Consider the following 57,671-nt stretch of genomic DNA (forward strand, 5'->3'; position numbering starts at 1 on the left):
TTCAGCAGTTTCAGCAGTTTCAGCAGTTTCAGCAGTTTCAGCAGTTTCAGCAGTTTCAGCAGTTTCAGCAGTTTCAGCAGTTTCAGCAGTTTCAGCAGTTTCAGCAGTTTCAGCAGTTTCAGCAGTTTCAGCAGTTTGTTTATTTGATTTCAAAAACTTCTGCAAACTTGGATCTTGATAAAATATTTTACTATTATCCAAGCGGATAATTTTGTGTTTTTTTAATAACTCAACTAAAACCTTGGCAACATCATCACTCACTTTAAGTATAGCTTTAAGTGAGTTTAATAAACTTTCTAACTTTGCAGGTCTAGCTGCATTTTTTGTTAAATATTCACAATATTGAAAAATTAGCTCACCCACATTTTGCTCAGCTTTCACTTCGTTAATTACATGAACAGAAACTAGCGGCTTTTCATGAATAATTTTAGCTTCAAATTTAGCTATTTTTAATAAATCAACAACATACCCCATGGAATGATCATTAGACATAACATCAAAACTAAATTCCTTAGCCGAAACTTGTGTAGAAAGTTGGCCTGCAATAAATGTTAGTCCAAAATCAGCTGCATCCTTCCCAATCTTTGGCATTTTTAATACTTTTAGTTTGCCATTCATAATAAATGGAGAGAGCTTAACCAAACCATCCAAGCTAAAACTTATTGGAGACTTGGCGTAAACTAAATAAATAGATGAGTATTGCTTTAAATAAGTTAGCAACTCATTTTCAGTTTTATGCAAATTTTCAATATCAAGTAATAATATTTTTTTCATAGCTCACCCATTTAATTATTTTATATTAATTCAGGAACATCTCGTGGCTATACAGCACTTCGTGACCATTCCAATAGATATATCCTTTTTCGATCAACTCTTTAAGTAATAGTCGAACATCAGATTGTGGGAACATTTGCTCCAATAAATCACGTAAGGCGTAGATATCTTTTGGTTTATCTGACTTTAATTCATGCAATTTTCGGATCACTTCCATTTGCACAGGATCAATCTTATTGAAATTTTTAAATAAGCTTTGCTGTGCAGCCTGAATCATCGATGCCGTATCATCAGTATTTGAGGTTTGTTCTTCGAGTGAAGCAGTAAATGCATTCAGGTCTGTTTTTATCGGCAATGCTGTTTCAGCAGTCGTATTTAAATCTAGCTGCACCCATTGTTTGAGTACTTTTTTTCGAATCGAAATCTGCTCATCAAAGCGTTTGACGATTTTTAGATTGATCAACATACCGACCAAATGCTGAGCTTTTTCGCTAGAGACTTGCAAAATATTCATCAATGAGTTTTTCAGTTTATCCAAACTGTTGGGTTTGCCACTGAGTTTTTCCAGACCATCACAATAGTGTTTAATCAGTAATAAATCAGGTTTATTCCGAATGGTTTCTAGGTCAGGAATTTTATACTTCACTTTATGTGAAACTTCTTGTTCTGACTGAATTTGAATAAGATGTGCGCTGAGTCCAGTGCCGTTCAATTGTTCCATCAGTAATTCAATATCAGGCATTGCTGAAATCACTTCAATATGCGCATCTGGATCCATCAAGGCCATCAGTTGCCCCACAATCACCGCATATTCAAATTCTTTTTGCGGCGTTTCTGGAATATCCAAAACCACCAATTGACCACTCGCGATCCACCCTGCAATTTCAGTCAAATCTTCAAGTGCATATTCAAATTTTCCGCTGCAGCTAAACACATACAAAGTACTGTAATGTTCAATGATATTGCGCAATAGATTTGCTGTGGGCGGGTTATTTTCCAAATCTAGCAGGACAACTTTTTGACTCATGAGATGAAATAATGGGTTTCGATCAGCAGATGCGGTGCATTAGACCTGTCACGCTGCAAAAGGTCAAATAAATTTACACCAATCCACAGCTTTGGCGCTGATTCGTCATCTGCTTGTCATTCATAATCAACATTAATAATGCGGTGGGCGGTTGGTCATCGGGTCAAATGCCGCAATACCTTCAGATAAATCTGCCGATTCAATACGACGATACAACATCTGCATTTGTTTCTTTAAATCAGCGATTTCGGCGTTTTGACGCGCAACTTGATCATTCAGTTGGTCAACTAAATCATCTAAAAATGCAATTCGGACTTGCAAATCTTCAATGGGTGCGGAAAATGACGCCTGTTCATCAAGATTTTGTTGTGTAGTCAATTTACACTCCTCATATAAGATTTCAGGAAACATTATGGCCTATATTACTTTAAGGGACGTCCAGCTTGCATTTGGCGGACCTTCCCTACTCGACGGCGCGAACTTCAGTTTAGAACGTGGCGAGCGAGTATGTCTAATCGGTCGTAATGGTGAAGGTAAGTCTACTTTACTTAAACTGATTGAGGGAACTTTATTGCCAGATGGCGGTGAAGTTTCATTGCAAAATGGCATTACGATTTCAATGCTTGCGCAAGATGTACCCATGGATTCGGGCAAAGTCGCTGATATTGTAGCCGATGGTGCTGGTGAAGCTGCAACTGTTCTACGTGCTTATCATGAAGCCAGCGAAGCCTGCGTACTCGGCGATATGGATGCCTGTGAGCGCATGGGTAACTTACAACATCAGATGGATCAAATGGATGGCTGGTCACTTGAAACCAAAGTGAATGCTATCCTCAGTAAAATGGGCCTAGACCCAGAAGCTGACCTTGCAGATTTGTCTGGTGGTCGTAAGCGTCGTGTTTTATTGGCACGTGCTCTCTTGACGCAGCCCGATGTCTTACTACTCGACGAACCAACCAACCATTTGGACGTTGAAAGTATTGAATGGCTCGAAAAATTCCTGCTTGATCAAAACAACTTAACCCTGCTGTTTATTTCACATGACCGTTCATTTGTCGACAGCATCGCAACCCGTATTGTAGAACTTGACCGCGGCATTTTGCGTAGCTATGAAGGTAACTATTCACGTTACCTCGAACTCAAAGCTCAGCAAATGGAAGCGGAAGAAAAGCAAAATGCGCTATTCGATAAAAAACTCGCTGAAGAAGAAGTTTGGATTCGTCAGGGCATTAAAGCGCGTCGTACCCGTAACGAAGGTCGTGTTCGTGCCTTAAAAGCATTGCGTGAAGAGTCTAAAGCGCGCCGTTCACAACAAGGTAAAGTGAGCATGGCAACGCAAGATGCGCAGCGCTCAGGTAAAGTGGTCTTTGAAATTGAAAACTTAGCTGTGCAATTTGGCAACAGCGCGCCAATCATCAAAGATTTCTCGGCACTGGTATTACGTGGTGACCGTATCGGCTTAGTCGGTGACAACGGTGTGGGTAAAACCACCCTTATCAAAGCTATTTTGGGTGAGCAAGAACATACTGGTACAGTGAAAACAGGTACACAGCTTGAAGTTGCTTACTTTGATCAGCTTCGAAATGCACTTGATCTTGAAAAATCAGTGAAAGATAACGTTTCTGAAGGCTCAGACCATGTCGATGTCAATGGTAGCCGTCGTCACATCTACAGTTATTTACAAGACTTTTTATTCTCTCCAGAACGCGCACGTACACCGGTTAAAGCACTGTCTGGGGGTGAGCGTAACCGTATTCTGTTGGCGAAACTGCTACTGAAACCATCGAACCTTATCGTGATGGACGAACCGACCAACGACTTGGATATGGTAACGCTTGAACTGTTGGAAGAAATGCTCAGCGCTTACAAAGGCACACTGTTACTGATTTCGCATGACCGTGCCTTTATGGACAACGTGGTGACATCAACTTGGGTCTTTGATGGTAAAGGTCAAATCGATGAATACATCGGCGGTTACCAAGACTATTTGGAACAGCGTCCTGACCAAACTGTCGTGGATCAAAAAAGCGATGTGAAAAAAGCCATGGCTAAAGCCGAAGCAGCGGCTGCCGCTGCGGTGCCTAAAAAAGTCAAGCTCAGCTATAAAGACCAACGTGCCCTAGAACAACTGCCGACTGAAATTGAAGAATTGGAACAAGAGCAAGCTGAATTGTCTGAAAAATTAGCTGACGGTTCTTGGTTCATGACTGATGCTGATGCTGCGACCAAAGCATCACAGCGTCTTGCTGAAATTGATGACGAAATGCTAGAAAAAATGGAACGTTTAGATGAGCTAGAAACGCTCGCAAAAGGCTAAGCCTACAAATATTCCGCAAAGAAAAAGCCGTATTTCGATACGGCTTTTTTTATGTCATATGACTCGACTGGATGGCTAACCTAAATGACGCTGTTTCAAATTGGAGCATACAGCGTCTGTAAAGACGATTCCGCAAATGTGAAAAGCTTGCTATGGTGACGTTCAATATAAGATTGAGTCACGAGTATGCAAATTTCAGATCAAATTGTCTTGGTTACAGGAGGCGCACGTGGCCTCGGTTTGGCAATTAGCCAAACTTTAATAGCTGAAGGCGCACGCGTGGTCGTGAACTATCTATCCAGTCAAACTGCGGCAGAACAGTTGGCGACCGCATTTCCTCAGCAAGTGTTTACCTATCAAGCTGATGTCACAGATAAAGCTCAAGTAGAACAGCTTTTTGCCGCAGCAGAAGCACATTTTGGTACCGCGATCACCTCTGTCGTAAATAATGCCCTCATCCATTTTCAATTTAATGGCGATGCCCGTCCTAAAATGGAAGAACTGACTGCACAGCACTTACAGCAACAGTTTGATGGCGCAGTCGTCGCTGCACTCAACACCACGCAAGCGGCGCTTCCCAAGATGAAAGCACAGGGTTTTGGTCGCATTGTCAATATTGGCACCAACCTAGTACAAAACCCTGTCGTGCCTTACCACGACTACACTGCAGCAAAGGCAGCTTTGTTGGCCTTCACCCGCACAGCGGCACATGAGCTGGGTGAGTTTGGGATTAATGTGAATATGCTTTCAGGTGGCTTATTACAAAGCACCGATGCCAGTAAAGCGACGCCCGATGCCGTGTTTGATTTAATCGCAGCATCGACACCTTTACGCACAGTGACCACACCTGAAGAATTTGCGGCGGCCATCATGATGTTCTTGTCCCCTTACTCACGTGCAGTCACCGGGCAGAATTTGATTGTCGATGGCGGTTTAGTCAAAGGTTAAGTCTGATGCAGCATGAGGTTGAACTTTCTCTTTCAATTCAGCTTCATGCTAAACTGAACCCTATTTTTTAATCTTTGATTTAGCCCTATGAGTCAAAAGCCAACATATCAACCCGGAAAATTCCAATGGTCTTTCTTACTTCCTCAGTATTGGGGAATATGGATAGGGATTGTATTTCTTATGATTTTGGCGATTCTTCCATGGGCAGTTCAGTATCGACTTGGGCAATTCCTCGGTTCTGTTGCATTTAACAATCTCAAATCACGTCGTAAAACCACGATTCGCAACTTGGAAGTTTGCTTTCCTGAATGGACGGCAGAACAGGTTGAAGCTAATGCAAGACAGGTTTTTATCGACCAAATGATTGGTATTTTTGAAACCTTAAATGCATGGTACAGCCCGCAATGGTTCAAAAATCGGGTGCAAATCGAAGGCTTAGAACATATTCAAAATGCACAAACTGAAGGCAAAGGTATATTGCTCCTCGGCACACATTCTACCCTGCTCGATGCTGGTGGCTATTTATGCGCACAGTTCTTTGAGCCGAATGTGGTTTATCGTCCGCAAAATAATCCGCTGTTGGATATGTTGATTGTGCGTTGCCGTGCCACCATCTATGCCAACCAAATCGACCATGATGATATGCGTGGCTTAATTCGTAATCTGAAAAATGGCCATGCCATTTGGTACAGTCCTGATCAGGATTTTGGTTTAAAACAAGGGGTCATGGCACCGTTTTTTGGTACTCCCGCAGCCACTGTTACTGCGCATCGTCGCTTATTAAAAATTGCTAAAGCCGTGGCGATCCCATTGTATTTTTATCGAGACGGCGACATCAGCAACCCTCAATATCATGTATTGATTGAACCTGCTTTGGACAATTTTCCGAGTGACGATGAAGTTTCGGATGCTGTTCGAACCAATAAAATTATTGAAAATCAGCTACGAATCGCACCGACACAATACATGTGGTTCCATCGCCGCTTTAAAACCCGCCCACAAGGCTATGACAAAATCTATTGAGTTCAACTCAGCACATAAAAAAGAGAAATGCTATGAAAGTAATGCAGCTTTTACCTGAATTGAACAGTGGTGGTGTCGAGCGAGGAACCTTAGAAATAGCTCGTGCTTTAGTGACCGCCGGTCATGAGTCCTTAGTGGTTTCAAATGGCGGCCGCATGGTGACTCAATTGGAAGCTGAAGGCTCAACACACCTCACGCTCGCAATCCATAAAAAAGCCTTATCAAGCTTATGGCAAATTCGTCCTCTACGTAAACTGATTGAGCAGCATCAACCAGATATCGTGCATGTGCGCTCACGTGTCCCCGCGTGGCTCACGCATTTTGCCCTCAAAGGGATTCCTGCCAACAAACGCCCTCACCTGATTTCAACTGTACATGGCTTTTATTCGATAAATCGCTACAGTCAAATCATGACACAGGCTGAAAAAGTCATTGCGGTCTCGGATAGTGTTGTCAAATACATCACGGACAACTACAAAAACTGTCCTACCGAGAACATTGTGCGTATTTATCGTGGCATTGACCCTGCTGCTTTTCCACATGACTATCAACCCTCAGCACAGTGGCTCAATCAAACCCTAAAAGACTTCCCTGAACTGGAAAATAAACGTCTGATTTGCTTACCAGGCCGTATCACCCGTTTGAAAGGTCATGAAACCCTGATCCATTTAATGGAACAGCTACAAGCACAGTATCCCGACGTACATGCGGTGGTAGTCGGGGGTGCTGATCCGAAAAAAGCAGCTTATTTACAAGAAATGCAAGACAGCATTGTGGCGAAAGGACTGAGTGATCGGATTAGTTTTGTCGGTCACCGTTCAGATATCCGTGAATGGTTAGCTTTTAGCGATTTGGTTTTATCTTTGTCGAGCCAAGCAGAAACATTTGGACGGACTGTACTCGAAGCACTGTCTGTAGGTACACCTGTAATCGGTTGGAATCGTGGTGGTGTGGCTGAAATTTTGTCGAATGTCTATCCGCAGGGTTTAGTCACTGTCGATAATGAAACACAATTACTCGACACCTTAAAGTTGCATTTAGACCAACCACAACACGTGCAGCCTATCAGCATGTTTAGTTTAAAAGAGATGTGTGATCAGACTTTGGAGTTGTATACGCAAGTAGCCTCTCAGCATTCAGCTTAATTGACTACACACCATAGATATTTGCTGTGCAGGATAGCGCTCGGAAAATTTTTTTAATTAAGCACCTAGATCAGCATCTAGAAAGGATATTGTGAATTTCACAATATCTTTTTTTCTATTAGGATTTTTTAACTGGCGATTTAATCCTTCCATTTAGCCCTTCAATTTCGGGCTTCCACTTAGCCCTTCCATACACGGTATCGGCACATCAACCAAAGAATTAGCGGCAACAACATGACATTTAGAATATGTTTCAAACTTTGCCCTATACGCCAAAAGCCTCTATCTAAAATATCATGGCGTGCATTAAACAATTCCAATCCCACTGCGACGACCACAACAGTCCAAATCGCATAAGGTGATTTCAATTGGCGGTGATGGCAAAAGGCCACAAAAAAGAACAGTATTAAGCCAAGGTAAATGGAAAGTGCATCGGTGGATAAGTGTGTAATCTGCAATATTTTTTGGTGCCATTCGTACAGCATAGAACGTCTCATACCTATATTTTTATTGGAAATTCATCGTTTTTTTCTTGGCACACTGTATAAAGAAATTGATCAAAAGAAAAGCAAAAAATTCTATATCACAAAAGCAAAACCCGAGTTCTGCATCCTGCAAAACTCGGGTCTATGAGGTTGTGCTTTCACAAGTATTCTTTTTATTTTTTATTGGCTTTCCTTTCCTGCATCCGTTCCGTGATGCTTCCATCGGCTTCGTCTTCCTTAGTGGGATGTTCCGTTCCCAGTTCCATGTGCCGATGAACAAAGAATAAGTCAATACACTTGACCTGACCATTCGTCAGAAGCCGAAAGCTGTGTAAGCTATTTCTTACACTTTTCTCTTAAATCAAACAAAATCAAGGTGCCTTCGTACCATCCTTATAATCACGGGCGATTTCATCAGTCACAATCTTCTCCTCTTCCTCAGCTTTTTCTATACCCTCCTGAATTGCCTCTTGCGCTTCTTGTTCATCTTCATCTGTTTGCTCTAATTCTTCTTGGATTTGCTCAAATACCCTGCATGTTTGCAGCACCACATAGACTGGAAAATGGTCTGAACCGATATTGGGCAAGCGTTCCATATGTACCAATGCAAAATCTGTACTATGAAAAATATGGTCGAGCGACCAACGCAGCAGTGGATAATTGGCATGAAAGGTATTCACGAAATGCCGCCCAACTCGTGGGTCTAAAAGCCCACTGATCCGTTGAAAGAGTCGTGTGGTCCGTGACCATGCCACATCATTCAGGTCCCCCATAACAATGCAACTTTCATCTAAATCTTTGATCTGATCGCCGACAATCAGCAATTCTGCATCGCGTAAAGTTGAATCTTTAGCTTCCGTTGGACTTGGCGGTTTGGGATGTAAACAATACAGTTGTACCTGATTTCCTGATGCTAAGGTGACTTGGGTATGAATCGAAGGAATTTCATCACTGAGAATAAATTTAACTTCAGTTTCAGTGAGTTCTAACTTGCTATACAAATGCATGCCATACAAATTATCCAAAGGCACTGGAACGCGGTAAGGATAATCGGCCTCAATCACTGCCAATTCATTTTGCCAAGTTTGATCGGTTTCTAGCGTGAGAACTAAGTCCGGTTGATGCTTCTGTATTTGTGCCAATAACAAGTGATATTGGGTATTGGGCGTGAGTACATTGGAGACAATGATTGAAATCTGTTTTTGTGTATCTAACTGGTCTGATTGAACTTGTTTGACTTGTTTTTTCCACAGAAAGGTATAAGGCAAGAGCATTTTCAATTGATAAGCTAAGGCGGCAATCAAACCAATTAAAATGATTTCACGCGCCAAGTCCCATTCCGCATTCCATAAAATTAGGCCCATGAAGGCGAATATGCCCAAAGCTAAAATTTGCAGGCGCGGAAAATCTGCACCACGAAACCACCATTCATCTCGTGGGATCAGTGACCAAAATGTCAACCAAATGACGAAGCCCGCCAGTATTTCAAACCAAATCATCACGCCTCCCTTATATTCTTTATTTTTTATTGATTCATAAATTTATATCAGTTTTGCATGTAACATAAACAAGATATATTGCACAATATTATTGGTGTTTTCATTATGTAGCGCTTGCAGTTATGCGCCCTTTTGGTACACTCGAACCCCCTTTTATTTTTTAACGCACCGAGGCAAAGTGACATGAAAGTAGGTCTGGTCGGTTGGCGCGGGATGGTTGGTTCCGTCCTTATGCAACGTATGGTTGAAGAAAACGATTTCGCTCATTTCGAACCGTTTTATTTCTCTACCAGTAATGCAGGTGGTGAAGCCCCTGCTTTTGGTGGTAAGACTGCCCCAGCACTTATGGATGCAACGGACATTGATAGTCTGAAGCAAATGGATGTCATTATCACCTGCCAAGGTGGCGATTATACAACTGAAGTTTTCCCTAAGCTGAAAGCTGAAAACTGGAATGGTTACTGGATCGATGCTGCATCGACTTTACGTATGGATGATGAAGCGATCATCGTACTTGACCCAGTAAACATGAACGTAATCAAAGACGGCTTAGTGAAAGGCACAAAAACATTCGTGGGCGGTAACTGTACCGTTTCACTTATGCTGATGGGTTTAGGCGGTCTATTCCAAAATAATTTAGTGGAATGGGCAACCTCAATGACTTATCAAGCAGCTTCTGGTGCAGGCGCGCAAAACATGCGTGAACTGATTTCAGGTATGGGCTACTTGTACAACAATACCAAAGATTTACTAGATGACCCACGTTCACCAATTTTAGATATCGATTCTAAAATTGCACAATTACAACGTGGCGAAGGTTTCCCATCTGCAAACTTCGGTGTGCCTTTAGCGGGTTCTCTCATTCCTTATATCGACAAACAGCTTGAAAGCGGTCAGTCGAAAGAAGAATGGAAAGGTCAAGTTGAAACCAACAAGATCTTAGGCAACCAGCAAATCGTTCCAATCGATGGCCACTGTGTCCGTATTGGTGCAATGCGTTGTCACTCACAAGCATTGACTTTAAAACTTCGTAAAGATGTTCCACTGGATGAAATCGAAGATATCATCGCAAGTGCCAACGATTGGTCTAAAGTGGTTCCGAATACGCGTGAAGCTTCAATGACTGATCTGACTCCTGTTGCTGTAACTGGCACCTTGTCTGTTCCAGTTGGTCGTCTACGTAAGCTCAACATGGGTAAAGAATACCTAGGTGCATTCACTGTGGGTGACCAATTGCTTTGGGGTGCTGCTGAACCTTTACGTCGTATGCTAAGAATTCTCATTGATTATAAAACTGCTTAAGCATTTTTAAGTCTCTGAACAAGAAGCCGATCACAATTGATCGGCTTTTTTATGTAACTGTCGTGTAAATATTTTACAATTCTTCGACAACTCGCTAATCTATAATTTTCGCCATGCGACATATATTCGAGCTAAAGATTAAGATGACCGTATATAACAAATTAAAGATCGCCATTTTAGCCGTTATTGCATCTCAAAACATTCAAGCGATCAGCATTGATCCTGTACAAGTCCAGTCAGCACCCGGGGAATTGCTGTACGCTGAGATTCATTTTCGCCACTCAAACACATCTGTGCCGCTCAATGCAAGTTTGGCCACGGCAGAGGATTTATTGAGTATGGGTACAGGGCATCAACCGCCGGGACATTTAAACTTCTTTACGCGTCGTGATGGTGCAGGCAACGGGGTGATTACCATTACCTCTTCGCGTCCAGTAACCGATGCAGAACTTAATTTTATTGTTAATATTAAAGAAGGTAATGCTTCACGTCTGCAACAAATTCGTACCCCATTAAAACGCAATCCAGCGCCGTCAAATGCGACTCAAACCCGTGCCAATGAGCGTGCTTTAACACCTGTCGTGATTGTAAATGAAAAAGAAATTGCCTTAAATTTACCTGTCAGCACCCTCTACACCGCAAAAGCACCCGTAGCTGTAGAACAACCCTTACTACTCAGCACCAAAACACCGCCGAAGTTAGCACAATTAGCAACGTCAACGCCTGTTGCGATTGAACCTGTCACGCATGTGCAAAATTATAGCGTTGCACCTGCGGAGCAAAATAGCGCAAGTACTTCATCAGGTTCTGAAACATCAATTTCGCAAGTTACAAAAACCAATTCGACCGGCTCTGTCAGTTCAGAAATGCAAGCCACACAAACTGCAACAGCATCAACTGCAAGATCTCAAGACCCATTGGCACAAAAATTTGCTGCGGAGCAGGCAGCACAAAAACGTGAAAATCCAACAACGACAACTCAAACAGCATCTACACCAAAACCAACAAGTACTGCAGCTGCATCGACAGCAACACCAGTGGCAAAATATGTGGTTCGCTCGAATGAAAGCCTTTGGGGAATTGCCTCACGTATTGCGACAGAACAAAACCGCCCTGTTTCTGAAGTCATGCAACAAATTAAAAACAGCAACGAACATGCATTCATTCAAGGCGATGTAAACCGTCTGCGCCGTGGTGCTGCCTTAAATCTGCATGGTATGCAGCAAGCAAAACAGCCTGTCAAAGTCTCTGCTGCAGAACTTGCCAAAGTACCTTCGAAGCAGTCAGGTAAAACCAAATACCGCTTGAATCAAGCTGAAATGAGTCTGGTTGCAGAGAAAGCGCAAGATTCGGCACAATCTTCTGCCAACAGTGCGGCAGAAAAGAATAAAACTTCGAAAGAGTTGTCATTAAAAGTTATGACATCTCGTGAAAAAACCGTTAAATTACAGAGAAACGTAACTCAATTAGAATTGGCGCTAAATCAAAAGGATCACAGAATTCAATTATTAAATGCTCGTCTTGCTCAACTGCAACAACAGTTGAAAGCTCAACAAGCAGATAAAAGAAGCCAATAAACTAAAACGTTACCAATCAAGATTTTATAGGGATGAGTGCAACTGTATATCGCTCTATCTCCAAGGGGTTAAAACATGCTGATTTATGTGATTCCATTAGTGATCTTAGTGATCGTATTGGTTTTTTTAAACAAACGCCAAAAAGGTCAAGAATCAGATAAAGCCAAACCAACATCCACTAAAACCAAGAAATCGGGTGTTTCAGCCAAAGCGACTCCGAAGAAAACTCAAGTGGTTGAAAGCAGTGTCATTGAAAAAAAATCAATGACGCCGTTAACGACCGATGCTCGTGGTAAAATTGAAAAATTAATTGCGGAACGTAATTTCTTTTCTGCTGAAGCGCAAATTAATCAATCATTAAAACGTGACAACTCACAACATGAGTTGTATCTATATCTATTAGATATTCACATTTTACAAAAAGACGAATTTGCCATCAGCCAATTGCTGAGCCATATTCGTTCACTTGAACTTGATGAAATTTTAGAACAAGCTGAAGCAAAAAAAGTAGAGTTTGAAAATTCTCAAAATGTGAAAGATGATGCCATTAACTTTGTATCACCGATCACTGAAGAGGCTCCCTCAAAAGCCCAAAATACCTCTGATTTTGATGCTCTAATGCAAAGTTCAACTGCTGCACCTGTTGAGCCCAAAGCAGCCGAAATTAAACCACTAGATTTTAATTTCACCACTGAAACGCCTGCAAAAGCAGACCTTTCTACCCCAGTTGAAAGTGCGCCTGCTGAAAAAATACAGCCGCTTGAATTTGACACGCTTTCAATTTCACCAGAACCTGCACTTGAAGCAACACTGAAAACCGAAGAGATTGCTCAGCCATCTCCTGCCGTTGAAGAAATCAAACCAATTGATTTTGCAATGGACTTTGCCCCAAGCACTGAAGCTGCGGCTGAAACTAAAACAGAAACTGTAGAAGAAAAAATCGAGCCTTTAGATTTTTCATTTACAACAGAAACACCAGTTGTAGAAGAAAACAAAGTTGAAGCTCCAACCTTAAACTTTGACTTAGGTGCTTTTGAAACAGCAAAAACAGAAGAAGCCGTTGTCGCTCCTGCAACAGAGTTTAACCTAGAGTCTACGCCTGAAGATAAACCTGCCGCACCTGCATCAAGTGGTGTGAGTTTTGACATTAGCGGTTTAGGCACACCGTCAACCCCATCTGCTACAGACCAAAACGATCCATTGGTTCAATCTTTCCCTGAACTGGTTGAAGTCAATGAAATTGAATTGAATCTTGAATTGGCAGCGCAATACATCAAACTAGGTGCTTATGACGCTGCACGTGAAATTTTGACTGAAAAAGAAGCTGAGTTTTCTTCAGCTCAACGTCAACAAGCAGATCAGTTACTGAATCAAATCGCATCTTAAGCAAAAGCAATTTAAACTAAAGCAGTCTTTCAAGGCTGCTTTTTTTATGATGAAAAAAATTGCTCTTATTTATATGGGTGGTACCTTCGGTTGTATCGGTGAACCGTTAAGCCCCATGCCAGCGAATGCGTTTTTACCTAAATTACAGCATGTGCTGCCACTACACCTAAACATTGAATGTTTTGTTGCACCTGTCATTCGTGACAGTAGTGCTTGTACTGCGCCCGACTGGCTGGCGCTGATTCAACAAATTCAAAGCTTACAATTACAACAATTTCAGCATTTCGTAATTATTCATGGTACAGACACGCTTAGCTATGCCAGTGCAGTGCTTGCACACTTTATAGGACAGTCTGCTCATATCGTGCTTACAGGCAGCCAATATCCGCTGTTTAATGTGGCTGGTGACAATACCCGTGAATTTACTGATGCCATCGACAATTTAAATTTTGCATTGGAATCGGTACATCAATTGAGTGTTGGGGTTTATTTGGCCTTTCACCATCAATTGATGCATGCTCAATCCGCACTGAAAGTGCATACAACCGATCTAAAAGCCTTTGATGGGCTGCCAGCCACACAGCCACTTTCAATGCTGACATCGCCTTATATTGTTCAGGCCAATGATTTAGACAAAGCGGCTCATTTCAATTGCCTGAATTGGATGTGGCAACCGATTGCAACCAAGCTACACAGTCAAAATTTAACGACTCTGCTTACACACACGCCAGACGTTTTGATTCTGCAAGGTTTTGGCACAGGCAATATTGCCGTTGATGCTGAGTTACTCAATGTATTAAAGGCTATACAACAAAAAAATTGCAAAATTATTTTAAGTACACAGGTTGTTCATGGCGGTATAGATCAACGCTATGCTGTGAATGACTGGGTCAAAGACAGTGGAATATTACTAAGCAATTGTTTGGGTCATGCAGATCTTTATGCCAAATGTTTGAAAATGTATTTACAATACGGCAGTGCCGCAGACTGGACTGCGCATTGGAACGATTAAGTCATTTGAGGTAACTATGCAACGTTTTGCGATTGGGATTGAGTTTTGTGGCATGCAATACAAGGGCTGGCAAACTCAGCAACCGGGCGTACCAAGCGTGCAAGAAACCATTGAAACCGTCCTCAGTAAAGTAGCCAATGAGCCGATCATGTTGCATGGCGCTGGCCGAACAGATGCCGGCGTCCATGCAACCAATATGGTGGCACATTTCGATACTCAGGCGATTCGCCCCATTCGCGGATGGTTAATGGGCAGCAATAGCCAATTACCCCGTGATATCTCCATCCAATGGATTAAGGAAATGGATCAGGACTTCCATGCCCGCTTTAAAGCGCAAGCACGTCGTTATCGCTATGTGGTCTATAACAATCCACAACGTCCAGCTTTACTGCACAAGCAAGTGACTCATGTTTATGCCAAGCTAGATGTGCTAAAAATGCAACGTGCCGCGGCCAAATTTGAAGGCACTCATAATTTCGAAAGCTTCCGTGCCGCAGCGTGTCAGTCCAATCAGCCCGTTCGTCATGTCAGCCATTGTCGCTTGATCCAACACGGATGTTACTTAGTCCTAGATATTCAGGCCGATGGTTTTTTACATCACATGGTGCGTAACATCATGGGCTGTTTGTTGGAAATTGGGCAAGGTATGTATGACGTTGACCATATTGACGACATTTTTGCGGCTGAAGATCGTAAAGCAGCAGGTGTCACCGCACCACCCGATGGACTATATTTTATCCATGCAGACTATCCAGCTCAGTTTGAACTTCCTCAAGTTCCGTTAGGACCACATTGGCTAAATATGCCTGAATAAACAATCCCTCCCAACCTCACTTTCACAGTGGGAGGAGTGTCATTTTCTCCATTATTGCTAAGCTTTAAAATGAAAGTCCCCCTTTGAAAAAGGGGGGATTCTGTTTAGGGAATACTTTTAAATGTTCAACGTTAACGCTGCTTTCGTTTACGATATTCCACAGGCGTTTCATTGGTCCAGCGTTTAAATGCACGATAGAACGTACTTGGTTCAGAAAAACCCGTTAAGTACACAATGCGCTCCACACTTTCATTGGTATTGGCCAATAATTTTTTAGCCAAACGACAGCGATAGTCTGACAAAATTTGCTGAAAACTGGTATTGGCTTCTGACAACTGAGTCCGTAAACGACGCGGGGTAATGTTGAGCTGCGCAGCGACCGTTTCAAGCGTGGTTTCACCACTTTCTAGCGTTGAACCAATAGCACGGCGAACTTCACCGACCAAATCATAACGCGCCAACTCCTGAAGTTTTTCAATCGCCAACTGCTCATGCAATTGTAATAACTCAGGTTCTGCCTGCCACAATTGATACTCTAAAATAGCCGGATCAAAATACAATCGGGTTTCTTTCTGCCCTAAGCTCACAGGGCATTCATAAACACGGAAATACTCATCATCTGGCGCGCCCTGACTAAAGTTAAAGTCGATATAAATCGGCTGAAAACGCCCTTCAGTAATAAACTTAAAGAAACGCAAAACACCGGACATCGCGCATTCAGAAAAATGACGATTCACGATATTTTCTGCCCAAGGCTGATGACCATTGGTCAAATAGCAGCGGTCATCTTCAATCACCAATTGCGCATGAAAGGCATCGCTAATTAGGCGTTGATAGGCCAAAGCCCGCTTTAAACCTTCACCGAAATTCTCAGATGAAATAAATAAGTGTTCAATCACCTGCCCTCGATATAAAGGCAAATGCTCTCCCAGATGCAAACCAATATCAGGATCCTTACTGACTTCTTCTGCAGCCACCCAGAATGCAAATTGTGCATTCAATGGGGTACGGTCATTGGTTTCAACCTGATTTAATGCCACACCCGCTTTTGTTAAAATTTCTTCTGTTGGCAATCCGGCACGACGAATCGCTTGATACCCTAAACGCAACACAACAGATGCATCAGTTAGCTGACCCACTCCAGAACCTTCCTTGTATGTACTTCATTTATACCTAAAAAGATTGATTTTAGATTAACTGCGATTGACCAAACTGACAACAGTTACTGCACATTTTTTGTTGAAAATATTTAACTAAATTGTTCGCTTATTTTACTGACAGTCGATCAGTTCAAAGCCTTTTACGGCTTGTATTCTGAAAAAAAATTGACTATAATTTGCGCCTTGCTAATTTATTCATTCAGGTAGGCTATGGCCAATAAAGAGGAACTCATCGAGTTCGAAGGCGTTGTCACCGAGACGCTTCCTAATACTATGTTCCGTGTACGTTTAGAAAACGGTCATGAAGTGATTGCTCACATCTCTGGCAAAATGCGTAAACACTATATCCGTATTTTGACTGGCGACAGTGTTAAAGTAGAAATGACACCTTATGATTTGACTAAGGGTCGTATCACTTACCGTGCGCGCTAAGTTTTAGCGAAGCGAAAAAGCCACTTTATAAGTGGCTTTTTTTGTATTTATTTCAATACAATGATAAAAATTGACTGCAAATTTGCTTTCCTTTACAGTCTAAAAACATAAAAATTCGATTATAAAATTCAAAATATAAGGACATAAAATCATATGAAACATCTAGGATTAGTCGGTGCTATCTTTTGTGTGGCTTGCGCTACGACAGGCCAAAAACAACTCAATCAATCCCTACAACACTATATTGGACAGCCAGCTGATCAAGTTCATAAAGAGCTCAACTTGAGTCAATTGGGCTATAAAGTGATGGGAGCACCCGTACAAAGCAATGAAAAACTTAGCTATACCATTTTACGCTCGATGCCAATCCCGATTGGTACACCAAATATCGGCACCAGTATAGCCATGGGCGCCCCTATCCCAACGCCGTCTAAAGGTGGTGTCACTGTCGATATGCAATGTAAAATCGAGTTCAAATTACGCAATCAAATAGTTGAATCCATTGACTATGTTGGCAGAGCTTGTTGATCCTGCATGAGAATACTAGAGGCTAATCTTGCTCAGATGACCGTGTATCAAATGACTACAGTGTTATACAGACCGATCTGACTAAACTGAATTTACTTCGTGAGAAACTGACCCATGGAATTTATTTTAGAACATCAGGTTTACAAAGATCAGCGTTTTATTCGTCCGATATTGAGCATGGGATGCGTTCTAAGCATTGTATGCTTGGCTGGCTGTAGCACGACATCAACGATATCCTCCGTTGAACGTGAACGCTATTTAACCTCATTTATTGGTCAATCGAGCCAAACGATTCAAGCAGAACTTAATCTCAGCAAACTCGGCTATCAAAGAACCTCTCCCGTAGAGGTCAGTTCTGACTACCTCCGTTATCGTGTCGCACGCCCGATCAGTATTCCTTTACCGATGGCTGAAAATCCCGCAATGGGCATGGGCAGCGGCGCTGCTGTGCCGATTCCCAGTGGAAATACACGCTATGAGGTTGAGTTAAACTGCCTTATTCAATTTCGCTTAAAGCATAATATTGCAACTGATGTCCGATTAACTGGTCGCACCTGTTAGCGCATCAATTCTAAGATTGATAATTTCTAGGCACAAAAAAACGCAGCATAAACGCTGCGTTTTTTGATTCGCCATTAGTTCAATGCAGAAACTACAGCTTGACCCATTTCAACAGTACCGACTTGAGTACTGCCTTCTGACATGATGTCACCTGTACGTAAGCCTTGATCTAAGACATTACCTACAGCATCTTCAATTGCTTTTGCCGCCGCTTCTTCACGGAAGGTATAACGTAGCATCATAGCAACAGACAGAATTGTTGCTAATGGGTTCGCAATGTTTTGACCTGCGATGTCTGGTGCTGAACCGTGGCAAGGTTCATACATACCTTTACCATTTTCATCTAAAGAAGCCGATGGCAGCATGCCGATAGAACCGGTTAACATCGCCGCTTCATCAGACAAGATATCACCGAACAAGTTACCAGTCACGATCACATCAAATTGTTTTGGCGCACGAACCAATTGCATTGCAGCATTGTCAACATACATATGAGACAAGTTAATTTCAGGATACTGCTCTTCTTTTAACGCAGTTACAGTTTGTTTCCAAAGCTCAGTCACTTCTAGTACGTTGGCTTTATCCACTGAACACACTTTACCACCACGTAAGTTCGCCATTTCAAAAGCAACTTTGGCAATACGCTTGATTTCAGATTCTGCATATACGTCAGTATTGAAACCTTGTTTTTCGCCGTTTTCGAGTTCACGAATACCACGTGGTTGACCGAAATAGATCCCGCCAGTTAACTCACGTACGATCAAGATATCCAAACCTGCTACGATTTCAGGTTTTAAGCTCGACGCATCTGCAAGCTGCGGATAAAGAATGGCTGGACGTAAATTAGCAAATAAATTTAATTCTGAACGAATTTTTAATAGGCCACGTTCTGGACGAATTGAACGCTCAATAGTATCCCACTTAGGACCACCCACTGCACCCAATAAAATCGCATCAGCAGTCTTCGCTTGTGCTGCTGTTACTTCTGGATAAGGTGAACCGTGCGCATCGATCGCTGCACCACCTAAAAGACCTTGTTCCCAAGTCAAACCTAAGTTGAATTTCTCGTTTACACGTGTCAGCACTTGTTCAGCCGCTTTCACGATTTCAGGACCAATACCATCACCTGGTAAAATCAAAATATGTTTTGACATGAGTCTTTCCATTTATACGCTGGCTTGATTACCAGTCAGATTTAAAGTTTCTTTTCTACAAACTCACCAAGTCCTGTGAGGACATTGTAGGGTCGGCAGAAACGTCGAATCGTTTTTGCACCTTGCTTTAAGTCTACACAGAGCGGATCAGGCGCAGATTTATCCAGTAAACTGCCTGTGTTTTTTGAACGCTCTCGGTACATTTTAAAGGTGTACTCGTGTTTGGACCTAAAGTTGTGAATGACATGCAAGCGCTCTGCTTTTTCCTGAGAAATTGGATAATAGCGAATCACGACTTCATGCTGACCTGAAGGTACAGACAAATACAAAGGATTAGGCTCAGACAATGAACGACCATTCAACCGTACAATGCCTGCTTTAATCGCAGCACGTTGTACATGTTGATTATTTGGATCAACCACTTGTATTTGATCAAAACGCTCAAATTCACAATGCGCTGTACCTGCACAGTAAATCAGAGCATTATTTTTTGTACTTTCAGTTTCTTTCACATTTTTAATGCGTGCCGTGTCAAAGCTTTGACAGGCAGAGAGCGTTGCGAACAGCGCTCCCGTTACAACCAGCTGACCGAAGAACTTTTTCATTTTTCGAACCCAACCTGATAAATTCTGGCTAACGTATAAATTTTGTTTCGCCTGATATTAGCAAGACTTAAGCCGACTGACTACTAAGAAGTTCTACAATGACACTGACTTAAGCTTTAATTTCTGCAAATACCCAAGGGCGAGATGCTTTGGTTTTTTCTTCATAAGCGCGGATATCATCGGCGACTTGTAAGGTTAAACCGATATCATCCAAGCCATTCAATAAGCAGTGTTTACGGAATGGATCGACTTCAAATGTAAATGCTTCACCACTCGGTGTACGTACTTCTTGCGCAGCCAAATCAATGGTTAATTGATAGCCTTCAGATGCAGCACATTCTTTAAATAACTGATCGACGATCTCTTCAGACAAGATCACTGGCAACATGCCATTTTTAAAGCTGTTATTAAAGAAAATGTCCGCATAGCTTGGTGCAATGACAGTACGGAAACCATATTCTTCTAGTGCCCAAGGCGCATGCTCACGGCTCGAACCACAACCAAAGTTTGCACGAGAGATCAAAATCGACGCACCTTGATAACGTGGTTTGTTCAATTCGAAATCTGGGTTAATTGGACGTTTTGAAATGTCCTGACCTAAATAGCCTTCATCCAAATAGCGCAACTCATCAAATAAGTTGGCACCAAAGCCTGTACGCTTAATAGATTTCAAAAACTGTTTTGGAATAATTAAATCTGTATCAACATTGGCACGGTCTAATGGTGCAACGATACCTTGTTCAACGGTATATTTTTTCATGTTTATTTCTCACTGAATCCGTGACCTCTCCCTAACCCTCTCCTAAAAGGAGAGGGAACTCCTTCTCTTGCGCCATGATATGGCTCAGGGAGAAGGTTGGGATGAGGGCTTAAACTAGAATGTACGCACATCCACAAAGTGGCCTGCAATTGCCGCAGCTGCTGCCATTGCTGGACTCACCAAATGCGTGCGACCACCATTGCCTTGACGACCTTCAAAGTTACGGTTAGACGTCGATGCACAGTGCTCACCTGGTTGCAATTTGTCGGCATTCATTGCCAAACACATTGAGCAACCCGGCTCACGCCATTCAAAGCCTGCTTCAATTAAGATTTTATCTAAGCCTTCTGCTTCTGCTTGTGCTTTGACTAAACCTGAACCCGGTACCACCATGGCTTGCTTAATCGATGCCGCGACTTTTTTACCTTTGGCCACTTCAGCCGCTGCACGAATATCTTCGATGCGTGAGTTGGTACATGAACCAATGAATACACGGTCTAATTGGATATCTGCCAAAGCTTGACCCGCTTCTAAGCCCATATAGTTGTATGCACGTGTCCAGTCATTACGCTGTACGTCATCTTTGGCTTGTTCTAAAGTTGGCACTGCTTGAGATACAGGAATCACCATCTCAGGAGAAGTTCCCCAAGACACTTGTGGCTCAATTTCTTCACCTTGCAATACCACAACAGTATCAAAATGCGCACCTTCATCAGACACTAAAGTATTCCAATACTTTACTGCAGCGTCCCACTGTTCGCCCTTCGGTGCATACGGACGCTCTTTCACATAGGCAATGGTTTTTTCATCGACAGCCACCATACCCACGCGCGCGCCACCTTCGATCGCCATGTTACATACCGTCATACGACCTTCAATCGACATATCACGGAATACTTGACCACCAAACTCAATCGCGTGACCTGTACCACCTGCCGTACCGATTTTACCGATAATCGCTAAAACCACGTCTTTAGGAGTTACGCCCTGACCCAATTGACCGTCAACACGCACCAACATGTTCTTCATTTTCTTTTGAACTAAGCATTGAGTCGCCAATACGTGTTCAACTTCCGATGTGCCGATACCATGAGCCAAGCAACCAAATGCACCATGCGTTGCAGTATGTGAGTCACCACACACTACGGTCATACCCGGCAACGTTAAACCTTGTTCAGGCCCAACCACATGCGCGATCCCTTGACGCACATCGTTGATGTCAAACTGGGCAACATTAAAAGTTTTACAGTTGTCATCTAAAGTTTGCACTTGAATACGTGAAGTATCATCTTCAATACCCGCAATACCTTCAGCACGCTCCTTAGTAGAAGTAGGTACGTTATGGTCTGGCGTTGCAACGTTAGCGCTTAAACGCCATGGTTTACGACCTGCTAGTTGTAGACCTTCAAAGGCTTGTGGTGAAGTCACTTCATGCAATAAATGACGGTCGATATACAATAATGAAGAGCCATCATCTCGTTGTTTTACTAGATGGTCATCCCACAACTTGTCATACAAGGTTTTTTTTGTTTGGGTTTCCGCTTTTTGGGTTTCGCCTGCCATGTCGATTTGCTCCACTGGACTGGGTAAATTCTTTCGTTAAATCGATTATAACCACGTATTCACATAAATCTAATTTATCATTTTTATTAGTTTAAAAACTTATAGGAATGATATTTAACTGCTGATTTCCGCTGCACTTTAAAGACCCTTGATGCGTTCAAAACACGCTCACTTCAATACTTTCAGCAGATGAAACTTTAGAATTTTCTCCGACTTTTTGTTCACTTTCTGCCATTTTTAAACAGTGATTTAGAAATTCAATGATCATAAATTGAATTTTCTCTTTCACATCGCAAATAAGAATCATTACTATTAACTCATTGCCAAGATTTATCAATTTAACAAGGAGCATTCTCATGGCACACATTAACAAGTTCGTCGAAAATAATCAGCGCATGTTCAAAAAAACATTGAGCTATTACATCATGCATATCACGGTTGCGATGTTGGTTGGCTATTACGTGACAGGCAGTATTGCAATGGCCATTACCTTAAGTTTACTTGAACCGACTGTTCAAGCGGTTGCCTTTTTCTTCCACGAAAAAGCATGGGAAAAGAAAGATAAAGCTGCAGAGGAAAATATCCCCGCTTAATCCAACCCTGCTCCTTGTAAAAAAACCACCATCACGGTGGTTTTTTAATGATCTTAAAACGTTCTTTTACTCCATCCACTTTAACGTTCCATCGATTTCATCCTATAGATTCAATTGCAGACGGATCATCAAAGCTTGGTTTTTTGCTGTAAAGCCAGTTGGTCATGCGCCTCAACCAATTGCTCTATCGCAAGAATCAGTTTGTTTTTTGCCGCATTACACTCGGCTGCTGCACGGTTTTCGTCGTCTTCATCATCTGCGATTTCATATACCGCACAGCGCTTTTCGACTGTCCCTTCAAAAATATCCAGTAAATTTTTAATATGTTTAATATCCATAGCCTTCTCCCTGTGAGGTACAACATCGCTAATCGATGCCGCCCTGACTGTACCTGTTGCTTTAATTATTCACTGAAAAGTATGTTCCCCAAGCCATCAAAACTTGAGTTCATTTTTTTGTTTTAGTTCAATGCTGAGTTAAAAAGAAACGCCATCGCTCCTCTTTAATTCAAACGGTTTAAATACTTTCCAACCCTGTATTTTTTATATTATGCATAACTCTGGTTTCGGTTTAAAAAACAACTTTGTAACAACGCATTTGAGCTAAAAACTTCACAGCCCAATCTCGAATCATGCAACGATCAGGCACTCGAATAACACTATGGAACCCGGAAAATCCCCTCAGATTTAACGCGTAGTATGGCTTGAACGCTTAGTTTTAAATCAAAAGATACAACTTTTCCTTTGATTTATTCTTAAAATATTATAACAATGAGTCTACGCATAAAAATTCTTTATAGGAATGAAGATGAATCTCGCAGCCTTTGAAGCCTTTGTAAAAGTCATGGAAACTGGTTCGATCTCCTTGGCAGCAGATCAGCTCTTCATTACGCAACCTGCTGTGACCAAGCGTATTCACAGTTTAGAAGAATACTTCGGTGTCAAACTTTTTGAATCCGCGGGTCGTGGTGTTCAGGCGACACATGCAGCAAACTCTCTCTTGCCAAAAGTAAAAAGCTGGCTGAATGAATTGGGTGATATTCACCATACGCTCAGCCATGAGCAAGGTCAGGTTCAAGGTAAACTGAAAATTGGTACCAGCCATCATATCGGCTTACACCATTTACCGGCTCATTTGCGTCAATACGTACAGCAATTTCCAGAAGTGACCTTAGATGTACACTTTGTTGATTCTGAACAAGCCCATGAGCAAGTTTTAGCTGGCGACTTAGAGTTGGCTTTTTTGACTTTACCGCCACAAGGTGACAGCCGTTTAAAATACATCACGACATGGAATGATCCATTGGTATTCGTGGTTGCGCCTTTCCATCCTTTGGCGCAAGTTGAACATTTGACCTTAGAGGATTTGATCCAATACCCAAGTCTTTTACCTGCGGCGCAAACCTATACCAGTCAAATTACTTTGGCTGAGTTTGAAAAGTATGGCCTGAAGCCAAAAGTCACCATGAGCAATAACTCACTTGAGTCGATTCGCATGTTGGTTTCAATTGGTCTCGGTTGGTCAGTCCTTCCTAAAACATTATTGAACCAAGATTTAAAACAATTGAATTTACCTTCAAACATGAATCGTCAATTGGGCATGGTATGGCACCCAGGCCGTACTCAGTCACTTGCTGCACAAAAGCTGGTTGAATTGATGAAACACATCTAATCGAATTTTTTTGCCTACAATATTTAATCGTTAAAAAAGCCACCGCTATGGTGGCTTTTTATATTCATCTGTTTAAGCATCTAGAAAAAGCGAATGATTTTCTATATGTTGAATGGTCGCTTAAATTTATTTTGCATTAAAAATGGGATCACCTTTTTCAGCCGATCCCATTAAATACCAAGGCAGACCCGTCAGTTTTACTTCGTCAACGAATCTTCATGTAATGATTCATTCAATTGATCGACAATAATCGCCCATTCACCATCTGACTTAATTTTTTCGGCCAAGAACTGACGCTGAGCATCTGTCCAATAGTCTGCTTCGGTAATTTTAGTTTGGGCACTGAGTTGATGCGTCACGATAAATAAAGCAATCGCGTCTTCACTCGAATCTAAACCCAGTTGTTCAAATAGATGAGTCATGCGTGGACGTACACTCATTGTCATTCTCCGTGTTAAAACTTATTGTTTATGGATACAAAATTATTCTGTTTTAAGGATATAACACGGAACGGACACGCACTCAATTACAGAATTCTACAGCGGTGAAAATTGAATAAAAGGCAAACTGAGCATAATCATCACGACCGATTGAATAAATACCAACAACAAAGGCAGCCCCCAGTTCACTCCGCCTTCTTCAGCAAACACCTGCTCACTATATTTCGGCTGCTGCATATAGGCTTTGGTCTTTTGCACCGCAAAATCGCTATAAAGCCGCTTTCCGATGCCAGCGAGTATGAGGTTAGGAATCAATGCTAGCCCCATCAAGACTTGATCAGGCACTCCGATGATGAGTGCCAACATACTAATCAAAAAACCAACCGCAAAGAATAAGAAGAAATAGCGATACATCTTCCGATAGAGTAACCAATAGGGCCCAAAAATTAACCCCGCCCAACTCAGGCCACTGTTCTGCCCACCTTGTTGTTCTATGAACTTTAAATAAGATTGAGCACGTGGCCCTATAAAGATTTGAATTAAATGTTTAAAAGAAGCTTCTGTCTGCATATAGAGCGATAGTTCAAATTAGTGAGCTGAAGTTTAATCAAAAGGACGTCAAATAAAAAAGCATCTAATGATGCTTTTTTATCATATCTATTTTTAGGCTTGAATTGACCAGTCTTGAATGTCCCAACCTTGTTCTTTTGCAAGGACTTCTAAACGGTCATCTGGGTTAATTGCAAAGGCATGATCGGCATATTCCAATAGGAAGCGGTCATTAATCGAATCTGAATAGGCCCAAGATTCTGTCACATCACGACCTTCTAACCATTGATTCAAACGGACTAATTTGCCCTTTTGGTAGCACGGAGTATTAATCACTTTACCCGTATATTTACCATCCACAACTTCGGCATTGGTCGCAATGATTTCAGTAATACCAAATTCACGAAAAATCGGTGCGGTAATAAAATCAGACGTTGCGGTGATCCCGACCAATTGATGTCCTGCATCTTGATGGCGCTGAATGGCAGCAAAGCCCTCAGGACGCATTTGCGCACGAATAACTTTTTTCATAAACAACTGATGTAACTCAGTTAAGTAGGCATTGTCATGTTGGGTTAAAAACTCAAATACAAATTCGTTATAGGCAATCGGGTCGAGCTGGCCTTTTTTATAATCATCATAAAATTTGTCATTCATGGCACGATGACGAATTGGATCAACCAAGCCTTCATTGACCAAAAACTCCCCCCAAGAATGGTCTGAGTCGGTATTTAATAAGGTGTGATCAAGGTCAAACAGTGCCAATTTCATGAAAATACTCGTAAAAGCTGAAATTTAAGAAAAAAATTGTAAATCTATCTCCGCTAGTCGATAGAAATTCGTTAAGATCATAACAATTTTAACATTTTTACACTTTGCTTTTTCGAGATGGACACAGAAATAAACGTCCCCGTGAGCAAAGTCATAAATTACACAATATTTAGGTAGCCAAATGATCGATTCAGAAGGTTTCCGACCCAACGTCGGGATCATTTTGGCAAACGACATTGGACAAGTTTTATGGGCAAAGCGCATTGGTCACAATGCCTGGCAATTTCCACAAGGAGGTATCCAACATGGAGAAACCCCCGAACAGGCACTTTACCGTGAGCTGAGAGAAGAAGTTGGCTTACTGCCCGAACACGTCCAGGTGATAGCACAAACCCAAGGGTGGTTGCGCTATCGTTTGCCACATCGGTATATACGTACCGATTCAGCCCCCGTTTGTATTGGTCAAAAGCAAAAGTGGTTTTTATTGAAACTGACAGCTTCAGCACAGCATATTCAGCTGGATTTGTCAGACCCACCTGAGTTTGATCAATGGCAATGGGTCAGCTATTGGTACCCACTAGGACAAGTGGTGAATTTTAAACGCGATGTATATCGTAAAGCCATGGTGGAACTTTGCAGTCAGCTTCCACAAAAGCCGTAAAAATTTGCAGAATGGATGCAGATTTTTAGGATGAGTGTTGTTATAAATAAAGCAGAATAAATTTTGGAGCAGACACGATGTCGAACATGCAGCTGGATACATTAAGACGCATAGTCCAAGAGATTAATGCGTCAGCCAGTTTGCATGAATCTTTAGACATAATGGTCAATCAAGTGGCAGAAGCCATGCATGTGGATGTCTGCTCAATCTACTTGCTTGATGAACGAAACCATCGTTATTTACTGATGGCTTCTAAGGGTTTAAACCCTGAAGCCGTTGGGCATGTCTCTTTGCATACCAGTGAAGGTTTGGTCGGCTTAGTTGGACAACGTGAAGAAATCGTCAACTTAGACAATGCTCCCAAACACGAACGCTTTATGTATCTGCCAGAAACCGGGGAAGAAATTTACAATTCCTTCCTCGGTGTTCCGGTAATGTATCGCCGTAAAGTTATGGGTGTCTTGGTGGTTCAAAACAAAGAACCTCAAGACTTTAGCGAAGCTGCCGAATCCTTCCTCGTGACCCTATGCGCTCAACTTTCAGGGGTGATTGCCCATGCACATGCCGTCGGGAATATCGAAGTCTTTCGTAAACCGAACAACCTCCCAGCCTATAAAACCTTCCAAGGCATTTCAGGTTCAGGCGGCATTGCTCTAGGTCGTGCAGTCATCTTATATCCACCTGCTGACTTGGCTTCAGTCCCTGATCGTGAAGCCGATGACATTAGTGAGGAGCTCGAATTACTCGACAATGCCATAGACGCAGTTCGCCAAGAAATTCAGTCGCTTGATGAAAAAATGCAAGATGCCCTCATGGCTGAAGAACGGGCATTATTTAGCGTGTTCTTACGGATGCTCGATGCCAATGCCCTCCCCGCGGAAATTAAAAGTGAAATTCGCGACGGTAACTGGGCACAAGGTGCTGTTCGCATTGTCATTGATAAACACATTGCGCTCTTTGCACAGATGGAAGATGACTATCTCCGCGAACGTGTTTCAGACTTAAAAGATCTAGGGCGTCGTATCTTGGCCTTTTTGCAAGAAGCAGATGCCAGTCACCGTGAAATCACCGATGAAAGCATTTTAATTGGTGAGGAAATTTCTACGGCTGCCTTGGTTGAACTCCCTGTCGATAAAATAGCGGCGATTGTAACCACTGAAGGTGCCATGAACTCACACATGGTGATTGTGGCACGTGCCCTCGGTATTCCAACCGTAGTCGGTGTGACTGAACTACCAATTAATACCCTCGATGATGTCGAAATGATTGTCGATGCACATCAAGGTCGTGTATTCATCAATCCACCTCGTCGTTTACGCACACGTTATAAAGAGATTCAAAAAGAAGAAGAGCAAATTGCTAAAGATCTGAAGCAATACGAAACCAAAGATGCCATCACCCCTGACGGTGTTGCAGTTCGATTGTTTGTAAATACTGGCTTGATGATCGATGTGGTTCGCGGTGTACAACGTGGCGCCAAAGGTGTCGGTCTATACCGTTCTGAAATTCCGTTTATGCTGCGTGATCGCTTCCCTGGTGAAGAAGAACAGCGCGCTATTTATCGTCAACAGCTCAGTCATTTTGCCAATAAACCAGTGGTGATGCGTACCCTCGATATTGGTGCAGATAAAGACCTTCCTTATTTCTCGATTGAAGAAGAAAACTCAGCACTGGGTTGGCGTGGAATTCGCTTTACCCTCGATCATCCTGAGATTTTTTCAGCCCAAATTCGTGCCATGCTCAAAGCCAGTATTGGCCTGAACAACTTGCATATATTGCTGCCGATGGTGACCAGTGTCAGCGAAGTCGAAGAAGCGTTGTATTTGCTCGATCGTGACTGGCAAGCGGTGCAAGAAGAAGAACAGGTGAAAATTACCAAACCCAAAATCGGCATCATGGTCGAAGTGCCGAGTGTGCTGTTACAGATCGATGAGTTTGCTGAATTGGTTGACTTCTTCTCGGTCGGATCAAACGATTTAACCCAATATTTACTTGCGGTTGACCGAAATAACCCACGAGTTGCCAATGTCTATTCACACTCACACCCAGCCGTACTTCGTGCGCTAACTCGCTTGGTGCAAGAATGTCATAAATACGACAAGCCGATTAGTATTTGTGGGGAAATGGCCGGTGATCCACTCACCGCTATTTTACTGATGGCGATGGGCTTTAATACCCTATCGATGAGTTCGAGTAATATCCTGAAAGTCCGTAAAGCCATCTGCCATGTGCCGATGCCCGATGCAAAAGAGCTCTTGGATCGTGCCTTAAGCATGAATAATCCCCTGATGGTGAAAAGCATGATGGAGTATTACTTCAAGACTCATGGTCTTGGTGATATGGTGAAATCTGCCACACGCATCGTGAGTGCTTAAAACTACTCATGTAAAATAATAAAACGAGGTGATGATGGATTTTTTATTTTTTCTGGCTTTTGTCGCAATTGCCTTTTATATGACAAAGATCCATCCACAACTCAAACAAAAAATGTTAGAGCTGCAGCAAGACACACCGATTGAAAAAGCATCCTCAACTCGACCTCGACCGTCCCAAACACAACAAGTCAATACACGCCCAACCAAGCCAACAAAATCTAAAGCTCCAGTCAGCCGCTCTCGTATTCCCCCCTTACTTGGTATAGAAATTACTGCGCCACAACAGCGCCGCTTAGGTAAAAATGATCCATCGGTACTGGCTGCACAGCACGCCAAACAGCTAAATCACATGCAACATACTGACTCAACATGGTTTGAGCAATTGACCAGTCAAGTGGAACACGTACTCCAACAACCTAATGACGCCTCAAAATATCAAAGTACAGCGTCTAGACCGCAACAAAAATCCGCATTCAACAAAATGTTTGAAGACTTATTTTCAAAATAAGCCGTGTTTTAAGGTTCTACATTTAAACTCAAAACCCATGCGTTCAATCCCGCATGGAACCATCTGAATGAACGTCGGTATCTTATTATTCAACGAAGTTGAAGTCTTAGATGCTGCGGGGATTTCTTCGGGGATCAATGCATCTCTTTATATTGTGGCCAAATTGCATGGCCTAGAGATTGCGAAGCGAACAGTAAAACGTATGGATATGATGTGAAATTTGTTTAAGCAGATGCTGAAGCAGAATAATTTAACGTACTAGAAAACTTAAAAATACACTGAAATAAAAAGGGAGATAATCATTCGAATATCCCCCTTTTTTGTGCTTTGCATAACCACGTTTTGCATTTTTCTTTCGATCTACAAAAGTTTGGCTTTTGTTAAAATCATTCATGTGTTTTGCCACAAAGTTGCGAACTTCAACTTCAGGCAGGACTTTTTTCTTTGCCATTTGCATTCACCTTTTTGCCTATACAGCACCCTCGTGCTGTAGTGCATATATTGGTCTATTTTTAGATTTTTTCAAGCACTTTCCTATGGCTTTTTTTGATACATCGTAGTTAGTCCCAAGGCCATAAAAAAATTGCTTTGGCACATTATTCCCCTCTCCATAGCCCTGTCCGATTGAGAGAGGGAAATACGTTGTATTTAGCTTGCAAAAGCCCGTTCTAATACGCGCTCTACATCGACCATTTTGGCATCCAACATCCCCACCACTTGCCCATGTTTCGCACTATAGCGGCTTTGAATAAAACCATTTGCTACATAATCAGGCGCATAGCATTTCAATAACACCGCTTGTGCAAGTACCGTTAAACGACTGACCAAACTGCGCCCCATAAATTGTAAATCTTCAGGCGATTGATGGAACAACCTGAACAAGTCCTGCAATTCTGTTTGCAAGCTTTCATCTGTACTTGCTGTACTGGCCAAATCTTTAAACAGCACCTCAATAGATTCAGGGTCGCGTCCAATGGCACGCAGTACATCTAGGCACATGACATTGCCAGAACCTTCCCAAATGGTATTTACAGGCGCTTCTTTAAAGATGCGTGCCATGATGCCGTTATCGACATAGCCATTACCACCAAAGACTTCCATCATCTCCCCTGTTAGCTCTACCGCACGCTTACAAATCCAAAACTTGGCTGCTGGCGTCATGATGCGCTTCCATGCCACAGACAAGGCATCATCCGATTCATAACACTGCGCCAAATGGAAACTGAGCTGCGTGGCCGCTTCGCTTTCTAAAGCCAAATCTGCCAAGACTGCTCGCATTAAGGGTTGATCAATCAGATGTTTACCAAAAGCCTGACGCTGACGGGTGTAGGCAATGCATTGCACCAAAGCTTGACGCAGCATGGCGCTCGAACCGACCGAACAGGTCAGACGGGTATAATTCGCCATTTCAATAATGGTTGGAATGCCACGCCCTGCCTCACCAATCATAATGCCCCATGCATTTTTGAATTCGACTTCCGAGCTTGAATTACTGCGGTTACCGACTTTTTCTTTTAGGCGTTGCACCTGAATATTATTCTTCGTGCCATCTTCCAACCAACGCGGCACAAAGAAACAAGCCAAGCCATCTTGTTCGGTTTTTGCCACCACCAAATGCGCATCACACATCGGTGCAGAGAAAAACCATTTATGCCCCGTGAGTAAATAAGCTTTGCCTCGTCCTGTTTCTGCCACAGGCACAGCTATAGTTTCATTAGCACGTACATCTGAACCGCCCTGCTTTTCGGTCATGCCCATACCGAGCCAAATCGACTTTTTCTGCGCAATCGGTACATCGCGTTCATCATATTCAGTCGATAGTAGTTTCTCGCCAATTTTCGCCCATAGTTCAGGTTCGCGCTGAATGAGTGGAATACTGCCGAGCGTCATTGAATTTGGACATAAATTGCCGCACTCGACCTGACCTGCTAAATAAAAACGTGCTGCCCACTCCACCCATTTTGCCTTGGAATTTGACTGATTAAATGGATGTGCATGGGTATCAAACTGGCGGTTGAGTCCCATCCATTTATGCCATGAAGGATGAAACTCGATAAAGTCAGTACGGCGGCCTCGCGCATCGAAGGCATGTAAAATTGGGGTATGTTTGTTGGCTAAAGCCCCATGCTGAAAGTATTCACTCGAACCTGCCACTTTGCCCATTTCGCATAAGATCGGCTGATCGTGGCTGCCATAGCGCTTTAAGATTTCATGTAAAACCGTATCGCTTGAAAATAGATTGTAGTTTTCCAGTTCATCAAATTGGTTGCTGATTTGATGCGTCATCCATGTCTGTTCTAATGTATTCATCGTCTATATTTTCCGCTTGTTCTTGTTGGCTTTTCATTTCAGTATAGAGAAAATTTAAAGCATAGACGTTCGGTTTTCCGCGCTTAAAAATATGAAGCATTCAGCCATTCAAATACGGCGTAAGCCACGTCAATCACGTGCCAAACTGACGCAAGAAGCCTTACAGGACAGTTTTGTTCGGCTTTTGCATGAGCGTCCTGCCAGCCAAATTACCATTCGGGAAATTACCGACCTTGCAGGCGTGGGCTTGGGAACGTTCTATGAATATTTTTCTAAAAAGGAAGATTTGATTGCGCTAACCATTCATTTACATGTGAAACACAATGCGGAAAGCTTAAAAAGTTATGCACATAGCTTGATCAAGTTATCCACAGATTTGAAGTTTCAGACTTATTTAGAGCGAATTATTCATTTTCAAATTGAGCAAATTCAAGCACAGCAGTTTTTATGGTCACAGGTGTTTTTGTTAGAACGGCAGATTTCAGATATTGAAAGTTACCGTAAGAGTTATGCCATGATGGTGCAAATGTGGCGCAGTATGCTTGAGCCATTTATACAGGATGATGAACAGCTCAAACAGATGGCTTTAAATATGCAGCGGGTGTGTTATGGCTTTGTGTCGCAAACTTTATTGATTGAGCCTGATTTTGGGGAGTGGGATGAATTAAAGCGAGATATAATTCATATGTTGCGCGATTAAACTTCGCGGACAAGTCTAATGATGTTTCAAATGCATCGGTGAATAAAATAAAGTCATGTTATTTACAAAAAATCGGCTCTTAAACCAGTTATTTTAGATATTTAGGAAATTCATTTTTACGGTAGAAGAAAATCATTCATCACTTGTTTCATCCGTCAATAAAAGTGCTTTAGAAGTTAAGCTTTTATTGCCAGCTTACTTGTCTCATTTATACGCCTTTGCAATGCTGGCCAGTTGTAAGCTCTTTAAAAATTCAGCCGTATATTTTGGACTATGGCCTAATGCACCACGATGATAGCCATTTGGGATCGCCTGATAGACTACTGGTAATTTTTTATTTGCACACTTTTTGGTAATAACTTTGAGTACCAAGGTGATCGACAAATGGTCTGCGGCGCCTTAAACAAACATCAGTGTTACGGTTAGGGTCATATATTCAATCGACTGACGTTTTAAATAGCTTGGGGATGGCCTTAAGTCTGAATTTTTTAAAAGATTGGCTGAGGTGCTTGTTTTAACTCAGTTTGTAGTTCTGACAAACAGCGTTTACGGGCCTGATTTAGTAAAGACTGCATATCTGGACTAACCTGTTGATCTACATTGATCGATCTGCTTCGGCTGCTCCCAACAACACGATGGGGAAAAATGCCGCTACATTGGTATCTGGATTTGGATTGGTTTCTACGTATTCAGCAATACATTCATATTGATAACCACCCGGTGCCAAGGGTATTGCAGCTTTAAGATTCAATTCAAGCGCATCTTTTTGCCCCTGAGCTGCAACCGTAATAGCAGCTGCAGCACATTGACTATGCCCCATCACCATCCAGTCTTTATTAAATTGCTTCGGCTTGCAAGAATGCAGTGCATGTACAGAATCCACCAAATTATAAACTTAACTGACTACATTCATATAAGGGTGCAGTTTTGGCTTACCCAGTCCTTGATAATCTGTTGTAACCACTACATAGCCATGCCTCAAACAACTGTCGATTGCACCATCTATGACTAGTTGCAAACTATACACAGGCCCATTGTATAATCACTTGAAGGAGCACTTGTATCAGCCACACAGTCGTGCCATGTGCTCATGCCAATACGGTCCAGTCTTGTTTAAGTGCTTATCCTTTTGGGAGTAAAATAAATCCCGAGGTCAAAATGGGTTCGCCATTCCCCCCCCCTCAACTACGATATGCGATCACGTAAGGTTGCCTAGTATGTTGATATGATGTAGGAATCGATTCACGCTGGAGTGACAACACCTGACCTGATAACAATAAAGATAGGTGTGCCAACTAGCATCACCCCATCACCCCATAAAACATTAAAACAAAATATATAAATAATATAAATTCAATAACTTAATCAATAGAATTAACCATTCGTTCAAAACTATATTTCCATTTGTCAAAAGCTAAATAAAGTTTTAGAGTAAATGAGTAGATAAAGACTCTTAAGCTTTCAATCACAACAGTTTTATGATATCTCGTCGATTTATTGCTGCCTAAAAATTTTTTACAATAAGAGAAAAACTGTTGTCACATTGTCACTTTAAAATGAATTAACAAAACGGTTAATGTCATGTGCTGTTGAGCGTGTTATCAATTGATAAGGTTATAACTCCCAACTTTAATACATGATTATAATAATGGAGATACTCAATGAGCGACGACGTTAAAAAATGTCCTGTCACCCACCTAACAACTGATGCTGGTGCTCCTGTTGTAGATAATCAGAACAGTATGACGGCAGGTGCACGTGGTCCTTTGCTTGCCCAAGACCTATGGCTTAATGAAAAACTCGGTAATTTCGTTCGCGAAGTGATTCCAGAGCGTCGTATGCACGCCAAAGGTTCTGGTGCCTTCGGTACGTTTACCGTAACTAACGATATTACCCAATATACTCGTGCTAAAATTTTCTCAGAAGTTGGTAAAAAAACTGAACTTTTTGCTCGTTTCTCTACCGTAGCGGGTGAGCGTGGTGCTGCAGATGCAGAACGCGATATTCGTGGTTTTGCCCTTAAATTCTATACTGAAGAAGGTAACTGGGATTTAGTTGGTAATAACACCCCTGTCTTCTTCCTACGTGATGCTCGTAAATTCCCTGACTTAAATAAAGCAGTGAAACGTGATCCTAAAACCAATAAGCGTAGTGCAACTAATAACTGGGATTTCTGGACTTTACTTCCTGAAGCTCTACACCAAGTTACGATTGTGATGTCTGACCGCGGTATTCCAGATGGTTACCGTCATATGCATGGTTTTGGTAGCCATACCTTCAGTTTTATTAATGCCAATAATGAACGCTTCTGGGTTAAATTCCACATGCGCACTCAACAAGGCATTAAAAACTTAACCGATGCTGAAGCTGAAGCGATTATTGCCAAAGACCGTGAAAGCTCACAAACCGATCTGTTCAATGCAATTGAACGCGGCGATTTTCCAAAATGGAAAATGTACGTTCAAATTATGCCTGAACTTGATGCAGAAAAAGTACCTTATCACCCATTTGATTTAACCAAAGTATGGCCTAAAGGCGACTATCCGTTGATTGAAGTGGGTGAATTCGAACTCAACCGTAATCCTGAAAACTATTTCCAAGATGTTGAACAAGCCGCTTTTGCACCAAGTAACTTGGTGCCGGGCATTAGCTTCTCACCTGACCGTATGCTGCAAGCGCGTTTATTCAACTATGCTGATGCTGCACGTTATCGCGTGGGTGTAAACCATTACCAAATTCCTGTAAATGCACCACGTTGCCCTGTTCATTCCAACCGTCGTGATGGTCAAGGCCGTATGGATGGTAACTATGGTGCAACACCGCATTATGAACCAAACAGCTTCAGCCAATGGCAAGAGCAACCACAATACAAAGAACCACCATTGAAAATTACTGGTGATGCTGACTTGTGGGATTACCGCGAAGATGACAGCGACTATTTCAGTCAACCACGTGCATTATTCAACTTAATGAATGATGAACAAAAACAAGCATTGTTTAATAACACTGCTGGCGCAATGGGCGATGCACTCGACTTCATTAAATACCGTCATATCCGTAACTGTTACGCATGTGATCCAGCTTATGGTGAAGGTGTTGCAAAAGCATTAGGCTTAACTGTAGCGGATGCGCAAGCTGCTCGTGCAACTGATCCAGCTCAAGGTAATCCTGGCTTGCTTTAAGTTTTATCTTTGAATAAAAAAACCACCTTTTAAGGTGGTTTTTTCTTGGCATTAAATATTCCAATTACCTTCTATTAATCCTTAAACAATCAATTTTTTGCCTTCATGCATGGTTAAAAATGGATTCATTAACTTTGATGTTTTTCGCATTGCATGATGTAAGTCATGCTCCGGTTGGTCTCTAGCTTCATCAGTCAACTGAAAAGTCCGATAATGCATTGCCAATGAACATTTTGACTGTAAATCTTTATGCGCCTGAAAAGCTTCTTCGGGATTCATGTGCAAATATTTCATTAAACGACGTGGCTCATAAGCTCCAATCGGTAATAACGCTACTCGGGGTGCACCTAAGCGTGTATGGATTTGTTTGAAATGAGCGGCATAGCCCGTATCTCCAGCAAAGAAGAAATGTCCTGTACTATGCACGATGGAAAAACCTCCCCATAAGGCATGATTTTGATCTCGCCAACCACGACCTGAACCATGCTGTGCAGGCGTATAAACGATGCGTAAATCTTCAAACATTTCCGATTGCCACCAATCAAGTTCAATGACATTGAAATGTGTGGGTAAATAATAAGCGTTGCCTAAACCGGTATAAATCGGCATAGCAAATTGTTCATGCAACCAATTCAAGGTTGCTAAATCCATATGATCATAATGATTATGGCTCAGTAAAACCCCATGAATGGTGGGTAATTCTTCTAAGGCAATGCCTGCAGGACAAGCACGTCGTGGTCCAGTCCCTTGACGTGGTCCTGCATACTCCGCCCATACAGGATCGGTCAAAAAATTATATGGCCCAATTTGAATTAGCACCGTAGCATGCCCAACAAACCATACCAACCAATCATCCATTTTAGCCAAAGGTCGATTTTGCGGAATGCTACGCGAAGAAGCAAAAAACTGTTGGTATTCTTGCTCACGATCTACTTTCCATGTATCGCTTTTACGCGTCATGATCCATTTCAGCATATCTTTACGCGTAAACGCATCTGGATTTCGAATGGTATTAAAAAAATTTTCCCCATTAAAATGGTCAGTTGCCAGATAATCAAATACAGGCTTCGTCCACGTATGTTTCATACAGCTTTTAGTACTGATTTGAAACTGTGCTGATTGAGTTTTTTGATTCATGTGTATTTAAAATTCATTCACTATGCTGACAAACCTTGCAAAGTATTTAACCTCGCAGACCTATTGATCAAGACGACCTTTCATGCGCTCAAGCCAAACCTTCCGAGATTGAGGCTTGACAAAGAGTGCCACAATTTCAGGATGAAGCTGTTTAATTTGTGCTTCAATTCTGTTGACACAAGCTTCTATATCATCTGACGTTAAATTATCTTTAAATTCAAGACTCAAAGATGCCAAAACTTGATGTGCACCCATCTGCTCTGTTAACACCCCATTGGCAGAATGCACTGCTGGATCTTGCTCTGCAACCATCAAGACATTATGCCTCAATTGTGGGTCAGCAGTTTCTCCCATGAGCAATCCTTTAGTCTCACGTGCAAGTAAGATCGCTGAAATAGCGAGCACCACACCAATTAGAATTGATGCCAGACCATCAAGCATTGGCATATTCAGCGCGTGTGATAAATAGATACCGATCAGGGCAATAAACAGACCAATCAGCGCTGCTGAATCTTCAAATAACACGGTAAATGTCGTCGGATCTTTACTGCGTCGAAATGCTTCAAAATAGCCCTGTTTCCCTTTGATTTTACGAAATGCTTTCAATGCCACAAACCAAGAGGTCCCTTCACACAAAATCGCAATACCTAATACGATATAGTTAATCATCGGATTTTGCATTTCTTCGGGGTGATAAATATGACTAATCCCTTGATAAATCGACACGATCGCACCCAAAGCAAAGACCATCAACGCCACAATAAAAGCCCAAAAATACAGCTCTCGCCCATAGCCAAACGGATGGCGTGCATTTGCTGGCTGCTGCGATTTTTTCATACCGTAGAGCAGTAAGATTTCATTTAAAGTATCAACCACAGAGTGAATAGCTTCACTCAACATGGCCGAACTATTCGTGATGTAGGCAGCGACAAACTTCACCAGTGCAATCGCTAAATTGCCGAAGAGCGCTGCATATACCACGATTTTGTTAGATTCAGACATTTAAAATTGTCCTAAATTTATTTTTATCAAACAGATCTATTTGATTTTATAGCTCATTCCATAGTACTCAAACTGACTGTAGCTGTTGTTTGTTATTTTGTTGTTTTTACACCAACTGTCGATTGTTTCGACAATGCCATCATATTCCATGTGAAACACGCTCTTTAGCGCAAAGGTATAGAACAAAAAAGGAAGCCGCAGCTTCCTTATAATTCTGTAGATGTACACGGTTCAACGTACTTTATTAAAATATTGCTCGCGCCACTCTTTCCAAAAGTACATCACAATACCAAACATCACGACCACGATTCCAACAAAGGCATTGGAGCTAATATGTTCACTGTTCAACGTCGCTCCCAAAACCAATGCTATGACAGGTGTCATCACATTACTGAGTGACACCGTTGATGCCGCCAAACGTCTTATAAGCCAGAAGTAACACAGCATTGCCACAATAGATGACATAATCATGGTAAAGACAAAACCTATCATGGCACGGCCGCTTGGCAATTCGGTTGGAAAATGCTGCCAGATAAAAGGAATAATGAGCATCGATCCTAAAGCAGAAACAATCAGGGAACCGGTTGCCTGTGACATCGGCTTTAACGGTGCGTTAATCTGCTTCACCCAAAAAATCGAACTAATATACGACACCATGCTGATTAGCATCAGGACAACGCCAATTGGATTGACTTTGCTATCAGCAGAATCTGCAAAGACAAAAGTTAGACCTCCCACTGCAACCGCCATGCCCAACCACTGCAAAGCGACCAATTTATGTGTTTTTAAAATTACATGCCCAATCAAACCGGCAATTAAGGGTGAAAAACCAAAAATCAGTGCCATTAAACCAGAGGTGAGATAATTGGCTGCGAGATAAATAAACAACTGTGCGCCAATCAAATTCAAACTCCCTGCCACATAACTTTTTAATGAGGTTTCATCAAACGGCAAAGGATCACGCATCAATTTCAAAAGAAACAGCGCAATAATAGATGCGCCGAAGTAACGGATAATCAACACCCACATCGGATGTATTTCCTGCACACTCCACACAATCGCGAGCGGCGTCGTCGCCCAAATCAGTACCAAAAGAGCATATATACTTGCCGTCAGCGGCAGTGAAGATTTCATTTCATTCTCAAATTTGATTGTTCTAACGACTTAACCTGAAACCCACTATTCAGATCTGGAACTACTCGTAAGACCAGTAACTAATAAAGTTTAAGACCAATTATTGTTCTCCACTTTATCAACTAAATTGGAGGCGGTATGAATGCCACCGATCGTTTGGGGTATATGGACTTCTCTTCAAACGATCAATAATCTCCCCTAACCCCTCTTAAAAAAAAGAGGAGGGAAACATCTAAACGAAATCCATTCTTCACAAAGACTACTCCCTCCTTTGAAAAAGGAGGGCTGGGGAGGATTAAAACCGTTGAATAGATCTACATAAGCTAAAACTATATACATGGACTACAAAATAGCTTTATAAGTGCGACGCTAAAACTAAAGACATAAAAAAACAGACCTACGTTACCGCAAGTCTGCTCCTCTTAGACATTCAGCTTACTTTACAAGTTTACGTAAATCTTGGCTTAAATCTAAATATTTATCCGCTTCAAACGCCGCATTCTTGCTAATCAATTTTTTCAAATGACGCATCTCTTTTGCAGCATTTACAGTAATACCACCAACAATGACACCGTCAGTAACACCAAATAAAACAAATGATGATTCAGCCGCCAATTCAGGTTTAATTTCACCACGAACGATCCATTCGCTTGCAGCCATATCACCCACAAATTGATAGTTGATATTCAATTGATCTGTCCAGAACCACGCTGGATTTGGGGTTGGATGTTCTACATCCATTACATGACGAGCAAAGATACCTGCTTGCAAGTTCGCATTTTCCCAAGTTTCGACACGACGGTGGTTACCACAGTCACGAAGCTGAGTCGCAACGTCACCCGCTGCATAAATATCTGGATGCGAAGTTTGGCAGTTATTATTCACTTTAATGGCAAAATCAACGTCTAAACCTGCATCAACCGCAAGTTGAGCATTTGGCACAATGCCAATACCATAGATCACTGCATCGGCACGAAGTTCTTCACCGCCTTCAAGCGTGATCACTACTTCTTCGCCATCAAGCTTACAGTCAGCAATAGAAGTCGAAAGACGAACATCTACACCTGCAAGACGTTGCTGTGCCAATAAGAATTCACTTAAAACGCGTGGAGATGAACGCCCCATAACCATTGGACCCATTTCAATCACGGTCACGATACAGTCTTTAGAACGTGCTGAAGATGCAAGTTCTAAACCAATTACACCACCGCCGATCAAAACAATACGGCGACCCGCTTGTAATACAGGCACCAATGCTTGTGAATCTTCAAGGTTACGTAAGGTATAAACGTGTTTACCCAAAGCATCGAAATTCGGTAAACGGCGTGCTGCACCACCAGTTGCTATAAGCAACTTGTCAAATGCTACAATTTCACCATTTTTCAGTTCAACTGTTTTCGCATCGCTATGGATTTTCACCACTCCATTGCCACGAATATGTTCAACACCGAGTTCTGCCAATTTTTCTTCTGACAGAATTTCGATTTTGGTCTCTTCAGGTTTTAGAATTACGTCTTTAGACAAAGGCGGACGTTCATAAGGAAGATGTGTTTCATCACCCACCAAAATGATTTTGCCTTCATACTTGTTCGCACGGAGTTCTAAAATGGCGCTAGCACCAGCTTGACCAGCTCCAACAATAACGATGGTTTCGATACCATTTTGGCTCATGGGTTTGTTCCTTATTTCAATTCTGCAGATACGATGCCGAAGCCCGCAATCCACTCACTAATATCTTCGTAGCAATGTGTTGTCATGTCGTATTCGCCCACTTCATGTAGTGCAGCAAAAGCAGCCATCCAAGAACGAACTTCTTGACCGCCACGACCACCTTCAACACGAATTTCAGCTTCAGTCATCGCTTCAATAGCAGCAAAGTCAGCTTTGGCAAAAGTATCAAGCAATGCACGATCCCATTCTGGGTTTAAAGGCACTGCGACAGAAGTATCACCCGCTGCGAGCTTTTGACCGACAGCAATGATTTTGCCTTGACGTGTATTACGTGCCTCTTCAGTTGGGTTACGACCTGCAATCAGGAACTCTTCCACTTCTGGTGGAACTGAACCCATTTGCGGCGTTGGTGGATCATGAGACAAACCACCTGTACCCAAAACAAGTATACGTTCATTCTCTAAGTTCAATGATTTAATGAACTGACCGACTGCACGACCCAAAGCGACTGTACGCTTGGTTGTTGGCATCGGTGCAGCTGCACCATTGATAAAAATTGGAATCGTTGGATAACGATCAAGCTTACCACCACAAAGGAAATGTAATGGTTGAGTCACACCGTGGTCTGCCTGCATACGATAAGAGTATGCAACATCGACACCTTCATCCAATACGCGACGAACCAGACTGATTGCTGTTTCTTCAGGCACATTGATGTGGTCATTGTCTTTACCATAATCCCAATCACCTGCTGCTTTGGCACGAATACCGACGCAGAAAGATGGCATGAGGTCATAGAAGAAACCATTGAAATGGTCTGGACCAAAAGTAATGATCAATGTTGGATTATAGTCTTCAACTTCTTTAGCAAGTTTGGCAAAAGTTTCGCGAACTTTTTCCTCTTTGTATTTCTCTTGCGGAGAAGCGAATTCCATTAGGGGACTGTGCGATGCACAAATAAGTTTAACGGCCATGGGTGACTCCTAAACGGAAGGCAGCCAAGATGGCTGCCGAGTAAGTCCTTTACGTATTTGGCGAATTAAATCTCGTCAAAGAAGCCAGCACGTGGTTGACGTAAACCACGGATACCCAGACCACATTCAGCATTAATTAAAACACCAGTTAATGGGCGGTTGTTTTGACGAGAAGCCAATAACACGTATGAACCAGTCATATCTTCAGGTTCGGGTAAGAAATTGAGCGGCATGCCGCGTGCAATCTTCTCAGGATCACGTGCATCGAGTAGACCGAGGTTTTCTTGGCCTAAAGAAGCAGCACCTTTGATGTTTACATTCATACCCGACGGAGCAACAGCGTTCACTCGTACTTTAGGCGCAAGCTCGTAGGCTAATTCTTTCATAATCCCAACGCCAGCATGCTTAGACGCTGTATATACAGGGCCTCCGCCTGCCGAATACAGTGCTGAGTTAGACAAAGTAAATATGATAGAACCTTCTGAAGCTATCAATGCATCAAGTGCAGCTTTGGCACCTAATATGAGAGATTTTGTATTAATACCCATAATCTCATCAAAAGCTTTTTCCAGCTGTTCACCCGATGTATTGACGATATCTGCGTAATGATCCCAGATACCTGCGTTTCCAACGAAACAGTCAAGTTTGCCATAATGTTCTACAGTTGCTTGAACTGCACGAACATTATCCTCATAGCTGGCTACATCTCCTGCGATCGCAAGCACGCGGTCACCAAAATGTTCTTTCAATGCATCAACTTTCGATTGAGAACGTTGAAGAACAGCAACTTGTGCACCTTCTTCTAAGAAACGTTCAACCAATGCCCAGCCTAAGCCTGAACCACCACCGGTAATAAGTGCAACTTCGCCTTGTAGCCAACCCATGATTACTCTCCTGCCATCTCTACGTATAAAGCACCATCTTCAACAATCACAGGGAATGTTTTGATCGGATCTGTTGCTGGTAAGCATAATGCTTGACCAGTTTTCAAACAGAATCGAGCCGAATGAAGTGGACATTCAACAGTGCCATCATCTTCAAGGTAACCTTCAGACATTGAAGCATTACCATGTGAACAACGGTCGTTCATCGCGAAAAATTCGCCATTGTTGTTGAATACTGCAAGCGCATCGATACCGTTAACGCCGCAATCTACTTTCAATGCTTCGCCTTCGTCTAATTCGTCAACTTGGCAAACAAAAATCTTATTCATTAGAAGAACACGCTCAGGTTATGTGAGTTGTAAGTCACCTGATCAAGGGTAATCTTACGGTTGAAGATTTCGAAACCTTGCTCAGTGTCAACTTTGCGGATCTTGTCGTGACGCTTACCACAGTAGATTGTTACATCTTTCTCTTTCTGGGTACGGTACAACAAGTACGTTACGTAAACGTCGTATTCGCCTTCAACTTCTGTCACTTCAACAATCACATTTGAAACCATGTGTGTTGTACGTGAAGGAGGTTCTTCAGCCCAAGCCATACCTGTCTCTAAACGAGCTACACGGCGTTCCAACAAATCTTTAGTATCGTTAAATACCCAAGTTGTTGGCGGCTCAATCGAACGACGACGGTCACGTGTTTGCGCGTTTGGTGTTGTGCGTAGCGTATAAGAAATATCTTCCGCTAATACAGCTAACCAATCACGGAACTTCCAATCGTCCAGCAATTTTGCTTCACGATAAAGAAACTGACTAATTTGGTGATGGAGTTCTAAACTAATTTGACTCATTTCATAAGCTCCTTCTCATATTCGTCAGCCGCAGCTTCAACGTCTTCCCATTTTTCATGAATCAGTAGGTCAGCCCAACGACGGTACATACCACGTGCAGCTGTTTCTGAGAAAATGTAGTTGGTGATACCAGGGATACCATCTTCTCGTACTTTCTCGTTACCTTTACCCATTTCCATAATGAGTTTGTTTTGACGGGCTTTATAACCACGTAAAACTTTTTGAATTTCAATCCAGTTCTCAGAGTCATCTTGCTCAAGGAAACCAGCAGGACCGAATGCGCGAGTCGCAGAACGCTCAAATGCTTCTTTCACTTCTTGAGATGCTTCAGCGTCTGCAATACAGAATGCCCATACTTCAGTTTTGTTTGGACCACGTGGGTGCCATACACGAAGTGTTGCTGTACCGTTCAACCAAGACAATGTTGGGAACATGGTGTTGTGACCAGCAAGACGCAGTGCACGTACTTCGCCTAAACGCTCTTTAACTTCATCAAATGTTTCACGGAAGTAGTTTGCAACTTCACCATCTACCCAAACGTTTGCATCTGGTTTTTCTGTGAAGAAGAAGCCTGAACCGTGACCACGTGAACCGTATTGGATCGCGTCTTTCGCAGTTTCCCAAACTGGACGAGCTGTTTGTGCAGCACCTAATTTCTTAGATGATTCGTCATCTGGTTTTGCACCCAAAACTTGGATTGCAGATGCGTGAGAGAACAATGCGTGGTATTGGTCAGATGCAAACTGTTCAGCTGCAAATTTCCAGTTACACTCGATTTCCCACTTGTGTACACCACCGATAATTTCTGTACCACCTGGACGACGGTCAAGAACACCATCTAAGTACCAAGCGATATCGCCCATGTATTCTTCTAGGTCAGGTGTTGTTTCATCCCAACAAGCGAATACTAAGCCTTTATATGATTTAACACGGTTAACTTCAACAAGACCCCATTTCTCTTTGCAAGCACCGTGCGGGAACGCGCGGTCTTCAAGTGGAATATCTTTTAAAGAACCGTCAATGCCGTAAGACCAGCCGTGGTACGGGCAAGTAAATGCACGTGTATTACCACAGTCCGCGAAGCTCACACGCATAGAGCGGTGACGACATTGGTTTAAGAATGCTTTGATTGAGCCATCTTTTTGACGTGCCACGATGATTGGATCTTCACCCATATAGGTATTGAAGAAATCGCCGGCTTTAGGAATTTGGCTCTCATGGCATAGGAATAACCATGTACGACCGAACACACGTTCTAATTCAAGTTCGTAGATGTCTGGATCTGTATAGATAGATGGCGTGATACGTCCATTTTGTGCATCGACTAAAGCATCGATTTCGCGCACATCAATTTTTCCACTCATGAAAAGCTCTCCTGTGACCATAAGGCACAAAGTAATAGACTCAACTTTTCAACGATGATGGATTTTAGAGCGATATTCGGGAAATATTTATTTTGTTTTAATTAAGAGATTTTATGGATTATTACGGTAGATTTTTTTTATAGTATTTTTTTTAAATCACCGTGAACACCATTTATTTCGTGAATGGCAAAATAATCCTCACGCAATAGTTGTTTATAGATTATACTGAACGAACTTCTAAGTAAGACATTTTTTGGATTACTCCACGGGTTGATTATATGGAATTACGACACTTACGCTACTTCATTACTGTCGCTGAAGAACTCAATTTCAGTAAAGCTGCGTTAAAACTTTATACTGCTCAACCTTCTTTAAGCCAACAAATTAAAGATCTTGAAGAAGATGTCGGCGTAAAATTGTTGCACCGGACTAAACGCAAAGTTGAGCTCACAGAAGAAGGTGCCGTATTTCTAGAACAAGCACGTTTGACACTAGCTCAAGCAGACAAGGCCGTAGCGATGGCACGTCAGGTTTCACAAGCCAAACAGCAGATGCTGCGCATTGGTTTTGTCCCTGTCGCAGAGATGAAAATCTTCCCTTATGTGCTGCCAAATTTACGTGTTCAGAACCCAGAACTCAAGATTGAATTACTCAGTTTAAATAACCGTGATCAGATGAAATTGCTACAAAAAGGTGAACTGGACATCACTTTTACCCGCAATAACTTCCACAGCGACGAAATTGAAAGTCAGTTTGTACTGCGTGAACCGCTGATCTTTATTTTACCCAAAGATCACCCTTTAGCGAAGTACGAGCGCATTCCAGTTAAAGCATTGAATGGGATTGATTTTATCATTCCTGCACGTGAACAATCTGGCACGTTGCATGAAGCCATTTTGGACTTTGCTTCGACCCATGATATTCAATTTAATATCGTGCAAAAAGCCGACAATATCCTGTTTAACATTAACTCCATCGGCATGGGCTTAGGCTGCACGATCCTACCGGGATACATCGCGCCATTGACCATGAACAATACCGTGATTCGTCCTTTAGATGTCGAATTACCGTATCTAGACTTGTATGTAAGTTACCGAAAAACGGCGAGTTCTGTGGCTGTAGATAAATTCCTTGAACTGCTAACCAAAGTTTTTTATCTCGATATTAATCGCGAACAGCGTTAATTTTCGCCAAGTCATAATTTATAGATATAGCACCATTATTTTTAAAATGAATAATGGTGCTTTTTTTATGGCTAAAAAGTCGCTTTTTTAATCGTTTAAATGTTTTAATCGACGCATTTTATCTATCATGCATATCGACTTGATGGAAAATAACTTATAAATTTTAGTTTAGACATTGATAAAAATTGCTAAAAATTGCCGATTTACAACTTAAGTCTAATAAATAATTCCCCTTCCCCAACCATTCAGATGAGCTTATTTTATGCCTTTTTACTGATTTAGACCGTACACTGTCGACCCATTAATGAGAATAATACTCATTTAAAGTATTTCTTTCAAAAGATTTATATAAAAAAAAGGATGGCAAAACCATCCTTTTTTTGAATTTCATGTCAGTGACAAGAAATTACACACCACGCGCTTTTAAATAATCTTTAATCACGGTGTTGAATTCTTCTGCTTTTTCAACTTGTGACCAGTGACCACATTGGCTAAAGATATGCGCATCCGCATTTGGAACTGTGTTCAAAATATCCCACGTACGAGATACTGGAATCACCACGTCTTGTACACCGTGAATCAACAATACTGGCACAGTAATGTCTTTCATTTTTTCAAAGTCGAGTGGGAATTCGAAACGGTCACGGTCGCGTGCGCCAACAACATCCATCAAACGATTTGATGCATAGTCATTTGCAGCAGAAGCGAAACGTACTTTTACCAATTCGTCTGTGATCAAGTCTTTGTTTACAACAAACATAGACAAGGTTTTCTTGATGCCTTCTTCGGTTAATACAGGGTTTGCATGTGCTTTAAGTGCTGCAGTTTGTTTAGCACCGCCTGTACCCATAGACACGATACCCAATACACGTTCTGGATAGTCCAAAGCCATTTGGAATGCTAACCAGCCACCGAGTGAGTTACCCACTAACCAAGTTTTTTCAATACCTAGGGCATCTAACGTACGTACAGCGTGATCAACCCAAGCACGGATACCATAAGCAGTATTCGGTGCAACAACAGTTTGACCATAGCCAATCGTATCGATAGCGATACAACGAGCTTGTTCACCAATTTGTGGAAGGTTTAACCACCAGTTTGCCGCAGCAGATACACCTGTACCTGAACCGTGTAAAAATAGAATTGGTGTGCCTTCACCCACTTCGTGGTAATGCGTTAATTCGCCTTCAGCAGTTTCAATCCATTTATCTTCTAAACCAAAGAATGAATCAGTTGTATAGTCAGGAATCTGAACAGTGCTCATACATGCTCCTCGTATTGCGTAGAGCTTATGTTTCAATCCATAACGGATTTAAACACAAGGGGGACTCTTTTGGATTTTGTGGTTTTACAGTCTCATATTACCTGTTCAGCCACTGCTAACTGATACATATTTACGATCATAAACAACAAATAGACTATAATTTAAGTTATTGTTTTTAAATACATAACTCAAAAATATATCCATAAAATCTTTGAGGTATTTCTTTTTTAAATAAACCAGCGAATAAAAAGGGAAGCAATGAATCCACTTCCCTCTTTTTTATCCTGAGAAATTAGAACTTATAGGTATAAGTTGTCGCGACACGGTACTCTTGCAAGTCAGATTTGTAATCGAAATCAGCATCGATATACATTGCCTGGAAGCCTAAGCCCTTCAACTTACCTTCAGGCACGGTGTAGTTCACGATTAAGTTAAGCTCATCAGATTTTTGATCTTTCAGGATGCCATTTGCAGTACCAATTTCTGCATCAGAACCTGTAAAGTAAACCGCTGTAGCATTTAGGCCTTTCGCACCAAGCTCTGCAAAGTCATAACCATACGTAAAGCCCCATGATTTTTCATTTTTTGCAGTAAATGTTGCTATACCCCAGTTGACTAAGTACGGCTGCGGCACCCATCCACCCAGTGTTGGGAATGCATTATCACCAAACATTTGTTGATAACCCAAACCAAAGGTATGCGAACCGTAATTCACTTTCGCACCAACCGATAACGCTTGGTTATCAATTTCGCCATATAGTTTGTCACCCGAATCTGAGTTGTCAAAATAACGGATATGGCTATCCAGTTTGGCTTTGTCACCTAACTTAGTTTTATAGTTCGCGCCGACATATTGCTGTGTGTAGATGTCTTGAACATCGGCATACCAGTAGCTACCACCAATTTCAGGTGTGAATTGATGGTCAATACCCGCAATATACATACCATCAGAAGTTGGCCCAAGATCATAATGACCCATGGTGCCATCTGGTAATCTTTTACCTGGAGCGAACATTGATAAATCACGGAATTGGTTGTCATAACGGTTATTGATCCCGTCAATGTATGCCAAAGTTAACTTGGTATCTTTAATCTCTTTCGATTCTAACCACGCACCGCTATAGGTTGTCATTAACTGACGTGATGGATCGAAAACCAACACTGGAGAAACCGGTAATAACTCACCCACTTTCAACTCAGTTTCAGATACTTTGGCTTTAAGGGTCACGCCCACTTTACCAAAGTTATCTTTTGATTCTTTACCATCGTGCGGCAAGATCCAGTCTGGGTTTTTATCACGTGCATTGAGTTTAAATGCATGTTGAACCAAAAGGTCAGCACCCACTTGAATACCTGCACCAATATCTTGATACCCTGACTTGGCATCCAAAGTCACACCCTGTGACCATGAACCCCAGTTACCCGCCGGATTTTCTTTAATTTGACGGTCTAAGTAGAAGTTTTTAAATTTCAATTGTACTTGGCTGTCGTCAACAAAGTCCGCATAAGTTGCAGATGTTCCTAATGTTGCTGTCGCAGCAAGAATTGCTATCCATAAATTTTGACGACGCATGGCTTATTCCCAGTGATCAAATTAAGCTATGACATCATCATGCTCAACAATACCTTGGAAAAAAATCCGACTACAGTATTAAGGTTTATCAGGCTTTTGTACGACTTGAACTTAGGATGCGATTTCTGCTTATTTTCCTTAGAGATTAAAACAATAACTCTTTTTTATTATTTAGAACGACTGATTAAATTAACCCCATGTTTTATTAACGTAAAATTGAAAGTTTTTTATTTTTCGCAATTACATACGCTGTATTAATTGCTTTTAAGTTTAATCAAAGTTTTTTGCTGAGATTTATCCTTATTTTAGTTATAAAATTTAGATATAACATGATATTTAATTTATATAATCATCAACAACTTAAAGTTAAATTTCACCACCATGACTGCTCGAAATCGACCATTGGTTCGCAGAACTTTTCTTATTTCAATCCGCTTATCATGCCTCAAATCAATCTCGAGTTAATCTCAACTTAAAATCAAACCAATACAGCCACTTCAGACATAAAAAAAGCGCCCGAATTGGGCGCTTTTTGACTTAAAGCAAATTAAGCATTGGCTTCTTTTGCTTTAGACATAGTCAATGCTAAGTCTTCGATCATATCTTCTTGACCACCAACAGTACCACGGCGGCCCAATTCCATTAGGATTTCACGAGCAGATACGCCGTATTTCGCTTCAGCGCGTTTTGCGAACAATAGGAATGAAGAATACACACCTGCATAACCTAGAGTTGCTGCATCACGGTCAGCACGGATTTGATGTGTCATCATCGGGATGATCAGATCTTCTGCTACGTCTTGCACTTTAAACAAGTCAACACCTGTTTCAAGTTGCATACGGTTCGCAACTGCAACGAACAATTCAAGTGGTGTATTACCCGCACCTGCACCAAGACCCGCAGACGCTAAATCGACACGTGTTGCACCTGCTTGTACCGCAGATACAGAGTTCGCAACGCCCATACCTAAGTTATGGTGACCATGGAAACCAATTTCGATGTCTGAACCTAGGTTTGCACGTAAAATGCCAACACGGTCAGTCACATCTTGCGGCAACATATAACCAGCAGAGTCAGTCACATAAATACAGTTTGCACCGTATGACACCATTTTGCTGGCTTCTTCCAAAAGTTTTTCAGGAGTTGCCATGTGCGCCATCATCAAAAAGCCCACAGTGTCCATGCCAAGTTTACGTGCAGCAGTAATGTGCTGTTCAGAAACGTCAGCTTCAGTTGAGTGCGTTGCAACACGAATGGTTGCTACACCAACATCATGTGCCATTTTCAAATGGTCAACCGTACCAATACCAGGAAGTAAAAGTGCAGATACTTTCGCCTGTTTCAGGTTTGGAATCACCGCTTTTAGGTATTCTTCATCGGTTGCTGCTGCAAAACCATAGTTCACAGAGTTACCGCCTAAGCCGTCACCATGCGTAACTTCGATTAAAGGTACACCTGCATCATCCAAAGCAGTTGCAATGGCAACCATTTGTTCAGGTGTAGTTTGATGGCGCATTGGGTGCATGCCATCACGTAAAGTCATATCATTAATAATAATCTTAGACATGAAGACGCTCCTTATGCTTCAACTGAGTTTAAAACGCGTTCCGCAAACATTTCTGCGGTACGCGCAGCAGCTGCAGTCATGATGTCAAGGTTACCGGCATATTTAGGCAGGTAATCACCCAGGCCTTCAACTTCCAGGAAGATTGAAACACGGTTACCGTCAAATACAGGACCATTCACCAGTTTGTAACCTGGTACGTATTTTTGAACTTCTTTGATCATCGCATGCACTGATTCAGTGATCGCAGCTTGATCTGGCTCACCTTCAACAAGACAGTGCACAGTATCACGCATCATCAATGGTGGCTCAGCCGGGTTAATGATGATGATCGCTTTACCTGCTTTAGCACCACCGACTTTTTCAATCGCACCTGCAGTGGTACGGGTGAATTCATCGATGTTTTTACGTGTACCTGGACCCACAGATTTTGTTGAAACTGTTGCAATGATTTCGCCGTATTCAACAGGCTGAACTCGTGAAATCGCAGCAACCATAGGAATCGTTGCCTGACCACCACATGTCACCATGTTGACGTTCGGAACTTCACCTGCGTCCAATAACGCTTCTAAGTTTACTGGTGGTACGCAGAATGGACCGATTGCAGCAGGTGTTAAGTCAATCATTAACACGCCAAGTTCATTTAATTTGCGGCTGTTTTCAGCATGAACATAGGCAGAAGTTGCATCAAATGCGATTTTAATGTCGTCTTCAATTACGTGTGCAAGTAAACCATCTACGCCTTCAGCAGTGGTTTTTAAACCCATTTTAGCAGCGCGAGCCAAACCTTCAGACGTCGGGTCAATACCAACCATCCATACTGGTTCTAAAAATTCGCTGCGTTGAAGTTTGTAAAGCAAGTCAGTACCAATGTTCCCTGGACCGATCAATGCACATTTAATCTTTTTCATGAATGTGTACTCTTAAAAATTCCGTAAAACCCAAGCTTATTTCGCTGCAAATGCTGCAGTCACAGAACCAAAGCCTTCAATTTCAACTTTGAATTCATCACCAGGATTTGCCACAACCATTGGGCCTAAGGCACCGGTCAATACGATGTCACCTGCAAGCAATGGACGACCACGACGAACCATTTCGTCAGCCAACCATACAGCTGCATTTAATGGGTTAGAAAGACAAGCTTTACCCACACCTTGTGAAACCACTTCTTCACCACGAGTCATGACCATTTTGCAATTTACAAGGTCAAGATCTGCAAGTTTTACAGGCTTAGAACCCAGTACAAAACCTGCTGAAGATGCGTTATCTGCCACAGTATCAATCAACGAGATTTTCCAGTTTTCGATACGGCTATCGACCACTTCAATTGCAGGCAGTGCATATTCTGTTGCACTAATAATGTCTGCATAGGTGTGTTTTTCTTTGGTCAAATCTTGGTTAATCACCAAAGCAATTTCTGCTTCAACTTTTGGCTGAATCAATAAACCAGCAGGGATTTCTTCACCATCGCCATACGCCATGTCAGCAAACAACATACCGAAGTCAGGTTGATCAACGCCTAACTGCGCTTGTACAACTTTTGAAGTTAAGCCAATTTTACGACCTACAAGGCGACGACCTTCTGCCACCGCACGTTTGGTATTCACTTCTTGAACGGCATAAGCAATATCTACATCAGCACTTTCACCACCAAGTTGTGGACGGATCGGTGCAATCGCAGCCTGATTTACTTCCGCATCGCGTAATGCTTGCGCAACTGATTCAACAACAGCAGAATTCGACATCAATGTTTCCTTAAACTGCAAAAATTGGATGCACAACGTGTTTCATCCCGATCACCATCAAAATCAAAGTGATGAAAGTCATGTCAGGATTCGCCTAAAGCATTTCACTTGACATACTACACGTTATGTTTAGATGCATTTAGCATCGAGATTTTAGAAAGTGAATACCAATACTTATTTTATTTATGACTATAGCTATTAGCTATAAATTAATCATTATTTATTATTAATATTCAAAAACTTAAGTCAAAATAATTAAATAAAATTCACTATTTTTTTCGCCCTTAAATCTGAATCTCTACTAAAAAACTTGGCTTATACGACTAAAAGATAAGATTAAAAGATTATTTTAGCGTCAGGCCAACTTTTACGCATAGGTGTTCAATTTCATCTGATTTAGTTTAATAAATTGAAAATTTAAAATAAATCAATAAACAACAATAAGATAAAACCAAAAATTCAAACAAAAAATCTATTCCAGCTTGTGGTAAAAGGCCAAATAGTTGCGCTCAACTTTTTAAGGTAAATTTGCTAGAAGACTGCTTGTTATTGTAGAAAAATCTAGTGTTATTACTTTTTTAAATAATTGAATTTACTCATTTCATCAAGTAGAGCTGGCATTACTATTCATTTGGTAACAAAAAAGGTGAAAACAAATTTCACCCTTTTTACTCGTTTGTATCTAAAACTATACAGCTAGACGTAATTTCACGTGTTCTAGTAGAAATTCAGTCAAATCACCTACGCTATGTGCAATATGTAAGGGTTGAAAACACTGGAGTGTTTCTACAGTATGCACTCCATAGCTCACGCCTACACGTGGCATCTGAATATTGAGGGCCATTTCTAAATCATACGACGTATCACCGACCATAATGGCTTGATCAGGACGCAGGCCCGTTTCCGCCAAAATTTCTGCCAACATCAACGGATCTGGCTTAGATTTGGTTTCACTGGCTGCTCGGGTCGCACAAAATAGCTCATGACTTTGCGTTTGAGCCAAAACACGGTCTAGACCTTTACGGCTTTTCCCCGTTGCAACAGCCAATTGTAGACCGGCATCGCGTAATTCCTGCAACATGTCCGCGACACCATCAAACCACATATCCCCTTTGGAATGGGCCACATAGTGATCGGCATAACTTTGCAAAATGTCGCTGTGTAATTCGGGAACCGTCGGAAATAACCGCTGTGCGACTTCCGGCAGACCTAAACCAATAATACTTTTCGCATCAGCATCGGTCAGCGGCTGTGAATATTGATCTGCTGCAAATTTTAAACTCGCTACAATTTGACCCACAGAATCAAATAAAGTGCCATCCCAATCGAAAATGACTAGTTTTACAGCTGAGTTCATACGTTTTCCTAGATTTGATTCAGTGTTTGGTAATTCAGATTCTGGAGTGCATCAATTTATTTACCTCACCCCGACCCTCTCCTTAAAGGAGAGGGCGAAAGAAAACTTACGAAGCAGTCCTGCTCAGGGGGAGAAGTCTAATATTTAAAACTTACTCGTCATCTTCCGAAGACTTCACCACTTTGTCAGCTTTTTGCGCGCGTAGCTGCGCCACAAGGCTTTGCATATCTTCTGGCAATGGCGCTTCAATGGTTTGGTAACCCGGAATTTCTAAACGCATAGCATGCAGACATAAACGACGTGGCTTTGGACCACGGTATTCAGTTTCATGACCATATTTTTCATCGCCCACCAATGGATGACCAATACTTAAACCATGTACACGGATCTGATGTGTACGGCCCGAAAGTGGAGACGCATACACCAATGTGGCATGCATAAAACGCTCTTTCACGTTCCACAGCGTCTTCGACTCTTTACCTTCTTTAGGTGATACACGAACACGACGCTCGCCATTTGCCAGTTCGTAACGATGCAAAGGCTGATCAATGAGCTGCTTATCCAAACTCACCACGCCTTTCACCACAGCAGCATAAGTTTTTTGGATTTTGTGCTCACGTAACATGTCTTGCAGGCTTTTTAACACACTACGTTTTTTCGAAATCATCACCAACCCAGAAGTGTCGCGGTCAATTCGGTGAATCAGCTCTAGGTATTTCTTCCCTGTTGCGGCACGTAAACCTTCGATCAAGCCATACGCCACACCACTACCGCCGTGAACAGCAATACCAGAAGGTTTGTTTACCACCATTAAGCCTTCATCTTCATACACCACACGGCTCAGTAAGCTTTGCGCGACTTTATCCGATACAGGAACCGCAGACTCATCTTTTTGCTCATAACGAATTGGAGCAACTCGAACTTGGTCACCAATATTGAGTTTGGTTTCCGCTTTGACGCGTTTTTTATTGACGCGGACTTGGCTTTCACGAATCAGACGATAAATGCGACTTTTAGGCACACCTTTCAGACGACTAAACAGGAAATTATCAATACGTTGACCCGCCTGATGCTCGTCCACTTCAAACCAGGTGACGCTTTGCCATTCTTGCGTAGAATTCATACAGTTACTGTGACCTAAAAAAATACTAAAATTGATTAAAAATTGATCATTTAAGCTATACTTTTCGCAAGAAACATAAGCTTAGCCCATAGGCAGATGATGCAAGGTTTGATATAGTCAGCGCACGGAAACCACCGTAACTGAGTAAAAGTTGATTCATTTCAGTATTTACTGTCATTGAACTTTCAAGCAATTACTCATTTAGCTCGGAAAGGTCCCAAAAGAATTATGCCGACGCCGAAGGCTTATTATATCGGCAAAACTGCAAACTGTTGCGTTTAATTGTGCCGTAGGTACATAAAACAGTTTGCCCCAAAAAAATATGTGCCAACCAAGGTTGGTTTTTAAACGTAAACTGATACACATCAGACCAGTCGCTCCCTGGAAATCGTGTTCAGGCCACAACGTTTGATGCATTGGATCTGCACAGTTTGTAAAGGTACGATGATAATTCCGTATCAAGACGCTCTATCAGATATGAATGGATGCTCTTCGAGCAATGTGACAGTGAAAGTTACTCACATCCAATGCACCGTTTGTCCGCCAGTGAAACGCGTTCAGGTGACTTTAATCGTTTAAAAGATTGAAGCCGTATTGCCATCATCAATACGTGAATCAAAAATCGTTGCCCACCCAAAGAAGGTCGGTACACATGCACAGATGATGTTTTTCGATCTGTGCAACTTGATCCATGCTATCTGATGCTCGCTACGAGTCAGGCGATGTTCTTCTGTGTATCACTATTAGGTGTTACACCCATGAAACGTATGTTGATTAATGCAACACATGCCGAAGAAATTCGCGTTGCACTTGTCACTGGTCAGCGTCTTTACGATTTTGACTTAGAGAATCGTACCCGTGAACAAAAAAAATCGAATATCTATAAAGGTCATGTGACTCGCGTAGAGCCGTCTTTAGAAGCGGTATTTGTTGAATACGGTGCAGGTCGTCAAGGCTTCTTGTCGATGCGCGAAATTGCTAACTCTTATTACAAAGCTGATCCTCGCCAAACTTCAAACATCCGCGAATTGATCACTGAAGGCACTGAGCTTTTGGTTCAAGTGGAAAAAGAAGAACGTGGTAATAAAGGTGCTGCCCTTTCTACATTTATCTCACTTGCTGGTCGTTATTTGGTCTTAATGCCAAACAACCCGAAAGGTGGCGGTATTAGCCGTCAAATTTCAGGTTCAGTTCGTGAAGAATTGAAAGAAATGTTGGCGTCTTTAAATGTCCCTCGTGGCATGAGCGTGATTGTACGTACTGCAGGTATTGGTCGTTCTCAAGAAGAACTCCAACTTGACCTTCAACACTTGCTGGACCTTTGGGCACAAATCCAAAGTACATCAAGTTCTGGTCCATCACCAATGTTGGTTCACCAAGAAGCCGGTGTGGTTACACGTGCGATCCGTGACTATTTACGTGATGATGTTGCTGAAATTCTGATTGACTCTGAGCAAGCGTATAACGAAGCGTATAACTTTGTTAAAGCAGTGATGCCACGTCAAATCGACAAATTAAAAACCTATACTTTAAATGAACCGTTATTCGCTCATTTTGGTATTGAAAGTCAAATCCAAACGGCCTATGAACGTGAAGTAAAACTTCCTTCTGGTGGTTCAATTGTGATTGACCAAACTGAAGCATTGGTTTCAATTGATATTAACTCTGCAAAATCAACACGTGGTAGCGACGTAGAAGATACAGCGCTCAATACCAACCTTGAAGCTGCAGAAGAAATTGCTCGCCAATTACGTTTACGTGATATCGGTGGTTTAGTTGTGATCGATTTCATCGACATGACCAAAGACCGTAACCAACGTATGGTTGAAGCTAAACTTCGTGAAGCAACACAAAGTGACCGTGCGCGTATCCAATTCGGTCAATTGTCACGCTTTGGTTTGATGGAAATGAGCCGTCAACGCTTACGTCCATCGCTTGAAGAAGCCACAGGTTATGTGTGCCCACGCTGTCATGGTACAGGTATGGTACGTGACCTACGTTCTTTATCACTTTCAATTATGCGTAAAGTGGAAGAAATTGCGCTACGCGAACGTCATGGTGAAGTTCAAGTTGAAGTGCCTGTTGAAATTGCTGCATTCTTATTGAATGAAAAGCGTCACAGCCTTGTATATCTTGAACAAACTTCAAATGTTCGTGTGACTGTACTTCCACACCCTCACCTAGAAACACCACATTACGAAATTTCGTATAACCCTGAAGGCTTTGCACCTACAAGCTATGAACGCACTGAAGCGACACGTTCTAGCGAAAAAGAATTGGGTTACGAAGCATCTGAATGGCATTTAGGTGAAGAACAGGCCGCTGCTGCTCAGCAACAAGCACCTGTACAACAACAAGAAAAAGGCCACAAAAAGAATAAGCAACAACCCGTTGCTGCTCAACAAGCACCTGCACAAGTTGCCGCTTCTGCAGCATCATCTAGTCCATGTGCATGGTTAGAAAACTTATTTGTTCAAAAACAAGCTGCAACCGTTGACCAGTCGCGTACTGCAAACAATGCCGCTGCTGCAATTGAACAAATGGTAAATAGCGGTGCTGCAAGCCGTGGCCAGTTTGGTCAAATTACCCCTGCATCGGCAGCGCCTGTTGTTGTCGTAGACAATAATGCTTACCTTGCGCCTTCTTCTGTTGTGCACAAACAAGAACGTGACAGCCATTCAGAAAAAGCTGACCGTGAAGAAAAACGTCACAACAAAAAGCGTACTAAGCATAAAGAACCACGTGAACAAGAAGCCCAATCGCATCAAGTTCATGAAGAAGTGTTACAACCTTCACGTCAAGACCGTCAAGAACAGCGTAATAACGAAGCACGTCAAAACGAACGCCAAGAGCAACGTTCTGAACGTCAAGAACCGCGCCAAGACAACCGTCAAGACCAACGTGAAAACCGCCGTAACTCACGCCGTCAACACAACAACGAACAAGTACAGCAAGATGTTCAAAATAATGAGCAACCGCAGTCTGTTCCACGTCGTGACCGCAACAACCAACAACG

The 57,671-nt window shown here is 42.1% G+C and carries 55 protein-coding genes and 1 pseudogene (1 of these 56 running past the window's edge); 22 read left to right on the forward strand and 34 right to left on the reverse strand.

Annotated elements, in window-relative coordinates; all coding sequences use genetic code 11:
• The 3 genes from FTV04_RS05675 to FTV04_RS05685 all read right to left on the reverse strand — a co-directional run.
• The coding region (locus FTV04_RS05675) for a PIN domain-containing protein (protein ID WP_257220971.1) at positions 1-774 on the reverse strand (774 nt) is incomplete at its 3' end.
• 25 nt (positions 775-799) lie between these two features.
• Complete coding sequence (locus tag FTV04_RS05680) at positions 800-1,801, reverse strand: hypothetical protein (RefSeq protein WP_180089004.1); 1,002 nt, start codon at positions 1,799-1,801, stop codon at positions 800-802.
• 132 nt (positions 1,802-1,933) lie between these two features.
• The gene (locus FTV04_RS05685; RefSeq protein WP_078189840.1) at positions 1,934-2,179 is read right to left on the reverse strand and encodes a SlyX family protein; all 246 of its coding nucleotides are present in this window, start codon (positions 2,177-2,179) and stop codon (positions 1,934-1,936) included.
• Positions 2,180-2,213: 34 nt separating this feature from the next.
• Here FTV04_RS05685 and FTV04_RS05690 point away from each other — a divergent pair, with 34 nt between their 5' ends.
• The 4 genes from FTV04_RS05690 to FTV04_RS05705 all read left to right on the forward strand — a co-directional run bounded on the left by FTV04_RS05690 (position 2,214) and on the right by FTV04_RS05705 (position 7,234).
• Positions 2,214-4,118: an ATP-binding cassette domain-containing protein gene (locus tag FTV04_RS05690; RefSeq protein WP_180089005.1), complete on the forward strand. Its 1,905-nt coding sequence runs from the start codon at positions 2,214-2,216 to the stop codon at positions 4,116-4,118.
• Between the two features lie 186 nt (positions 4,119-4,304).
• A complete protein-coding gene (locus FTV04_RS05695) occupies positions 4,305-5,066 on the forward strand; it encodes a 3-oxoacyl-ACP reductase (protein WP_180089006.1) in 762 nt (253 codons plus the stop codon).
• Positions 5,067-5,153: 87 nt separating this feature from the next.
• Complete coding sequence (lpxL, locus tag FTV04_RS05700) at positions 5,154-6,089, forward strand: LpxL/LpxP family Kdo(2)-lipid IV(A) lauroyl/palmitoleoyl acyltransferase (protein ID WP_180089007.1); 936 nt, start codon at positions 5,154-5,156, stop codon at positions 6,087-6,089.
• A 32-nt stretch (positions 6,090-6,121) separates the two neighbouring features.
• Entirely contained in the window at positions 6,122-7,234 is a 1,113-nt protein-coding gene (locus FTV04_RS05705; protein WP_180089008.1) for a glycosyltransferase family 4 protein, read from the forward strand.
• Positions 7,235-7,413: 179 nt separating this feature from the next.
• Here FTV04_RS05705 and FTV04_RS05710 read toward each other — a convergent pair whose 3' ends face one another.
• Together FTV04_RS05710 and FTV04_RS05715 are read right to left on the reverse strand one after the other, a co-directional pair.
• The gene (locus tag FTV04_RS05710; protein WP_257220972.1) at positions 7,414-7,719 is read right to left on the reverse strand and encodes a hypothetical protein; all 306 of its coding nucleotides are present in this window, start codon (positions 7,717-7,719) and stop codon (positions 7,414-7,416) included.
• A 371-nt stretch (positions 7,720-8,090) separates the two neighbouring features.
• On the reverse strand, positions 8,091-9,218 hold the full coding sequence (locus tag FTV04_RS05715) for an endonuclease/exonuclease/phosphatase family protein (protein ID WP_180089009.1): 1,128 nt from the start codon (positions 9,216-9,218) through the stop codon (positions 8,091-8,093).
• 183 nt (positions 9,219-9,401) lie between these two features.
• Between FTV04_RS05715 and asd the strand changes: the two genes are divergently transcribed.
• From asd to truA, 5 genes are all read left to right on the forward strand, one after another.
• Complete coding sequence (gene asd / locus FTV04_RS05720) at positions 9,402-10,520, forward strand: aspartate-semialdehyde dehydrogenase (RefSeq protein ID WP_111884081.1); 1,119 nt, start codon at positions 9,402-9,404, stop codon at positions 10,518-10,520.
• A 143-nt stretch (positions 10,521-10,663) separates the two neighbouring features.
• Positions 10,664-12,097, forward strand: coding sequence for a hypothetical protein (locus FTV04_RS05725; protein WP_180007153.1), 1,434 nt, complete (start codon positions 10,664-10,666; stop codon positions 12,095-12,097).
• Positions 12,098-12,172: 75 nt separating this feature from the next.
• Complete coding sequence (locus FTV04_RS05730; protein ID WP_180089010.1) at positions 12,173-13,483, forward strand: fimbrial protein FimV; 1,311 nt, start codon at positions 12,173-12,175, stop codon at positions 13,481-13,483.
• A gap of 49 nt (positions 13,484-13,532) precedes the next feature.
• Positions 13,533-14,495 carry an asparaginase domain-containing protein gene (locus FTV04_RS05735; protein ID WP_180007259.1) on the forward strand — a complete coding sequence of 321 codons (963 nt, stop codon included), beginning with the start codon at positions 13,533-13,535 and terminating at the stop codon, positions 14,493-14,495.
• A gap of 16 nt (positions 14,496-14,511) precedes the next feature.
• Positions 14,512-15,309: a tRNA pseudouridine(38-40) synthase TruA gene (gene truA / locus FTV04_RS05740; RefSeq protein WP_078189716.1), complete on the forward strand. Its 798-nt coding sequence runs from the start codon at positions 14,512-14,514 to the stop codon at positions 15,307-15,309.
• Positions 15,310-15,440: 131 nt separating this feature from the next.
• Here truA and FTV04_RS05745 read toward each other — a convergent pair whose 3' ends face one another.
• Entirely contained in the window at positions 15,441-16,448 is a 1,008-nt protein-coding gene (locus tag FTV04_RS05745) for an AraC family transcriptional regulator (protein WP_078189717.1), read from the reverse strand.
• Between the two features lie 231 nt (positions 16,449-16,679).
• Between FTV04_RS05745 and infA the strand changes: the two genes are divergently transcribed.
• The 3 genes from infA (at position 16,680) to FTV04_RS05760 (ending at position 17,990) form a co-directional block, all read left to right on the forward strand.
• The gene (gene infA, locus FTV04_RS05750; RefSeq protein ID WP_001284370.1) at positions 16,680-16,901 is read left to right on the forward strand and encodes a translation initiation factor IF-1; all 222 of its coding nucleotides are present in this window, start codon (positions 16,680-16,682) and stop codon (positions 16,899-16,901) included.
• A 153-nt stretch (positions 16,902-17,054) separates the two neighbouring features.
• Positions 17,055-17,429, forward strand: coding sequence for a hypothetical protein (locus FTV04_RS05755; protein WP_180062914.1), 375 nt, complete (start codon positions 17,055-17,057; stop codon positions 17,427-17,429).
• A gap of 114 nt (positions 17,430-17,543) precedes the next feature.
• Positions 17,544-17,990 (forward strand): hypothetical protein, encoded by a 447-nt coding sequence (locus tag FTV04_RS05760; RefSeq protein WP_306669366.1) that lies wholly within the window; start codon positions 17,544-17,546, stop codon positions 17,988-17,990.
• A gap of 74 nt (positions 17,991-18,064) precedes the next feature.
• On the opposite strand, the gene leuB is transcribed toward FTV04_RS05760, so the two are convergent.
• From leuB to leuC, 4 genes are all read right to left on the reverse strand, one after another.
• A complete protein-coding gene (leuB, locus tag FTV04_RS05765) occupies positions 18,065-19,144 on the reverse strand; it encodes a 3-isopropylmalate dehydrogenase (RefSeq protein WP_078192754.1) in 1,080 nt (359 codons plus the stop codon).
• Between the two features lie 41 nt (positions 19,145-19,185).
• Positions 19,186-19,749 carry a hypothetical protein gene (locus FTV04_RS05770; RefSeq protein WP_168377913.1) on the reverse strand — a complete coding sequence of 188 codons (564 nt, stop codon included), beginning with the start codon at positions 19,747-19,749 and terminating at the stop codon, positions 19,186-19,188.
• Between the two features lie 109 nt (positions 19,750-19,858).
• Positions 19,859-20,509: a 3-isopropylmalate dehydratase small subunit gene (gene leuD / locus FTV04_RS05775; protein ID WP_168377914.1), complete on the reverse strand. Its 651-nt coding sequence runs from the start codon at positions 20,507-20,509 to the stop codon at positions 19,859-19,861.
• 114 nt (positions 20,510-20,623) lie between these two features.
• A complete protein-coding gene (gene leuC / locus FTV04_RS05780; RefSeq protein ID WP_180089011.1) occupies positions 20,624-22,072 on the reverse strand; it encodes a 3-isopropylmalate dehydratase large subunit in 1,449 nt (482 codons plus the stop codon).
• 356 nt (positions 22,073-22,428) lie between these two features.
• Here leuC and FTV04_RS05785 point away from each other — a divergent pair, with 356 nt between their 5' ends.
• On the forward strand, positions 22,429-22,665 hold the full coding sequence (locus FTV04_RS05785; protein WP_078189723.1) for a DUF2061 domain-containing protein: 237 nt from the start codon (positions 22,429-22,431) through the stop codon (positions 22,663-22,665).
• A gap of 128 nt (positions 22,666-22,793) precedes the next feature.
• Here the strand turns inward: FTV04_RS05785 and FTV04_RS05790 are convergent, their stop codons facing one another.
• Positions 22,794-23,003, reverse strand: a complete 210-nt coding sequence (locus tag FTV04_RS05790; protein ID WP_180026619.1) for a hypothetical protein — start codon at positions 23,001-23,003, stop codon at positions 22,794-22,796.
• 469 nt (positions 23,004-23,472) lie between these two features.
• Between FTV04_RS05790 and FTV04_RS05795 the strand changes: the two genes are divergently transcribed.
• Positions 23,473-24,336, forward strand: a complete 864-nt coding sequence (locus tag FTV04_RS05795) for a LysR family transcriptional regulator (protein WP_078189725.1) — start codon at positions 23,473-23,475, stop codon at positions 24,334-24,336.
• Between the two features lie 197 nt (positions 24,337-24,533).
• Here the strand turns inward: FTV04_RS05795 and FTV04_RS05800 are convergent, their stop codons facing one another.
• The 3 genes from FTV04_RS05800 to FTV04_RS05810 form a co-directional block, all read right to left on the reverse strand.
• Complete coding sequence (locus FTV04_RS05800) at positions 24,534-24,776, reverse strand: DUF2789 family protein (protein ID WP_078189726.1); 243 nt, start codon at positions 24,774-24,776, stop codon at positions 24,534-24,536.
• Positions 24,777-24,872: 96 nt separating this feature from the next.
• On the reverse strand, positions 24,873-25,346 hold the full coding sequence (locus FTV04_RS05805) for a DUF2628 domain-containing protein (RefSeq protein WP_168377917.1): 474 nt from the start codon (positions 25,344-25,346) through the stop codon (positions 24,873-24,875).
• A 93-nt stretch (positions 25,347-25,439) separates the two neighbouring features.
• Positions 25,440-26,096, reverse strand: coding sequence for an HAD family phosphatase (locus FTV04_RS05810; protein WP_111884093.1), 657 nt, complete (start codon positions 26,094-26,096; stop codon positions 25,440-25,442).
• 181 nt (positions 26,097-26,277) lie between these two features.
• Between FTV04_RS05810 and FTV04_RS05815 the strand changes: the two genes are divergently transcribed.
• The 4 genes from FTV04_RS05815 to FTV04_RS05830 all read left to right on the forward strand — a co-directional run bounded on the left by FTV04_RS05815 (position 26,278) and on the right by FTV04_RS05830 (position 29,857).
• Positions 26,278-26,757, forward strand: coding sequence for an RNA pyrophosphohydrolase (locus FTV04_RS05815; RefSeq protein WP_078192761.1), 480 nt, complete (start codon positions 26,278-26,280; stop codon positions 26,755-26,757).
• Between the two features lie 77 nt (positions 26,758-26,834).
• A complete protein-coding gene (gene ptsP / locus FTV04_RS05820; RefSeq protein ID WP_180089012.1) occupies positions 26,835-29,132 on the forward strand; it encodes a phosphoenolpyruvate--protein phosphotransferase in 2,298 nt (765 codons plus the stop codon).
• A gap of 79 nt (positions 29,133-29,211) precedes the next feature.
• Positions 29,212-29,640, forward strand: coding sequence for a hypothetical protein (locus FTV04_RS05825; RefSeq protein WP_180089003.1), 429 nt, complete (start codon positions 29,212-29,214; stop codon positions 29,638-29,640).
• 67 nt (positions 29,641-29,707) lie between these two features.
• Entirely contained in the window at positions 29,708-29,857 is a 150-nt protein-coding gene (locus tag FTV04_RS05830) for a hypothetical protein (RefSeq protein WP_180089013.1), read from the forward strand.
• A 33-nt stretch (positions 29,858-29,890) separates the two neighbouring features.
• On the opposite strand, the gene FTV04_RS05835 is transcribed toward FTV04_RS05830, so the two are convergent.
• Positions 29,891-30,091, reverse strand: coding sequence for a hypothetical protein (locus tag FTV04_RS05835; RefSeq protein ID WP_078189843.1), 201 nt, complete (start codon positions 30,089-30,091; stop codon positions 29,891-29,893).
• 197 nt (positions 30,092-30,288) lie between these two features.
• Positions 30,289-31,950, reverse strand: a complete 1,662-nt coding sequence (locus FTV04_RS05840; protein ID WP_180089014.1) for an acyl-CoA dehydrogenase family protein — start codon at positions 31,948-31,950, stop codon at positions 30,289-30,291.
• Between the two features lie 91 nt (positions 31,951-32,041).
• Between FTV04_RS05840 and FTV04_RS05845 the strand changes: the two genes are divergently transcribed.
• A complete protein-coding gene (locus tag FTV04_RS05845) occupies positions 32,042-32,650 on the forward strand; it encodes a TetR/AcrR family transcriptional regulator (protein WP_180002945.1) in 609 nt (202 codons plus the stop codon).
• A 595-nt stretch (positions 32,651-33,245) separates the two neighbouring features.
• Here FTV04_RS05845 and FTV04_RS05850 read toward each other — a convergent pair.
• Positions 33,246-33,536 (reverse strand): hypothetical protein, encoded by a 291-nt coding sequence (locus FTV04_RS05850; RefSeq protein WP_218949897.1) that lies wholly within the window; start codon positions 33,534-33,536, stop codon positions 33,246-33,248.
• Between the two features lie 775 nt (positions 33,537-34,311).
• Here FTV04_RS05850 and FTV04_RS05855 point away from each other — a divergent pair.
• The gene (locus tag FTV04_RS05855) at positions 34,312-35,832 is read left to right on the forward strand and encodes a catalase (RefSeq protein WP_111884100.1); all 1,521 of its coding nucleotides are present in this window, start codon (positions 34,312-34,314) and stop codon (positions 35,830-35,832) included.
• Between the two features lie 81 nt (positions 35,833-35,913).
• On the opposite strand, the gene FTV04_RS05860 is transcribed toward FTV04_RS05855, so the two are convergent.
• The 9 genes from FTV04_RS05860 to hcaE all read right to left on the reverse strand — a co-directional run bounded on the left by FTV04_RS05860 (position 35,914) and on the right by hcaE (position 44,845).
• Positions 35,914-36,969, reverse strand: a complete 1,056-nt coding sequence (locus FTV04_RS05860) for an MBL fold metallo-hydrolase (protein WP_168377923.1) — start codon at positions 36,967-36,969, stop codon at positions 35,914-35,916.
• A 60-nt stretch (positions 36,970-37,029) separates the two neighbouring features.
• The gene (locus FTV04_RS05865) at positions 37,030-37,971 is read right to left on the reverse strand and encodes a cation diffusion facilitator family transporter (RefSeq protein ID WP_078192768.1); all 942 of its coding nucleotides are present in this window, start codon (positions 37,969-37,971) and stop codon (positions 37,030-37,032) included.
• Positions 37,972-38,202: 231 nt separating this feature from the next.
• Positions 38,203-39,105, reverse strand: coding sequence for a DMT family transporter (locus FTV04_RS05870; protein WP_168377924.1), 903 nt, complete (start codon positions 39,103-39,105; stop codon positions 38,203-38,205).
• A 435-nt stretch (positions 39,106-39,540) separates the two neighbouring features.
• The gene (gene hcaD, locus FTV04_RS05875) at positions 39,541-40,776 is read right to left on the reverse strand and encodes a 3-phenylpropionate/cinnamic acid dioxygenase ferredoxin--NAD(+) reductase subunit (RefSeq protein ID WP_180089016.1); all 1,236 of its coding nucleotides are present in this window, start codon (positions 40,774-40,776) and stop codon (positions 39,541-39,543) included.
• 11 nt (positions 40,777-40,787) lie between these two features.
• Positions 40,788-41,750: a 3-carboxyethylcatechol 2,3-dioxygenase gene (locus tag FTV04_RS05880; RefSeq protein ID WP_180089017.1), complete on the reverse strand. Its 963-nt coding sequence runs from the start codon at positions 41,748-41,750 to the stop codon at positions 40,788-40,790.
• Positions 41,751-41,815: 65 nt separating this feature from the next.
• Positions 41,816-42,634 carry a 3-phenylpropionate-dihydrodiol/cinnamic acid-dihydrodiol dehydrogenase gene (gene hcaB, locus FTV04_RS05885; protein ID WP_078192772.1) on the reverse strand — a complete coding sequence of 273 codons (819 nt, stop codon included), beginning with the start codon at positions 42,632-42,634 and terminating at the stop codon, positions 41,816-41,818.
• Positions 42,635-42,636: 2 nt separating this feature from the next.
• Positions 42,637-42,963 (reverse strand): 3-phenylpropionate/cinnamic acid dioxygenase ferredoxin subunit, encoded by a 327-nt coding sequence (gene hcaC, locus FTV04_RS05890; RefSeq protein ID WP_067763933.1) that lies wholly within the window; start codon positions 42,961-42,963, stop codon positions 42,637-42,639.
• Positions 42,963-43,481 (reverse strand): 3-phenylpropionate/cinnamic acid dioxygenase subunit beta, encoded by a 519-nt coding sequence (hcaF, locus tag FTV04_RS05895; RefSeq protein WP_180089018.1) that lies wholly within the window; start codon positions 43,479-43,481, stop codon positions 42,963-42,965. The genes hcaC and hcaF overlap by 1 nt, the downstream gene beginning before the upstream one ends.
• Positions 43,478-44,845 (reverse strand): 3-phenylpropionate/cinnamic acid dioxygenase subunit alpha, encoded by a 1,368-nt coding sequence (hcaE, locus tag FTV04_RS05900; RefSeq protein ID WP_067763943.1) that lies wholly within the window; start codon positions 44,843-44,845, stop codon positions 43,478-43,480. Before hcaE ends, hcaF begins: the two co-directional genes overlap by 4 nt.
• Before the next feature lie 278 nt (positions 44,846-45,123).
• Between hcaE and hcaR the strand changes: the two genes are divergently transcribed.
• Entirely contained in the window at positions 45,124-46,029 is a 906-nt protein-coding gene (gene hcaR, locus FTV04_RS05905) for a DNA-binding transcriptional regulator HcaR (RefSeq protein WP_180002937.1), read from the forward strand.
• A gap of 406 nt (positions 46,030-46,435) precedes the next feature.
• Here hcaR and FTV04_RS05910 read toward each other — a convergent pair whose 3' ends face one another.
• The 8 genes and pseudogenes from FTV04_RS05910 to FTV04_RS16985 form a co-directional block, all read right to left on the reverse strand.
• The gene (locus FTV04_RS05910) at positions 46,436-47,293 is read right to left on the reverse strand and encodes an alpha/beta fold hydrolase (protein ID WP_168377928.1); all 858 of its coding nucleotides are present in this window, start codon (positions 47,291-47,293) and stop codon (positions 46,436-46,438) included.
• A 292-nt stretch (positions 47,294-47,585) separates the two neighbouring features.
• Positions 47,586-48,866 carry an OprD family outer membrane porin gene (locus tag FTV04_RS05915; RefSeq protein ID WP_168377929.1) on the reverse strand — a complete coding sequence of 427 codons (1,281 nt, stop codon included), beginning with the start codon at positions 48,864-48,866 and terminating at the stop codon, positions 47,586-47,588.
• A gap of 547 nt (positions 48,867-49,413) precedes the next feature.
• Entirely contained in the window at positions 49,414-50,433 is a 1,020-nt protein-coding gene (gene dmpG, locus FTV04_RS05920; RefSeq protein WP_180089019.1) for a 4-hydroxy-2-oxovalerate aldolase, read from the reverse strand.
• Positions 50,434-50,444: 11 nt separating this feature from the next.
• On the reverse strand, positions 50,445-51,341 hold the full coding sequence (locus tag FTV04_RS05925; protein ID WP_180048814.1) for an acetaldehyde dehydrogenase (acetylating): 897 nt from the start codon (positions 51,339-51,341) through the stop codon (positions 50,445-50,447).
• A 36-nt stretch (positions 51,342-51,377) separates the two neighbouring features.
• Positions 51,378-52,175, reverse strand: a complete 798-nt coding sequence (gene mhpD / locus FTV04_RS05930; protein WP_078189749.1) for a 2-keto-4-pentenoate hydratase — start codon at positions 52,173-52,175, stop codon at positions 51,378-51,380.
• 688 nt (positions 52,176-52,863) lie between these two features.
• A complete protein-coding gene (locus tag FTV04_RS05935; protein ID WP_180089020.1) occupies positions 52,864-53,532 on the reverse strand; it encodes an HAD-IA family hydrolase in 669 nt (222 codons plus the stop codon).
• Positions 53,533-53,683: 151 nt separating this feature from the next.
• Entirely contained in the window at positions 53,684-54,655 is a 972-nt protein-coding gene (locus FTV04_RS05940; RefSeq protein WP_078189751.1) for an RluA family pseudouridine synthase, read from the reverse strand.
• 55 nt (positions 54,656-54,710) lie between these two features.
• A pseudogene (locus FTV04_RS16985) lies at positions 54,711-55,019 on the reverse strand (hypothetical protein).
• Positions 55,020-55,413: 394 nt separating this feature from the next.
• Here FTV04_RS16985 and FTV04_RS05945 point away from each other — a divergent pair.
• On the forward strand, positions 55,414-57,671 hold the 5' portion of the coding sequence (locus FTV04_RS05945; RefSeq protein ID WP_180089021.1) for an Rne/Rng family ribonuclease. 1,171 nt of this gene lie beyond the right edge of the window; only the first 2,258 of its 3,429 coding nucleotides appear in the window; it begins with the start codon at positions 55,414-55,416; its stop codon lies off the right edge, out of view.

The organism is Acinetobacter sp. YH12219 (assembly GCF_013417875.1).
Taxonomy (GTDB): domain Bacteria; phylum Pseudomonadota; class Gammaproteobacteria; order Pseudomonadales; family Moraxellaceae; genus Acinetobacter; species Acinetobacter amyesii.

Bases quoted from the DNA above. Each gene is read 5' to 3' on its own strand.
- FTV04_RS05935 (WP_180089020.1), bottom strand. From the start codon at position 53,532: ATGAACTCAGCTGTAAAACTAGTCATTTTCGATTGGGATGGCACTTTA.
- mhpD (WP_078189749.1), bottom strand. From the start codon at position 52,175: ATGTCGAATTCTGCTGTTGTTGAATCAGTTGCGCAAGCATTACGCGAT.
- FTV04_RS05855 (WP_111884100.1), top strand. From the start codon at position 34,312: ATGAGCGACGACGTTAAAAAATGTCCTGTCACCCACCTAACAACTGAT.
- FTV04_RS05845 (WP_180002945.1), top strand. From the start codon at position 32,042: ATGAAGCATTCAGCCATTCAAATACGGCGTAAGCCACGTCAATCACGT.
- leuD (WP_168377914.1), bottom strand. From the start codon at position 20,509: ATGAAAAAATATACCGTTGAACAAGGTATCGTTGCACCATTAGACCGT.
- FTV04_RS05770 (WP_168377913.1), bottom strand. From the start codon at position 19,749: ATGAAAAAGTTCTTCGGTCAGCTGGTTGTAACGGGAGCGCTGTTCGCA.
- FTV04_RS05840 (WP_180089014.1), bottom strand. From the start codon at position 31,950: ATGAATACATTAGAACAGACATGGATGACGCATCAAATCAGCAACCAA.
- ptsP (WP_180089012.1), top strand. From the start codon at position 26,835: ATGTCGAACATGCAGCTGGATACATTAAGACGCATAGTCCAAGAGATT.
- hcaD (WP_180089016.1), bottom strand. From the start codon at position 40,776: ATGAGCCAAAATGGTATCGAAACCATCGTTATTGTTGGAGCTGGTCAA.
- FTV04_RS05710 (WP_257220972.1), bottom strand. From the start codon at position 7,719: ATGCTGTACGAATGGCACCAAAAAATATTGCAGATTACACACTTATCC.
- FTV04_RS05680 (WP_180089004.1), bottom strand. From the start codon at position 1,801: ATGAGTCAAAAAGTTGTCCTGCTAGATTTGGAAAATAACCCGCCCACA.
- FTV04_RS05830 (WP_180089013.1), top strand. From the start codon at position 29,708: ATGAACGTCGGTATCTTATTATTCAACGAAGTTGAAGTCTTAGATGCT.
- FTV04_RS05815 (WP_078192761.1), top strand. From the start codon at position 26,278: ATGATCGATTCAGAAGGTTTCCGACCCAACGTCGGGATCATTTTGGCA.
- hcaF (WP_180089018.1), bottom strand. From the start codon at position 43,481: ATGAGTCAAATTAGTTTAGAACTCCATCACCAAATTAGTCAGTTTCTT.
- dmpG (WP_180089019.1), bottom strand. From the start codon at position 50,433: ATGTCTAAGATTATTATTAATGATATGACTTTACGTGATGGCATGCAC.
- infA (WP_001284370.1), top strand. From the start codon at position 16,680: ATGGCCAATAAAGAGGAACTCATCGAGTTCGAAGGCGTTGTCACCGAG.
- FTV04_RS05690 (WP_180089005.1), top strand. From the start codon at position 2,214: ATGGCCTATATTACTTTAAGGGACGTCCAGCTTGCATTTGGCGGACCT.
- FTV04_RS05715 (WP_180089009.1), bottom strand. From the start codon at position 9,218: ATGATTTGGTTTGAAATACTGGCGGGCTTCGTCATTTGGTTGACATTT.
- FTV04_RS05755 (WP_180062914.1), top strand. From the start codon at position 17,055: ATGAAACATCTAGGATTAGTCGGTGCTATCTTTTGTGTGGCTTGCGCT.
- hcaR (WP_180002937.1), top strand. From the start codon at position 45,124: ATGGAATTACGACACTTACGCTACTTCATTACTGTCGCTGAAGAACTC.
- FTV04_RS05860 (WP_168377923.1), bottom strand. From the start codon at position 36,969: ATGAATCAAAAAACTCAATCAGCACAGTTTCAAATCAGTACTAAAAGC.
- FTV04_RS05835 (WP_078189843.1), bottom strand. From the start codon at position 30,091: ATGGCAAAGAAAAAAGTCCTGCCTGAAGTTGAAGTTCGCAACTTTGTG.
- FTV04_RS05880 (WP_180089017.1), bottom strand. From the start codon at position 41,750: ATGGCCGTTAAACTTATTTGTGCATCGCACAGTCCCCTAATGGAATTC.
- FTV04_RS05910 (WP_168377928.1), bottom strand. From the start codon at position 47,293: ATGAGCACTGTTCAGATTCCTGACTATACAACTGATTCATTCTTTGGT.
- FTV04_RS05785 (WP_078189723.1), top strand. From the start codon at position 22,429: ATGGCACACATTAACAAGTTCGTCGAAAATAATCAGCGCATGTTCAAA.
- hcaC (WP_067763933.1), bottom strand. From the start codon at position 42,963: ATGAATAAGATTTTTGTTTGCCAAGTTGACGAATTAGACGAAGGCGAA.
- asd (WP_111884081.1), top strand. From the start codon at position 9,402: ATGAAAGTAGGTCTGGTCGGTTGGCGCGGGATGGTTGGTTCCGTCCTT.
- FTV04_RS05825 (WP_180089003.1), top strand. From the start codon at position 29,212: ATGACAAAGATCCATCCACAACTCAAACAAAAAATGTTAGAGCTGCAG.
- leuB (WP_078192754.1), bottom strand. From the start codon at position 19,144: ATGTCAAAACATATTTTGATTTTACCAGGTGATGGTATTGGTCCTGAA.
- FTV04_RS05790 (WP_180026619.1), bottom strand. From the start codon at position 23,003: ATGGATATTAAACATATTAAAAATTTACTGGATATTTTTGAAGGGACA.
- FTV04_RS05705 (WP_180089008.1), top strand. From the start codon at position 6,122: ATGAAAGTAATGCAGCTTTTACCTGAATTGAACAGTGGTGGTGTCGAG.
- truA (WP_078189716.1), top strand. From the start codon at position 14,512: ATGCAACGTTTTGCGATTGGGATTGAGTTTTGTGGCATGCAATACAAG.
- leuC (WP_180089011.1), bottom strand. From the start codon at position 22,072: ATGGCAGGCGAAACCCAAAAAGCGGAAACCCAAACAAAAAAAACCTTG.
- FTV04_RS05800 (WP_078189726.1), bottom strand. From the start codon at position 24,776: ATGAGTGTACGTCCACGCATGACTCATCTATTTGAACAACTGGGTTTA.
- FTV04_RS05725 (WP_180007153.1), top strand. From the start codon at position 10,664: ATGACCGTATATAACAAATTAAAGATCGCCATTTTAGCCGTTATTGCA.
- lpxL (WP_180089007.1), top strand. From the start codon at position 5,154: ATGAGTCAAAAGCCAACATATCAACCCGGAAAATTCCAATGGTCTTTC.
- FTV04_RS05940 (WP_078189751.1), bottom strand. From the start codon at position 54,655: ATGAATTCTACGCAAGAATGGCAAAGCGTCACCTGGTTTGAAGTGGAC.
- FTV04_RS05695 (WP_180089006.1), top strand. From the start codon at position 4,305: ATGCAAATTTCAGATCAAATTGTCTTGGTTACAGGAGGCGCACGTGGC.
- FTV04_RS05925 (WP_180048814.1), bottom strand. From the start codon at position 51,341: ATGAAAAAGATTAAATGTGCATTGATCGGTCCAGGGAACATTGGTACT.
- FTV04_RS05805 (WP_168377917.1), bottom strand. From the start codon at position 25,346: ATGCAGACAGAAGCTTCTTTTAAACATTTAATTCAAATCTTTATAGGG.
- FTV04_RS05915 (WP_168377929.1), bottom strand. From the start codon at position 48,866: ATGCGTCGTCAAAATTTATGGATAGCAATTCTTGCTGCGACAGCAACA.
- hcaE (WP_067763943.1), bottom strand. From the start codon at position 44,845: ATGAGTGGAAAAATTGATGTGCGCGAAATCGATGCTTTAGTCGATGCA.
- FTV04_RS05865 (WP_078192768.1), bottom strand. From the start codon at position 37,971: ATGTCTGAATCTAACAAAATCGTGGTATATGCAGCGCTCTTCGGCAAT.
- FTV04_RS05870 (WP_168377924.1), bottom strand. From the start codon at position 39,105: ATGAAATCTTCACTGCCGCTGACGGCAAGTATATATGCTCTTTTGGTA.
- FTV04_RS05730 (WP_180089010.1), top strand. From the start codon at position 12,173: ATGCTGATTTATGTGATTCCATTAGTGATCTTAGTGATCGTATTGGTT.
- FTV04_RS05735 (WP_180007259.1), top strand. From the start codon at position 13,533: ATGAAAAAAATTGCTCTTATTTATATGGGTGGTACCTTCGGTTGTATC.
- hcaB (WP_078192772.1), bottom strand. From the start codon at position 42,634: ATGGGTTGGCTACAAGGCGAAGTTGCACTTATTACCGGTGGTGGTTCA.
- FTV04_RS05810 (WP_111884093.1), bottom strand. From the start codon at position 26,096: ATGAAATTGGCACTGTTTGACCTTGATCACACCTTATTAAATACCGAC.
- FTV04_RS05760 (WP_306669366.1), top strand. From the start codon at position 17,544: ATGGAATTTATTTTAGAACATCAGGTTTACAAAGATCAGCGTTTTATT.
- FTV04_RS05795 (WP_078189725.1), top strand. From the start codon at position 23,473: ATGAATCTCGCAGCCTTTGAAGCCTTTGTAAAAGTCATGGAAACTGGT.